At 58.8% G+C, this 57,003-nt stretch carries 51 protein-coding genes (1 of these 51 only partly in view); 18 read left to right on the top strand and 33 right to left on the bottom strand.

Annotated features, from left to right (window positions below):
• The 7 genes from ACR0IP_RS13950 to ACR0IP_RS13920 all read right to left on the bottom strand — a co-directional run.
• A protein-coding gene (locus tag ACR0IP_RS13950; protein WP_480526198.1) for an ABC transporter permease crosses the window boundary here: on the bottom strand, nt 1-671 show its 5' portion. It extends 475 nt beyond the left edge of the window; the window shows 671 of its 1,146 coding nt (coding positions 1-671); its start codon is at nt 669-671; the stop codon falls past the left edge of the window.
• Nucleotides 668-1,594 (bottom strand): ABC transporter ATP-binding protein, encoded by a 927-nt coding sequence (locus tag ACR0IP_RS13945; RefSeq protein WP_480526196.1) that lies wholly within the window; start codon nt 1,592-1,594, stop codon nt 668-670. Before ACR0IP_RS13945 ends, ACR0IP_RS13950 begins: the two co-directional genes overlap by 4 nt.
• Nucleotides 1,591-2,553 carry an HlyD family secretion protein gene (locus ACR0IP_RS13940; protein WP_480526194.1) on the bottom strand — a complete coding sequence of 321 codons (963 nt, stop codon included), beginning with the start codon at nt 2,551-2,553 and terminating at the stop codon, nt 1,591-1,593. The genes ACR0IP_RS13945 and ACR0IP_RS13940 overlap by 4 nt, the downstream gene beginning before the upstream one ends.
• A gap of 213 nt (nt 2,554-2,766) precedes the next feature.
• Nucleotides 2,767-3,549, bottom strand: coding sequence for an FkbM family methyltransferase (locus ACR0IP_RS13935; RefSeq protein WP_480526192.1), 783 nt, complete (start codon nt 3,547-3,549; stop codon nt 2,767-2,769).
• Nucleotides 3,546-4,625, bottom strand: coding sequence for a glycosyltransferase family 4 protein (locus tag ACR0IP_RS13930; RefSeq protein WP_480526190.1), 1,080 nt, complete (start codon nt 4,623-4,625; stop codon nt 3,546-3,548). The genes ACR0IP_RS13935 and ACR0IP_RS13930 overlap by 4 nt, the downstream gene beginning before the upstream one ends.
• Nucleotides 4,626-4,845: 220 nt before the next feature.
• Complete coding sequence (locus ACR0IP_RS13925; protein ID WP_480526188.1) at nt 4,846-5,973, bottom strand: Hint domain-containing protein; 1,128 nt, start codon at nt 5,971-5,973, stop codon at nt 4,846-4,848.
• 212 nt (nt 5,974-6,185) lie between these two features.
• Nucleotides 6,186-7,097, bottom strand: a complete 912-nt coding sequence (locus ACR0IP_RS13920) for a LysR substrate-binding domain-containing protein (protein WP_480526186.1) — start codon at nt 7,095-7,097, stop codon at nt 6,186-6,188.
• A 90-nt stretch (nt 7,098-7,187) separates the two neighbouring features.
• Here ACR0IP_RS13920 and ACR0IP_RS13915 point away from each other — a divergent pair, with 90 nt between their 5' ends.
• From ACR0IP_RS13915 to ACR0IP_RS13905, 3 genes are all read left to right on the top strand, one after another.
• On the top strand, nt 7,188-8,708 hold the full coding sequence (locus ACR0IP_RS13915) for a trimethylamine methyltransferase family protein (RefSeq protein ID WP_170380365.1): 1,521 nt from the start codon (nt 7,188-7,190) through the stop codon (nt 8,706-8,708).
• Between the two features lie 119 nt (nt 8,709-8,827).
• Complete coding sequence (locus ACR0IP_RS13910; protein ID WP_480526184.1) at nt 8,828-11,296, top strand: GcvT family protein; 2,469 nt, start codon at nt 8,828-8,830, stop codon at nt 11,294-11,296.
• 15 nt (nt 11,297-11,311) lie between these two features.
• On the top strand, nt 11,312-12,301 hold the full coding sequence (locus tag ACR0IP_RS13905) for a GlxA family transcriptional regulator (RefSeq protein ID WP_480526182.1): 990 nt from the start codon (nt 11,312-11,314) through the stop codon (nt 12,299-12,301).
• A 30-nt stretch (nt 12,302-12,331) separates the two neighbouring features.
• On the opposite strand, the gene speB is transcribed toward ACR0IP_RS13905, so the two are convergent.
• The 6 genes from speB to ACR0IP_RS13875 form a co-directional block, all read right to left on the bottom strand.
• Nucleotides 12,332-13,315, bottom strand: coding sequence for an agmatinase (speB, locus tag ACR0IP_RS13900; protein WP_480526180.1), 984 nt, complete (start codon nt 13,313-13,315; stop codon nt 12,332-12,334).
• 96 nt (nt 13,316-13,411) lie between these two features.
• Nucleotides 13,412-14,890, bottom strand: coding sequence for an aldehyde dehydrogenase (locus tag ACR0IP_RS13895; protein WP_480526178.1), 1,479 nt, complete (start codon nt 14,888-14,890; stop codon nt 13,412-13,414).
• A 9-nt stretch (nt 14,891-14,899) separates the two neighbouring features.
• Entirely contained in the window at nt 14,900-15,934 is a 1,035-nt protein-coding gene (locus ACR0IP_RS13890; RefSeq protein ID WP_480526441.1) for an LLM class flavin-dependent oxidoreductase, read from the bottom strand.
• Entirely contained in the window at nt 15,934-16,854 is a 921-nt protein-coding gene (locus ACR0IP_RS13885; protein WP_480526176.1) for a flavin reductase family protein, read from the bottom strand. The genes ACR0IP_RS13890 and ACR0IP_RS13885 overlap by 1 nt, the downstream gene beginning before the upstream one ends.
• Nucleotides 16,851-17,639, bottom strand: a complete 789-nt coding sequence (locus ACR0IP_RS13880) for an alpha/beta fold hydrolase (protein ID WP_480526174.1) — start codon at nt 17,637-17,639, stop codon at nt 16,851-16,853. Before ACR0IP_RS13880 ends, ACR0IP_RS13885 begins: the two co-directional genes overlap by 4 nt.
• The gene (locus ACR0IP_RS13875) at nt 17,611-18,210 is read right to left on the bottom strand and encodes an amino acid synthesis family protein (protein WP_480526172.1); all 600 of its coding nucleotides are present in this window, start codon (nt 18,208-18,210) and stop codon (nt 17,611-17,613) included. The genes ACR0IP_RS13880 and ACR0IP_RS13875 overlap by 29 nt, the downstream gene beginning before the upstream one ends.
• 106 nt (nt 18,211-18,316) lie before the next feature.
• Between ACR0IP_RS13875 and ACR0IP_RS13870 the strand changes: the two genes are divergently transcribed.
• From ACR0IP_RS13870 to ACR0IP_RS13830, 9 genes are all read left to right on the top strand, one after another.
• Nucleotides 18,317-19,156 (top strand): LysR family transcriptional regulator, encoded by an 840-nt coding sequence (locus ACR0IP_RS13870; RefSeq protein ID WP_480526170.1) that lies wholly within the window; start codon nt 18,317-18,319, stop codon nt 19,154-19,156.
• Between the two features lie 64 nt (nt 19,157-19,220).
• Nucleotides 19,221-20,264: a pyridoxal-phosphate dependent enzyme gene (locus ACR0IP_RS13865; protein ID WP_480526168.1), complete on the top strand. Its 1,044-nt coding sequence runs from the start codon at nt 19,221-19,223 to the stop codon at nt 20,262-20,264.
• Nucleotides 20,261-21,406 (top strand): M24 family metallopeptidase, encoded by a 1,146-nt coding sequence (locus ACR0IP_RS13860; RefSeq protein ID WP_480526166.1) that lies wholly within the window; start codon nt 20,261-20,263, stop codon nt 21,404-21,406. Before ACR0IP_RS13865 ends, ACR0IP_RS13860 begins: the two co-directional genes overlap by 4 nt.
• Nucleotides 21,403-22,113, top strand: a complete 711-nt coding sequence (locus ACR0IP_RS13855) for a maleate cis-trans isomerase family protein (RefSeq protein ID WP_480526164.1) — start codon at nt 21,403-21,405, stop codon at nt 22,111-22,113. Before ACR0IP_RS13860 ends, ACR0IP_RS13855 begins: the two co-directional genes overlap by 4 nt.
• A 136-nt stretch (nt 22,114-22,249) precedes the next feature.
• A complete protein-coding gene (locus ACR0IP_RS13850; RefSeq protein ID WP_170556042.1) occupies nt 22,250-23,350 on the top strand; it encodes an ABC transporter ATP-binding protein in 1,101 nt (366 codons plus the stop codon).
• 102 nt (nt 23,351-23,452) lie between these two features.
• Nucleotides 23,453-24,544 (top strand): extracellular solute-binding protein, encoded by a 1,092-nt coding sequence (locus tag ACR0IP_RS13845; RefSeq protein WP_170380379.1) that lies wholly within the window; start codon nt 23,453-23,455, stop codon nt 24,542-24,544.
• A 70-nt stretch (nt 24,545-24,614) separates the two neighbouring features.
• Complete coding sequence (locus tag ACR0IP_RS13840) at nt 24,615-25,889, top strand: ABC transporter permease (protein WP_170556043.1); 1,275 nt, start codon at nt 24,615-24,617, stop codon at nt 25,887-25,889.
• Nucleotides 25,890-25,894: 5 nt separating this feature from the next.
• A complete protein-coding gene (locus ACR0IP_RS13835; RefSeq protein WP_480526162.1) occupies nt 25,895-27,106 on the top strand; it encodes an ABC transporter permease in 1,212 nt (403 codons plus the stop codon).
• Between the two features lie 160 nt (nt 27,107-27,266).
• Nucleotides 27,267-28,478 (top strand): aminopeptidase P family protein, encoded by a 1,212-nt coding sequence (locus tag ACR0IP_RS13830; protein ID WP_480526160.1) that lies wholly within the window; start codon nt 27,267-27,269, stop codon nt 28,476-28,478.
• Between the two features lie 56 nt (nt 28,479-28,534).
• On the opposite strand, the gene ACR0IP_RS13825 is transcribed toward ACR0IP_RS13830, so the two are convergent.
• A complete protein-coding gene (locus tag ACR0IP_RS13825) occupies nt 28,535-28,834 on the bottom strand; it encodes a hypothetical protein (RefSeq protein ID WP_170380383.1) in 300 nt (99 codons plus the stop codon).
• A gap of 145 nt (nt 28,835-28,979) precedes the next feature.
• Between ACR0IP_RS13825 and ACR0IP_RS13820 the strand changes: the two genes are divergently transcribed.
• Nucleotides 28,980-30,143, top strand: a complete 1,164-nt coding sequence (locus ACR0IP_RS13820) for a Hint domain-containing protein (RefSeq protein ID WP_480526157.1) — start codon at nt 28,980-28,982, stop codon at nt 30,141-30,143.
• A 92-nt stretch (nt 30,144-30,235) separates the two neighbouring features.
• Here the strand turns inward: ACR0IP_RS13820 and ACR0IP_RS13815 are convergent, their stop codons facing one another.
• Nucleotides 30,236-30,973: an anti-sigma factor gene (locus ACR0IP_RS13815; RefSeq protein ID WP_170692719.1), complete on the bottom strand. Its 738-nt coding sequence runs from the start codon at nt 30,971-30,973 to the stop codon at nt 30,236-30,238.
• Nucleotides 30,970-31,542, bottom strand: a complete 573-nt coding sequence (locus ACR0IP_RS13810; protein ID WP_425084598.1) for an RNA polymerase sigma factor — start codon at nt 31,540-31,542, stop codon at nt 30,970-30,972. The genes ACR0IP_RS13815 and ACR0IP_RS13810 overlap by 4 nt, the downstream gene beginning before the upstream one ends.
• A gap of 48 nt (nt 31,543-31,590) precedes the next feature.
• Here ACR0IP_RS13810 and ACR0IP_RS13805 point away from each other — a divergent pair, with 48 nt between their 5' ends.
• Entirely contained in the window at nt 31,591-32,529 is a 939-nt protein-coding gene (locus ACR0IP_RS13805; protein ID WP_425084597.1) for a c-type cytochrome, read from the top strand.
• A 62-nt stretch (nt 32,530-32,591) separates the two neighbouring features.
• Here ACR0IP_RS13805 and ACR0IP_RS13800 read toward each other — a convergent pair whose 3' ends face one another.
• From ACR0IP_RS13800 to ACR0IP_RS13720, 17 genes are all read right to left on the bottom strand, one after another.
• Entirely contained in the window at nt 32,592-33,044 is a 453-nt protein-coding gene (locus tag ACR0IP_RS13800; RefSeq protein ID WP_425084596.1) for an SRPBCC family protein, read from the bottom strand.
• 106 nt (nt 33,045-33,150) lie between these two features.
• Entirely contained in the window at nt 33,151-33,963 is an 813-nt protein-coding gene (locus tag ACR0IP_RS13795) for an XdhC family protein (protein ID WP_480526154.1), read from the bottom strand.
• A gap of 12 nt (nt 33,964-33,975) precedes the next feature.
• On the bottom strand, nt 33,976-35,166 hold the full coding sequence (locus ACR0IP_RS13790) for a vWA domain-containing protein (RefSeq protein ID WP_480526153.1): 1,191 nt from the start codon (nt 35,164-35,166) through the stop codon (nt 33,976-33,978).
• Nucleotides 35,166-36,032 carry an AAA family ATPase gene (locus ACR0IP_RS13785; protein ID WP_480526150.1) on the bottom strand — a complete coding sequence of 289 codons (867 nt, stop codon included), beginning with the start codon at nt 36,030-36,032 and terminating at the stop codon, nt 35,166-35,168. Before ACR0IP_RS13785 ends, ACR0IP_RS13790 begins: the two co-directional genes overlap by 1 nt.
• A 104-nt stretch (nt 36,033-36,136) precedes the next feature.
• A complete protein-coding gene (locus ACR0IP_RS13780) occupies nt 36,137-38,554 on the bottom strand; it encodes an aerobic carbon-monoxide dehydrogenase large subunit (RefSeq protein WP_480526148.1) in 2,418 nt (805 codons plus the stop codon).
• Complete coding sequence (locus ACR0IP_RS13775; protein ID WP_170380391.1) at nt 38,551-39,045, bottom strand: (2Fe-2S)-binding protein; 495 nt, start codon at nt 39,043-39,045, stop codon at nt 38,551-38,553. Before ACR0IP_RS13775 ends, ACR0IP_RS13780 begins: the two co-directional genes overlap by 4 nt.
• A gap of 12 nt (nt 39,046-39,057) precedes the next feature.
• Nucleotides 39,058-39,891 (bottom strand): FAD binding domain-containing protein, encoded by an 834-nt coding sequence (locus ACR0IP_RS13770; RefSeq protein ID WP_480526146.1) that lies wholly within the window; start codon nt 39,889-39,891, stop codon nt 39,058-39,060.
• Nucleotides 39,892-40,030: 139 nt separating this feature from the next.
• Nucleotides 40,031-41,128 carry an MHYT domain-containing protein gene (locus tag ACR0IP_RS13765; RefSeq protein ID WP_480526144.1) on the bottom strand — a complete coding sequence of 366 codons (1,098 nt, stop codon included), beginning with the start codon at nt 41,126-41,128 and terminating at the stop codon, nt 40,031-40,033.
• Between the two features lie 139 nt (nt 41,129-41,267).
• The gene (locus ACR0IP_RS13760; RefSeq protein WP_480526142.1) at nt 41,268-42,359 is read right to left on the bottom strand and encodes a ferritin-like domain-containing protein; all 1,092 of its coding nucleotides are present in this window, start codon (nt 42,357-42,359) and stop codon (nt 41,268-41,270) included.
• Nucleotides 42,356-44,260, bottom strand: a complete 1,905-nt coding sequence (locus ACR0IP_RS13755) for a GMC family oxidoreductase (RefSeq protein WP_480526140.1) — start codon at nt 44,258-44,260, stop codon at nt 42,356-42,358. Before ACR0IP_RS13755 ends, ACR0IP_RS13760 begins: the two co-directional genes overlap by 4 nt.
• Complete coding sequence (locus ACR0IP_RS13750; protein ID WP_480526138.1) at nt 44,257-44,733, bottom strand: hypothetical protein; 477 nt, start codon at nt 44,731-44,733, stop codon at nt 44,257-44,259. The genes ACR0IP_RS13755 and ACR0IP_RS13750 overlap by 4 nt, the downstream gene beginning before the upstream one ends.
• Nucleotides 44,720-45,661, bottom strand: coding sequence for a hypothetical protein (locus tag ACR0IP_RS13745; protein ID WP_480526136.1), 942 nt, complete (start codon nt 45,659-45,661; stop codon nt 44,720-44,722). Before ACR0IP_RS13745 ends, ACR0IP_RS13750 begins: the two co-directional genes overlap by 14 nt.
• A gap of 57 nt (nt 45,662-45,718) precedes the next feature.
• Nucleotides 45,719-49,054 (bottom strand): adenylate/guanylate cyclase domain-containing protein, encoded by a 3,336-nt coding sequence (locus ACR0IP_RS13740; protein ID WP_480526134.1) that lies wholly within the window; start codon nt 49,052-49,054, stop codon nt 45,719-45,721.
• A 159-nt stretch (nt 49,055-49,213) separates the two neighbouring features.
• Nucleotides 49,214-49,567 (bottom strand): antibiotic biosynthesis monooxygenase, encoded by a 354-nt coding sequence (locus ACR0IP_RS13735; RefSeq protein WP_170556057.1) that lies wholly within the window; start codon nt 49,565-49,567, stop codon nt 49,214-49,216.
• 259 nt (nt 49,568-49,826) lie between these two features.
• The gene (xylB, locus tag ACR0IP_RS13730; protein WP_480526132.1) at nt 49,827-51,287 is read right to left on the bottom strand and encodes a xylulokinase; all 1,461 of its coding nucleotides are present in this window, start codon (nt 51,285-51,287) and stop codon (nt 49,827-49,829) included.
• Between the two features lie 71 nt (nt 51,288-51,358).
• The gene (locus ACR0IP_RS13725) at nt 51,359-51,565 is read right to left on the bottom strand and encodes a hypothetical protein (RefSeq protein ID WP_170380401.1); all 207 of its coding nucleotides are present in this window, start codon (nt 51,563-51,565) and stop codon (nt 51,359-51,361) included.
• A 75-nt stretch (nt 51,566-51,640) separates the two neighbouring features.
• The gene (locus tag ACR0IP_RS13720; RefSeq protein WP_247748029.1) at nt 51,641-52,270 is read right to left on the bottom strand and encodes a response regulator transcription factor; all 630 of its coding nucleotides are present in this window, start codon (nt 52,268-52,270) and stop codon (nt 51,641-51,643) included.
• A 219-nt stretch (nt 52,271-52,489) separates the two neighbouring features.
• Between ACR0IP_RS13720 and ACR0IP_RS13715 the strand changes: the two genes are divergently transcribed.
• Genes ACR0IP_RS13715 through ACR0IP_RS13700 form a run of 4 tightly spaced genes read left to right on the top strand, consistent with a single transcriptional unit; the run spans nt 52,490 to nt 56,814 of the window.
• Nucleotides 52,490-53,731: a pyridoxal-phosphate-dependent aminotransferase family protein gene (locus ACR0IP_RS13715; RefSeq protein ID WP_480526129.1), complete on the top strand. Its 1,242-nt coding sequence runs from the start codon at nt 52,490-52,492 to the stop codon at nt 53,729-53,731.
• A 28-nt stretch (nt 53,732-53,759) separates the two neighbouring features.
• Nucleotides 53,760-54,956 carry a malate--CoA ligase subunit beta gene (locus ACR0IP_RS13710; protein ID WP_170661481.1) on the top strand — a complete coding sequence of 399 codons (1,197 nt, stop codon included), beginning with the start codon at nt 53,760-53,762 and terminating at the stop codon, nt 54,954-54,956.
• A complete protein-coding gene (gene sucD / locus ACR0IP_RS13705; RefSeq protein ID WP_170380404.1) occupies nt 54,956-55,843 on the top strand; it encodes a succinate--CoA ligase subunit alpha in 888 nt (295 codons plus the stop codon). The genes ACR0IP_RS13710 and sucD overlap by 1 nt, the downstream gene beginning before the upstream one ends.
• Nucleotides 55,843-56,814 carry a 2-hydroxyacid dehydrogenase gene (locus ACR0IP_RS13700; RefSeq protein ID WP_480526127.1) on the top strand — a complete coding sequence of 324 codons (972 nt, stop codon included), beginning with the start codon at nt 55,843-55,845 and terminating at the stop codon, nt 56,812-56,814. The genes sucD and ACR0IP_RS13700 overlap by 1 nt, the downstream gene beginning before the upstream one ends.
• The last annotated feature ends 189 nt before the right edge of the window (nt 56,815-57,003 follow it).

Genomic DNA, 57,003 nt, shown 5'->3' with positions numbered 1-57,003 from the left:
GTGTTGATCAGCATCTCCATATTGCCGCGTTCGCGTTCCCGAACGATCGCGGCCGAGGTGAACAGGATCATCGTCATCGTCAGGATCACCCCCACAAGACCCGGCACGATATTGACCGCTGATCGCTGTTCAGGGTTGAAGTACAGCGTCACCTCAAATGTCGGAACCTGCCGGTTTGCAGGCAGTCTTAGTAGTTCGGTCAAGGGCATTGTCCGCAGGGATTTGATCGCGCTTGCCACCATCGTGTCCGAGCCATCGACGATCCAATGCGCGACGGGTCGACTGCTGGTTTGATCTGTTGAATTGGGCAAGCCTAGCCCGACAGACGGGCTGCGGGCAAGGCGTTGGCTGACGTCTGGGGGGATGATCAGTGCGGCCCGCACGCGGGATTGTGTGATCGCGCGCTCGGCCTCTTGTGGCGTTGTCAGTTGCTCGGTGACGGTTACGACCTGTGTGGCCTGAACCATCTGAGACAACATTCGGGATAGCTCGGTTTGGGATTGATCGACCACAGCCACAGGCACGTGGCGCAGATTGGTGTTGATCGCGTATCCGAATAACAAAAGCTGGATCAGCGGGATCATGATGACCATGGCGAAGGTCATCCTGTCCCGACGCAGTTGCAACAGCTCTTTCCTAAGGACGGCTGCGATCCGGCGGGCCGAGATCATGGGTCTTCCCCCCGCGTGGCGCTGACAAAGACATCCTCGAGATTTGGCCTCTGGGGTGTCAGAGACAGATCGGAAAACCCCTCGAGCCGGGCGCGCAGCATGTCCACCGGCTGGGGTTCGGACTTGTCCACCAGAACCCGCAAGCGAGAGCCGACCTGAGCGGTCGACAGTATCTTTGGTGTGCCGTCCAGCTCATGTTTGACCTTGCGCAGATCCGGGCCTTCGACCTCGACAACGTCGGCTTGAAGATCATTCATAAGCTGGCGCGGTGATCCGTCCGCTTTCTTGACACCATGCTGAAGGATGGCCAGACGGTGGCAGCGCTCGGCCTCATCCATAAAATGGGTGGAAACGATCATGGTGGCACCCTGATCGACCAGATCGAACAATTGCTCCCAGAATGTGCGGCGTGTTTCGGGATCAACGGCTGAGGTCGGCTCGTCCAGAAAAAGTAGTTTTGGCCGGTGAAGGATCGTGGCCGCAAGGGCCAGCTTTTGCCGCTGCCCTCCGCTCATGCTGCCGCTGAGTTGATTTACGTTGGTCGTCAGGTCGTAAGTGTGTAGCAGCTCGTCAATCCGATCTTTCGCTGCTTTTGCCGGGATACCGTAGATTTCTGCGGCGAACCTGAGGTTCTCCAGTACCGTCAGGTCGCGGTAGTAGGAGAAGATCTGGGTCATGTACCCGATCTCATTCTTCAGCGGTTCAGCCGCCTCAGGCATAGATCGACCCAGAACCGAGATGGATCCGCTGGTCGGTGTCAGTAGCCCGGTCAACATGCGCATGGTCGTGGTCTTGCCGCAGCCGTTGGGGCCAAGAAACCCGTAGATCTGGCCTGTTCTAATCTCAAGATCCAGATCGTTGACGGCGGTGTTTGTTCCAAACTGCCGGGTCAGGCCGCGTGTCGATACGACGACATCTGTCATGGCATGGGAACCTGCACTGGAACGCCGGCTGGCAGATCCGGCGACGCGGTGGGCAGGTCAATCTCGGCCAGATAGACAAGCCGCGTTCGGTCATCTTGGTTCAAGCCATAGTAGGGCGTAAAGGACGCGTCATCGCTGATCCAACGGACCACGCCGTCCAGCGGGTCATCCAGCCCATCGACATTCACCTTCAGCGTATCGCCGGGTTTCAGGTTCACGCGATGCGGTTCGGGCACATAGACGCGGGCATAGGGTGTTTGCCCCGTGACCAGAACGGCCACCGGGCTGCCGGTTGTAACCCGTTCGCCAAGGTTCCAGGGCAGCGAATCCAACACGCCATCGCGCGTCGCGACAACGGTCAGATCCTCCAAGACGGTCTGTTCCGCGTCAACCGACGCTTCGGCTGCACGGACGTTGGCTTCGGCGACGGCCAGATCTTCGGGACGACTGCCGTTCTGAAGCTCTTTCAACGTTTCCTGAGCACCGACCAATTCGGCCCGCGCCGAGTCCCGCAAGGCCAGATCATTTGCAACCTGCGCCTCGGTCACGACCGAGTTTTCCACCAAGCGGGCATTGCGTTCATAGATTGCTTCAGCATCGGCCAATCGCGCTGTGGCTCCGGCGACCTTGGCTTCGGCAATTGCGATCTCTTCCTCGCGCGGCCCAACCTGCAGTTTCAAAAGCGTGGCTTTTGCCTTTTCCAGTTCGGCCTGCGCCAAGTTCAGCTTTGCGGTCTGCAATGTTGGGTCTAGTTGAACCAGCGTGTCTCCGGCCATGACGAGCGAGCCTTCGGCAACGGGAAGATCGACGATGATTTCGCTGGCCGTCGCGGTCAATGCGACGCGGTCGCGTGCCAGTACGCCAAGGGCCACACTCGTATCCGAGGCAGAGCATCGGTCCAGAACCGCAGGCAGCATTGCCGCCAATATCAAAGGTACGGGGATCGACAAATTCAGCAAGGGGTCCCTCCGGGTTTTAACCTCTGGTCGCGTTGGGCAGTTTGTTGAACCATACAATCATGAAATCGGAATTGTATATATTGTCCAGCCATCCACGGAGGCCGCGCCGATCCTGCAATGCGTTTCGCCGGGCTCAAGCCTTAAGCTTGTCCTGACAAACCATTTCCCTGCCATGCCTTCGGCAGTGTTGGATCAATGGGGTTCTCAAAAGCATCAAAAGTCAAAACGCGCGCTTTCATAGCGAGCGAATAGAACGTCACAGTCATCAGACTCCGGTCGAATGGGCCTAGGGAAATCTAGAATTTCAAACCCGTTCTGACCCATGAAAGAGACCAGCTCCGAGAACCTGTATCCACCCACATAGCGCCGTTTCACATTCGCTTCGGCCAACACAAATTCGGTTCTTTTCAGGGTTTCTGTTGCGCCTTTCATGACCTCCAGCTCGAACCCTTCGGTATCAATCTTGATGCCGATCGGGCCATGCAGGTCCGCCGTCAGACTGTCCAGCCTACGCATCGGAACCTCGCGCGTTTCAAACGATGCGAACTGGGCTTTATTGCGTCCTTCGAACTCCATGGCCGTTGCTCGGCTCGTGCGGGTTTTCGTAGCCGTCGAGGGGATGTTGACCGTGATGTTGCCGTCTTCGGGACCTAGGGCGCAGCACTCGAACCGAAAATCCAGTTTGCCTTCGTATTTTTGGACCCTTTTCTGGGATTCGATCAACGGGTCCACAAGCAGGAACTTTGCTTGCGGAAATGCGTCGTAGATCATCGGGGTGCCCTGATCTACGCCAATATCGATGACGGATTCAGGCTGAAACCCGAAGCCCCGCAAAACCGCAGCCGTGGGTTTGGTCTGTTCGATCTCAAACCCCCGGCGCGACAAGGCGCGAAACAACTTGCGCGGTCGGATTTCGGCGCCCGGCTCTTTTGGCGCTAGGTCTACCCCCAGTTCACGCAGGTGACGAAGGAACAGGCGAGGGGTTGAACGTGTCATGTCGCGGGCCGGTCTGGTTGGTGGTCAAGAAGGATGTTCATCAGCTTGGGGCTTATCACCTCGGGCGCGTGTGTCTGCGCATGGTTCGAACAGGCCTGTCGCAGCCTCTGATACTCGGCGGTTTCCATCTGCAGCGACCGGATCATGGCGCGGATCAACCCTCGGGGCAAGCTTGGGTCATAGAGCGTTGTTTCATGCAATTCCGGCGGTGTGATTTCTTTCATTTCGCGCAAGGCAGGACCGATGATCGGCAGCCCAAAACTTAAGGCCAGTGAAACAGTTCCCGAGCTGAACAGCTCGGAATAGGGAGCCAGAAAGAAATGCGCGTTCGAGAAGATCTCTGGGATCTCCTCATCCGGGATACGGTCGGTTCTGAGCGATATGTTCCGGTTCCAACCGAGGCGCCTCAGCAACCGTCTTTGGCTGCCGAAAGCCTTGCCGTACATGTTCAGACTATAGTCATAGTCCCGCTTTGTCAGCTTGGCGGCGGCGTCCCGGATGCGCTCGGCCCCTTTTTCACCCCGAAACATGCCGAAGAACAAGAACGTGGTTGGGCTGCGATCCGGCATAGGACGCGCCAGTGTGATCTCTTGCGGCTCATATGACCCGAGGTAGCTTGGATGGGAAATCACATGAATGCGGCTCGGGTCGGCCCCGTATTCCGAGATCATGTGATCGCGGGCATGGGGGGCGTGCACGTGGATGGCGTCGACCCGTTTGACCAGCGATTGGCGGGCCTCGAGAAAGCCGTCAAGGCTGATCACCTTATGCGGGCGGGCGTTGTGAATGGTCCAGACCAACCGACCGCCCTGCGCGCGGTAGCTGTCAATCGACTGTTCCGCCTTGCGCAAAAGATCCGCGTTCTTCTCCGCATCGGCCTCACGGCCAAAAATCCGGTCATCCCAATGCAGATGGGTGACAGGGTGTTCGGCTGCATCCAAACTTAACATAGCGCCTTTGCCGCCGCCCACAAACGCGACCCCGTCAGCCGCACAGCGATACATCAGATTGCGCTGATAGGGGTTCCCGCCTGCGGTCGGAATGTTGAGGACCTGCACCGGATTTCCGCTGTTCACAAGGACCCGCCGATTTCGTCTTGGGCGGGCGTGGCGTGTTTCATTCTGGGGTTCGGCGAAACTGTCACTTGGCTCATATCTACCCAAATTAAAGGGTCTGTTATCGACTGCATTCAACGAAATTGGATGCTCGGCGTCTTCAGGCTTGCTTGATGATGGGGGTGATAGCAACCCTTTTCTGCCAGCAACCCGGGCCTGGGCCAAGCGCATGGTTCCCTGCTCAGTTATGAGCAGCCTGACCGTCGAACAGGGGTTTGCGGTTCCCACGGTGACGCTCGACAAGCTTCGAAATCCACCTGCCCTTTCCAGGCACCAACCTTGCCGTCAGCGGTCGAAAATCAATCGTCGCGCATTCAGGGAACAGCTCTTTGATCTCTTGCCGCGCTTCGGGCGAGATGGACTGCATGGCTAGGGGTCCTAAAAAGAGGCTTTCCGTGGGCGTGCCGTTGGACCAGATGATCTCATGCTGATCGAATAGGATGTGGTGATACCGAACTCCACCAGACAGGTCGCCCAGAACATCTACACCGCTCAACGGCAGCAGTTTCTTCGCGGGCAGCAGGACATCCTGACAGTCGAACATCCGCTTGGCGATAGTGGAGGAAACCAATATTCGGTGCTGAGGTGACACGATCAGATCGCGCTGCGGATAGCCAGGACCCAGCGCATTCGCCCTGATCACAATGGGTTTGAGGTGCGGTTTGTCCTCAAGCTGAGTTTGGCTCAGGCCACGAGAGCCAATCCAGCAAACCGGCCGCAGCCCGTTGTCATACGTCAGGACCTGATCGCCGACCTTCAGGTCCTCGACGCGAACAAGCCCCTCTGATGTTTCGATCAGTGTTCCTGATGCAAAACAGGGCACATCCTCGAATTCACCGCTCGCATTGGTGGGGCCGGTCACGACCTGATCGATTTCGATGGTGTTGTCACCATCCTCGTTCCAGGCTGCTGCGATTGCGTCGGTGTTGACGGTCAGGCCGTTGAACAATTCCAGCGGAACAAGGGCGCCATCGTTGGACTTCACGCCGAACAGGGCGATGGTACCGTCCGGGTTCACCTCGAGCCTGACAACGGGATCAGTGTCCGAATTTTGAAGCTGCCAAACGGCGAGCGTATTCACCTCGTACCGGTCGCCATCTGCAAATCGCACGGTTTGACCGGAGGTTCCGCTAATCTGGAACTGCAGCTCATTGGGTGCTCCGGCAGGGCCGCCGACAAAAAGATCAACACCGTTGATCTGCACGCTGAAGCTGTTGTCGAGCAGCCTGAAGTCGATGACAAACCCCCCGCCTGGGGTCGTGTCGGTAAATGTGGTGGATGCGCCGCCGACGATGCTGAAATCTGGCATTCAAGTCTCGTTTCAACCTGTAACCTGTTTTCCTCCCGTAGACGCGTAAACCTTTGCTTCTTCAAGACAGAAATTCGTTCATTTTGTGAAAAATTCGCCCCTGACGTCAGGCCCATTGGTTTTGGTTCTGCCTTAGACCGACGTGGGAATCCGCGGGCAGCGTCCTGACGCATGTGCGGCGCGATCGCGCGCCTCTCAATGGCTTGCCGCACTCAGGCGGCCTCGTCCAGAGTGCGCAAAATCCAATCTCTTACCTTTCGCGCATCATCGGACAGAGGGGTTTTCTTGGACCAGACCAAATAGAACCCTTTGCCGGTCGTCCATTGCCAATCGGATCGGGCAGCCAGCAGACCCTGATCGACAAGACGGTCGGTCAGGTGTTTCCAGCCGAAGGCAAAACCCTCACCGGCCATCGCCGCCTGCAGGACAAGCGCATAGTCATTCAGCCGCAGCCCCGTGTTCGGAACGGCTGTCCTGATCGAGAAATTGGCGAACCAATCGCTCCAACTCGGACGCTGCCGAATGGGTTCTTCCAGATGAATGAGGCGTTGGGACAGGAGATTGGGCAGGCTTCGCAGATCAACTGCGGCGGCCATGACGCGGGGTGATGCCACGGGATAGATCGCCTCGGGAGCGATCAGGGCGCTTTCGCAATCCGCCCAGTTTCCATCCCCCAGACGCACCGCAAGGCTTATGTTTTCCGCGTCGATATCCGGTTCCCGGTCACTGGATTGCAGGCGCAAGTCGATCTTCGGATGCTGGCTTTGCAGATCGGCAAGTCGCGGCATTATCCAATAGTTGTTGAAGGCCGTTGATGCGCTGAGGGTGACATAGCCCGCCTGTTTGGTCTGTCGGATGGACTCAACCGACAGCGCCAATTGCTCGAATGCCCGCGAGACATCCGCCAGCAGTCGCTCGCCGGCTCCGGTCAGGACGACCTGACGGTGACCGCGGGTGAACAGAGGTGTTCCCAGGCCTTCTTCCAGCCTGCGAATGGCAACGCTGACGGCGGGTTGTTGCACGTTCAGCTCCTGCGCGGCGCGGGTAAAGGACTGAAGGCGGGCGGCGGCCTCGAATACGACCAGATTGCGGGGGGAGCCAAGCTGTTTCCAGAGTTCTTGCATAATCTGTGTTTATGCTAAGCATTCAAATTTTCAAGCGTCACATGCGTTTTCTTGGCAGTTAATATGCACCCAAAAAATGGAGTGCTACTAATGGCTCGGCGCGCACGTCAATCCCGTTCCCGCGGTTCCGAGGCTGGTTCTGTCCCGGCCTCCCCCTATATCCAACGAAAGTTGGCGTACTTTGATCCTTTAAACGAGGAAGATCTGGCCCGTCTTGAGGCTCAGGTCGACTGGATTTTTCAGGATGTGGGAATCGCCTTCCGCGACGACCCCGAAGCGCTGGAGCTGTGGCGCCGCGAAGGGGCGCGGGTCGAAGGTGATATCGTGCGGGCCGACGCGCAATGGATTCGCAGCCTGTGTGCCAAGGCGCCCAAAAGCTTCACTCAGGTGGCGCGCAACCCCGACCGTTCGGTGGTCATCGGTGACGGCAATCAGGTTTTCGCGCCGGTCTACGGCGCACCTTTCGTGCGTGATCTGGAAGGTGGTCGCCGTTACGGCGATATCGAGTCGTTCGAAAAGCTGGTGAAACTGACCTACCTGCATCCGAACATGCACCATGGTGGTTTCGTGACCTGCGAACCTTGCGACGTGCCGGTCAGCAAGCGTCACCTCGACATGATGTTTGCGCATATGACCCTTAGCGATAAGCCGCATCTGGGTGCCATCACCGAGATGGGCCGCGCGCAAGACAGTGTCGACATGGCCGAGATCATCTTTGGCGTGGATTTCATGGAAGACAACTGCGTCATCATGGGCAACGTCAACACGAATTCTCCATTGCTGGTCGACCGCGTTGTCACCGAAGCAGCGCGGGTCTATTCGACGCGCGGCCAAGGCATGATCGTGGTTCCGTTCATCTTGTCCGGCGCAATGGGTCCGGTCAGCACTGCCGCCAGTGTCGCACAGGCCATGGCCGAGGCGATGATGGTCTGTGCTTACGTCCAACTGCTGCGCCCCGGAGCGCCTTTTGTTCTGGGCAACTTCCTGTCGTCCATGTCGCTGAAATCCGGCGCACCGACCTTTGGTATGCCCGAACCAGTGATCTCGAACTACGCCATCGGCCAACTGGCCCGCCGTGCCGGTCTGCCGCTGCGTTGCGGTGGCTCTCTGACTGCCTCCAAGATCGAAGACGCGCAGGCTGCGTATGAATCGGCGGATTCGATGCATTCGACCATGTTGGCCGGTGCAAACTTCGTTCTTCACTCGGCCGGTTGGCTCGAAGGTGGCCTGTGTACCGGGTTCGAGAAACTGATCATGGACGCTGACCGTCTTGGCTCGTACCAAAAGGTCCTCAATCAGGGGCTGGACACGAGCGACGACGCCTTCGCCCGTGACGCCTATGAAGAGGTCGACGCAGGCGGTCACTTCCTGGGCTGCGCCCACACAATGCGCAACTACCAAACCGCATTCTATGAACCCAAGCTGAGCGACAGCGAAAACGTCGAAAGCTGGGAAGAGGGCGGCTCCAAGGACATGCGCCGCCGCGCCTATGAGCGCTGGAACCAGATGCTGAACGAATACCAGCCCCCCGCCATGGACGAGGCCAAAAAAGAAGAACTGGCCGCCTATGTGGCCAAACGCAAAGAAGAGATCCCGGACGCCTGGTACTAAAACCGGGATCCCTTCATCTGGCCAGAAATACCTTCGGGGTTGAACTGAGCCGCAGGCTCAAGAGGGGGCAGACAGCCTCCTTCCCCCATCACCACAAGAAAACGACACAGGAAATTCCCATGCCTGAGATTCAAAAAGACGAAACCACGTCTGGCAAAAAGCTGCCCTCCCACGCCAAGGTCGTTGTCATCGGCGGCGGCGTTGTCGGCGCTTCGATCCTCTTTCACCTGGCCAAGTTCGGTTGGAAAGACGTTGTCTTGCTGGAACGTGACGAACTGACATCCGGCTCAAGCTGGCACGCGGCGGGTCAGATCCACACGATCAGCTCGGACCCCAACATTTCGCGCCTGCAGAGCTATACCATTGATCTCTATAAAGAGATCGAGGAAACCTCGGGCCACTCAGTCGGAATGCACATCACCGGCGGTTTCTACGCGGCGTCAACCAAGGAGTGGTACGACTACCTCAAGCGTGAACGCTCGAAAGCGCGCTACATGGGCCTGCATCAGGAATTCATCAGCCCGCAGGAACTGGCCGAGCGTCACCCGCTGATCGACCCCAAACACTATCACGCCGCCCTCTGGGACGAGCAGGATGGCGATGTCGATCCCTCGGGCGCAACTTACGCCTTCGCCAAATCCGCCCGTCACCACGGCGCGCAATACTTCACCCATTGCGGCGTGACCTCGATGAGCCAGCGCCCCGATGGCAGCTGGGATCTGAACACCCCTAAAGGCGTCATAAACGCCGAGCAGGTTGTGAACTGCGGCGGCCTCTGGGCGCGCGAAGTGGGCCATATGTCGGGCATCCACCTGCCCGTACAGCCGATGGAGCACCACTATCTGATCACCGACGCGATCCCGATGATCAAAGACCGGATGGAGAGCATGGGCGAAGCTGGTCGTCTGCCCGCAGGCATCGACTATGAGGCCAACATCTATTTCCGTCAGGAACGCCACGGCATGCTTCTGGGCACTTACGAGCCGAAATCGACCCCATGGAAGGTCGATGGCACGCCATGGGATTTCGGCCACGAGCTGCTGCAACCCGATCTGGACCGGATTGCCGACCGTCTGGAAATGTCGTTCGAACGTATCCCCGCCATTGGCGAATCCGGTATCAAGGACACGATCAACGGCCCGTTCACGTTTGGCCCCGATGGCAACCCGATGATCGGCCCGGTTCCGGGCATGAAGAACTACTGGGTCGCTGTGGGCGTCATGGCAGGCTTCTGTCAGGGCGGCGGTGTTGGCCTGACCATGGCCGAGTGGATGATCGACGGCGAGCCTTCGATCGACGTCTGGGCAATGGACGTGGCCCGCTTTGGCGAGTTCGCAACGCCGGACTGGGGCACCATCAAGTCCTCGGAAAACTATGAGCGCCGCTTCGTGATGACCTTCCCGAACGAAACGCTGCCCAAGGGCCGGATGCAGAAAACCACTGCGCTCTATGACCGTCTAGTCGAAAAAGGCGCCGTGATGGGTCAAGGTTTTGGTCTGGAAAACGCCTTGTGGTTTGCCAACAACGCCGAAGACGCGCATGAAACGCCGACTTTCGAGCGGAACCGCAGCCACGACTATGTCGCGCGCGAAGTCAAAGCCGTGCAAGAGGCCGTCGGCGGTATCGAAATCGCCAACTTCGCCAAGCACGAGTTCAAGGGCGCTGGCGCGCGTGAATATCTGAACCGCACTCTGGCTGGTTACGTCCCGAAACCGGGCCGTCTGGCGCTGACCCCGATGCTGACCGAAAAGGGCCGCCTGTACGGAGACCTGACCGTGGCATGCCTGGGTGACGATCACTTCATGCTGTTCGGTTCGGGCACGATGCAGGACGCACACTGCCGTTGGTTCGAAAAGGACCTGCCTGCGGATGTGAGCTATGCGAATGTCTCGGACGACTGGCACGGGATCGCTCTGTCTGGCCCCAAATCGCGCGAGCTGCTGGCCCGTATCACCCGCGACGACGTCAGCGCCGAGGCGCTGAAGTTCCGCGACCTGCGTCAGACCTTTGTGGGCGGCGTGCCGGTGATCCTGAACCGTATCTCGTTCTCGGGCGAGCTGGGCTTTGAGATCTACTGCAAGCCGATGTACCTGCTGCGTCTGGCCGAGGCGATCGAAGAGGCCGGTGCCGATCTGGGCTATCGCTGGTACGGCGCGCGTGCGCTGATGTCGCTGCGCCTTGAAAAAGGCTGGGGCGTCTGGACCACCGATTTCCGCCCCGACTTCAACGCGGTCGAATCCGGCATGGACGTCTTCATCAACTGGAATAAGGACTTTGTCGGCAAGGATGCGACGCTGAAGTTCAAGGAAGACGGCGTTGCCCGCAAGCTGGTCACCATGACCATCGACGTGGACGGCATCGACGTCTCGAATGACGAAGCGATCCTGAAAGATGGCGAAGCGGTCGGTTATGTCTCGTCCGGCGGCTACGGCCACCGCGTCGGCAAGTCGATGGCGATGGGCTACGTCGCAACCGAGAGCGCTGCGCCGGGAACCAAGCTGCAGGTGGAAATTCTTGGCGCGTTCTATGACGCCGAAGTTCTGGGCACACCCGCCTATGACGCCAATGGCGCCAATATGCGGGCTTAAGAAAGGAAAGCTGGAATGGGTCGTCCCGAGATCAGTTTTGCAGATGCAAGCACACGGGTGAATGAGCTGAATCGCTTCATTTTCCTGCTGACGCCAGGGTTCTCTGCTTTGGACCTTGGGGCCGGGATCGACTCATTGGGGGCGGCGAATGCCGCCTCCGAGCAGGCTATATTCGACTGGAATATCGTCAGCGAAACCGGCGAGGCGGTGACCTCATCCTCGGGGATGACGGTTGCTGTTGATGGCGGTTTGATCAAGACACGCCGGGGCGATTGCATTGTCATTTGCGGGCCGATGACCGTGGATCGGTCGATCTCGAACGAGTTGAAATCCTGGTTGCGGCAGGGGCGTCGGTTCGGCGTTCAGCTTTGCGGCATCGGGGGTGGGTCCGGTATTCTGGCTATGGCCGGAGTGGCCAGCGGCCAGAGCCTGAGCGCACATTGGAAACAGCAACCCGTGATGGTTGAGCTGTTCCCCACTGTGGAATCCAACTGCTCGGTCTTTGTAGATGAAGGCCCGATTGCGACCTGCGGCGGAGGTGTCACCACGCTCGATCTGTTCTCATCGCTGATCGGTCAGGCCTGTGGTCAGACTGTTGCCTCCCGCGTGGCGGATCAATTGCTTTATGCGTCGGTGCGTCCAAAGGACGGCAGGCAGACGCAGACGGATCTGTTCCGCTTTGGCCGCCGTCATGAGAAGCTGGCGACCGCCATCATGATCATGCGCGAAAACCTTGAAAACCCGCTGTCGCCCAGTGTCGTGGCCGAAAGCGCGGGCCTCTCGACCCGACAGCTTGAGCGCCTGTTTCAGCGGTATGTGGGCACGAGCCCAAAAAACTATATGACGCGCCTGAGGCTCGAGCGTGCGCGCACCCTGTTGCAGCAAACCGATATGCGGGTGCTGGATGTGGCCATCGCCTGCGGCTTTGGCTCAGCCAGCTATTTCTCCAAATGCTTCCGCCGGTATTTCGGAACCTCTCCGCATGTGCAGCAGAAGTCGGTCTGAAAGACCGAGCTTTAGTCCGAAAACCTGCTCTTACCCCGCGCTGGGCGAACCTTTGTGGTGCAGAATATGCCCAATCGTGTTCATGAGGATCTGTGCCGCCAGAATGGCGGTGCTGCCCGTGTGATCATAATCGGGGGCCACTTCGACCAGATCCAACCCCACCACATCCCCACGCTGGGTCAGACCGTCGAGCAGTTCCAGCACTTCATAGTACAGGAAACCACCGTGGCTGGGTGTGCCGGTGCCGGGTGCGATGGAGGGATCGAACCCGTCGATGTCTATGGTGACGTAGTACCTGGCGCCCTCCGGTATCCGGTCCAGAACGGCCTCGGTCCCCAGTTTGCGCAACTGGCGAACAGACAGGATGTCTGACCCCATACGACGGGCATCCTCATAGCCCTCTTTTGCGGTCGACGAGACGTTGCGGATGCCGATTTGCGTCAGGCCCGAGACATAGGGTTTCTCCGCCGCCCGCCGCATTGGGTTGCCGTGCCCAAACCGAACCCCGTGCCGTTCATCCACGAAATCCAGATGCGCGTCGATCTGAACAATGTGAATGGGGCCGTTTTTTTCGCAATCGGCAGCAAAGGCATCAATGCAGGGGATGTTGACCGAGTGATCTCCGCCCAGAACCACGGGCAGGGCCCCGGCGTCAAGGCATTTTTCGACGCCGAATTTTATGTTCTGGTGGCTTTTTTCGGTACTGGTATGCACGATATCCGCATCGCCCAGATCCACGATCCGGGTGGTTTCCGACGGAAGGTAGGTGATGTCATCTTCGTGGTCGTATGCGCCGCCGTGCCCAAAGGAAAACAGGGTCGAGGCTTCGCGGATGGCCCGTGGGCCGAACCGCGCGCCGGGCCGAAACTGTGTGCCAAAATCGAACGGAGCGCCCAGGATCGCGACATCAGCGTCGATCGCATCCCAGTCGCTGACATAGGGATATTTGCCAAAGGTCGAAATCCCGACAAAGGGCAAGTTTAACCGACCGCTTTCATATCCATGTGCGCTCATTCTTCAGTCTCCAACCGCCATTCTTGCGACATAGTGTGGGATAATTTTCCGAAGGGCCATAGGGTTGTGGAAAAGAGGGCGAAATCTATCGCCCCCTTAGCGCATCACAAACGGGTTCGACATGGGTTGATCAGAGGTGTTCAGCCACACGGTCTTGGTGCGCGTATAGTCCTGAATGGCCTCGATCCCGGCTTCGCGGCCATAGCCGGATTGGTTGTAGCCGCCAAACGGCGCGATGGGCGACACCGCACGATAGGTGTTGATCCAGCAAATGCCGGCCTTCAATCGGGACGACACGCGATGCGCGCGGGCGACATTTTCGGTGAACACGCCCGATCCCAATCCGAATGGGGTGTCGTTGGCCAGAGCGATTGCTTCCTCTTCGGTGTCGAAGGGCAACAGGGACATGACGGGCCCGAACATCTCGACCTTCAGGGTCTCGGTCTCGGGTGATGCACATTCCACCAGAGTGGGTGCCATGAAATTGCCGGGTCGGTCGAGGGGCGCTCCGCCAAACCGGATGCGCGCGCCCTGATCGGTGGATTTTGCCAGTACCGTCTTGATGTTGGCGATCTGCGCATTGGTGCAAAGCGGCCCGACATGGGTTGCGGCGTTCAAAGGGTCACCCACAACAACGTCTTTCATTTTCTCTTCGACCCTGGCTGCCAAAGCGTCCAGAATTGGGCGATGTATCAAACCGCGTGATCCGGCGACGCAGCTTTGGCCAGAGGCTCCGAAATTGCCTGCGATCAGGCCATTGGCGGCCCCGTCCAGATTGGCATCGTCAAACACCAAAATCGGGGATTTTCCGCCAAGCTCCAGCGTGGTTACGGCGAAGTTTTCGGCCGAGTTGCGAACCACATGGCGCGCGGTTTCCGGACCGCCGGTGAAGGCGATGCGATCCACGTCGGGATGTCGGGTCAGGGGGATCGCGCAGTTTTCTGCATCGCCCGTGATGACCGAGACGACACCGGGCGGGAAACCGGCCTTCTCGACCAGACGCGCGAATTCCAGCATCGGCGCGGGCGCAATCTCAGAGGCCTTCAGCACCACCGAACACCCGGCGGCAAGGGCTGGCCCCAGCTTGGTCGCTGTCAGGAACATCTGCGCGTTCCAGGGCACGATCGCGACGACGACGCCGATCGGCTCGCGACGGGTAAAGACATGCAGGTTGGGCTTGTCGATCGGAAGCACCGCGCCTTCGATCTTGTCGGCCAAACCAGCATAGTAACGATAGTAGTCGCCGACATAGGCCGTCTGGCTTGCCGTTTCGGCCAGAAGCTTTCCGCTGTCTTTCGTCTCAATCTCGCCAAGGCGCTCGGCATTTTGTTCGATCAGCTCAGCAAGCCTGAACAACAGTTTGCCGCGCGCTGTCTGCGTCAGATCCCGCCAAGCCGGGTCATTCAGGGATCGACGCGCCGCCGAGATGGCACGATCCACATCCTCGGGCGCAGCGCAGGCGAAACTAGACCACGCTTCGCCGGTGGCAGGGTTTTGCGAGGTCATGACCTGCCCGTTGGCGCCCTCGGTCCAGGTTCCGTCAATAAAAAGCTGATAATGTGGGTTCTGTTGCATCACGGGTCCTCACTGAAACTTTGGCATCACGTCGTCAATGAACCGGGCCAGCGAAGCGCGCTTGCGCTCAAAGCTCATGCCGCTGTCGATCCAGAACGAGTATTCATCATAGCCAAGGTCTTCATAGTGCTTCAGGCGATCCGTGACCTGCCAAGCCGTGCCAACTGTCAGATCACGGCCCATGTTTTCAGGGGCCATCATGGTGTTGGCGGCCATTTCCTCATCCGTCAGAGCTTCGATCAGCCCCTGATTTACAGGTCGCTTGTTCTGGAACCACGCGCCGAAATAATTGTAAAAACGCGAAAGCTCTTGCGTGGCCTGATCCACATCGGCGGCGTCCTGTCCGACATAGGTGTGGTGAAGCAGCATGATCTTGGGTCGCGGCCCGTCATAGTCGGCGCAGGCATCATTGAAGCGGCCCATCAAACTCTCAATTTCTGCGTTGCCTTGCCAGAGCGGTGTGACCTGAATGTTGAAACCATTCTGAACGCCGAATTCATGGCTGTTCGGGTCGCGGGCCGCGATCCAGATCGGTGGCCCTCCGTCCTGAACGGGTTTCGGCGCAGATGTGGTGGCGGGGAATTGGAAATACTCTCCCTCATGGGCGCAATCGCCTTCCCACAATTTGGGCAGCAGAGGGGCGATTTCCCGCATGCGCTGGCCTGCGTCCCAGGCATCCATGCCGGGGATCAATCGCTCATATTCATAGGAATAGGCCCCGCGTGCGATACCCAGTTCGATGCGCCCTCCGGTCATCAGGTCGGCCGCGGCTGTTTCACCGGCCAATTTGATCGGGTGCCAGAACGGGGCGATGACCGTGCCCGTGCCAAGGCGGATGTCTTTGGTGTGATGTGCGATATCGACGAGGGACATCAATGGATTGGGTGCGATGGTGAAATCCATCCCGTGATGCTCTCCCGTCCACACCGCGCGCATACCGGCGTCATCCGCCATTTTGCACAGCTCGATGAACTCTTCATAAAGTTTCTCATGAGGCTGTTCGGGGTTGAGCCGCTCCATATGAGCAAAGAGGGAAAACTCCATCATTCAGCCCTTTCCGAGAGAGTATGTACATCGCCCCGCTGTGCATCGCCTAGATAGAGGGAAAAGTCGCGGGTTAGGCTTTCGAACGCAAAGCGGGACATCATGGTGGCGATGGCCGGGGTTGCGAATGTCAGGTCTGTAAGCTGCTCGATGGCGACCGCTTCAAGGGTGCTGTTGAGCGGCAAAGCCGGTGCCGACGCGAGCGTATAGACATGGTGCGTCGTTGCATCGTCGTAGACAGAATAGACCGCATCTAACTGCGCTGTGATCCCGCGCGCTGCCAAGTCTTGCTGCAGGCTTTCGCGCAGGGCTTGATGATCCGACAAGCTGATCTGCGGCGGGCGGTATCCGGATTCGGTTTTCTCCAATAGCACCTTTCCGTCGCATTCGATGATTGCTCCGCAAACCACGGATCGACCCGTGGCCTCCAACGCGCCGCGTTCCAGACCAAGGCTGAAATACTGCCCGTTTGCGTATCCGAGGCCTCGGGTTTCTGTGTAGGAATAGGCCTCAACCTCTCCGATCAGAACGCAGTGATCTCCAGCCTCGATGGCTTGATGGGCCCGACAGGAAAACGTCGCAACTGCGCCATCCAGAAGAGGGACACCATTGGCGTCCAACTGATGCGCGGTTTTGGCAAACCGATCCCCTTTGAACCCTGCGAAGGCGTTTGAGACATCCTCTTGCCCCTCAGCCAAAATGTTCACCGCGAAATGCGCGCAGCTCGCGAAGGCATCGTAGGAGGACAGGTTCTTGCCCGGGCAAACCAGCAAAAGCGGCGGGTCCAGAGACACGGATGAGAAGGAATTGGCAGTGAACCCCAACGGAACGCCCGCGGCATCGCGCGTCGTCACAACTGTGACGCCGGTCATAAAGCTGCCAAAGGCACGCCGCAGGTCGCGAGGGTCGAGACTGTTCATTGTTGCACCTCGTTCAGAAAGGTCGAAAGGGCGGTGTTAACCTCTGCGGCGTGGGTCATCGGCATCATATGAGAGGCGCCTTTGATGATCTGCGCCCGCCCGTTCGGAACAAGCTCCGCCATGGCGCGTGACATGTCCGGGGTCGAATTGAGCTCAAGATCACCCGTTATAAACAAGGCGGGGCAAGTGAGCGTCTTCAAATCGTCCCTGCGCGGGATCGGACTGTTGGCAAATACCGTATAAGCTCGCTTGTAGGCTGCTGGATCTGTGGTCGTCAGCCAGGTTCGGCACGCAGCGCATTCGGGCGGATCAGTATCACCAAACCAACGCTGCAGAGTGCCCGTCGGATCACTTGGTGTTTGACCGTCAAGCGCTGCGGCTCGGGTTGTGACGGCCTGTGTGGCCTCGGCACTGCGTTCAAAAATGGCGTTCAGTGCAACGACACCGGCGACATGTTGCGGTGCCTTGACCGCAAGATCGAGCGCGATCATTGCGCCCATGGAATGACCAACAACTACGGTTGGTCCGCCCAGTTGATCCAGAACGTTCAATGTAGCTTCGGTGTATCCCAACAACTCTGCGCTCGTGTTGCCTAGTTGGCTTTCGCCATGACCGGGCATGTCAGGTGCGGTCAGACGCGCCACGGATGCCAGCGCGTCCAATTGGGCGCCCCAGGCCTCGGCGCGCAAACCGACACCATGCAGCAACAGGACATTCGGTCCCGCGCCACTCTGGATTGCTGAGAGCCCGCCGATCTCAGACCGCGGCCGGGTTGTCCACGTCATGGCCCAAATCCTTGAGGTCCTGATAGCGGTCGCCGATACGGTGATGCGGCCTCCCCGAGGTCGCCGCGCCAAGCACAACTACGATCTCGTCGTCTCGTGGTGCGTCGGGGATCGCAAACTGGATGGTCAGATAGTGCGAGCGCCGCCCGGCATCGTTCTTGTCCATCAGTGGCACCATGATCGGAGCGTTCGCGGGCCCTCGGGTATTGGTAAAGGCGAGATATGACTTTGCGTCGACGGCCTGCCGGTAGTGGTTGCCAAAGCGCAGAGTGTGAATGAGGCCCGAGGCATGCTCGACCTCGCCATTCAGGCCAACTACTGCGGCCTTACCATAGGCCTCGATCGCATCTCCGCTGCCGGCCAGCGCAATCATGCGCTTGGTCATCATCTCACCTAGGACGGGACCGTAGGCCTGAATCTCGGGCTTCAGGTTTTCGACATATCGGCCGGCCCATGGGTTGGTGACCACAGCGGCCACTGCAAACATTCGCCATGGGGTCTTTGCGGGGCGAAACCCCTCGACCAGTACCTCTTCGTCATAGGTTACGATTTTGCGTATTTCCGGCTGCATTAAACTTCTCCTGTCGCGCGGGCCGACGTTAGAAACGGGGCTGTTTTTTGACAAATGATAGAATTATGTGCTTTGACATTAACAAGACTAATGACCAGCTTGGCCTATGGCAAAATCACTTCCCCCTCTGACCTGGTTTCGATCCTTCGAGGCCGCCGCCCGCACGCTTAGCTTTACCGCTGCGGCCGAGGAAATCGGTCTGACGCAATCGGCGGTCAGCCAGCAGGTGAAATCACTTGAATTGCGTTTGGGGGCATCCCTTTTTGTGCGCCATCCACGCAGTTTGTCGCTGACGGATGCGGGCCGAAAGCTGTTGCCTGAGGTCGGCAAGGCGCTTGAGGCTCTTGCCGTTGCCGCCGGACAAGTTGACACCAACGCGTCCGGCGACGTTCTGACAGTCGCGACCTCGGTCAGTATCGCGCAATGGGTCATCGCCCCACATCTGCCCGCGTTTGCGCGTCAGCACCCGGATATCCGCGTGCGGCTGCTCAGCGCGATTTGGCCGGACGATTTCAATGCTTCTCAAGCGGATGTGCAGGTGCGGTTCGGATCGAAGAAACAAGTGGGGCAGGGCGCTGTTCGTCTGATGCCGGACCGGCTTGTTCCTTACAAATCTCCGGCCCTGTCGGGGGACATATCGGATGTGCCTCTGATCGAAGCTGTGGGGACTTCAGGCGGGTGGAGTCGATGGTTGGAAAGCCAAGGGTTACAAAGCCAGCCCACCGTTTTTGTGGATACTTTTGGCATGGCGCTTCAATTGGCGGCGCATGGGGGTGGCGTGGCTTTGGTGAGCGAACTTTTGGCGAAACACGCGCTTGATACGGGCTTGGTCGAGCGCGCGCATAACGGCTCAATCGACAGCAATGAGGGGTATTTTCTATCCGCGAATAGCTCGAACCCGGCGGCGGGGTTGTTTCATGACTGGCTGTTGGATCAGGTCGGTTAACGATCAGGAGAGTTGACAGATCAAGGGCGATCGGATCACGTCAGGCAAAATGGCGGGGAGACACATGAAAATCGTTGCGAATACACACAGGGCAGGTCCCAAACTTGCGCCCTTGGCCCCTTTTCCGTCGACGGATGCCGCCCGCGTTGCGGCGTTGTTGTCAGTGTGCCCGACGGCGAAAGAGACCCCGTTGGTGGATGCGGCAGGCCTCGCCCCGGTTGCGAAGCTTTGGGTCAAGGATGAGCGCGCGCGTATGAATTTGGGCTCGTTCAAGGCCCTCGGCGCGGCCTATGTGATTGCGCGCCACGCTGCCGAAGCCTCTGATACGCCCGGAGCAGAGACATTGGCGGGCTCGACCTACGTGACCGCCAGTGCCGGTAACCACGGGATGAGCGTTGCCGCGGGCGCGCGGATGTTTGGCGCAAAAGCTGTTGTTTATATTGCCGAGACGGTGCCCGAGAGCTTTGCTGCCCGTTTAAAAGGCCAAAGTGCCGACGTGGTTCGCAGTGGGTCCGATTATGCAGCCAGCATGCAAGCCGCAAGCGACGCGGCTGAGGAAAACGGGTGGACCTTGCTATCGGACAGCTCATGGGAAGGGTACTATGATCTGCCGTGGACCCTGATGGAGGGGTATCTGCAAATGGCGTCTGAAGCGGTGGATCAATGCCCCGAACCCCCGACTCATATCTTGTTGCAGGCCGGTGTTGGTGGTCTGGCCGGGGCTGTCGCTGCCTATGCGCGCAAAGCCTGGGGTGAAGCGCCAAAAATAGTCGTGGTCGAACCTGAAGCCGCGCCCGCCCTGCAGGCCAGTATCGAGGCCGGGTCGTGCGTGTTCGCCGATGGGCCGGATAGCATCATGGGGCGTCTGGACTGCAAGGAGCCGTCGTTGATCGCATTGAATGGATTGGCGCGCGATGCCGACCTGTTTCTGACACTTTCGGATGAGGACGTGTCCGAGAAACTGCCTGCCATGACCGCGGCGGGGTTGGAAACAACAGCCTCGGGCGGCGCTGGGCTCGCCGCGGTTCTGAATGACCAGGCACGGACCGAATTGGGAATGACTGAGGCCTCACGTGTGCTGTGCATCCTCTCCGAGACCGCAGAATGAGGGGGTTTGTGCCTTCCGAGTTTGAAGCGCGTACCAAGCGCGCGCAGCATTTGATAGATGCGGCGGGCCTATCTGCGCTTTTGCTGACAACCGAGACGGATGTACGCTATTTTACCGGGTTTCTGACCCGGTTTTGGGAAAGCCCGACCCGCCCGTGGTTCCTCATTGTGCCAGCCGAGGGCAAGCCGATCGCAGTGATCCCGTCGATCGGGGCAGCCCTTATGGCGCAGACATGGATCGATGATATCCGCACGTGGAGTGCGCCTGATCTGAAAGATGACGGTGTCTCCCTGCTATGCGACACGCTGGCGGAAGTGACACCCGAAGAGGGGCGAATTGGGATACCGGATGGGCATGAGACGCACCTCCGCATGCCTTTGGCAGACCTTGAACGTCTGCGCGGCCAGCTTGGAACACGAGCGCTGACAGGCGACAGGGGCATTCTGCGCCAGTTGCGTATGGTCAAATCCCAGGCCGAGATCGCCAAAATCGAAACCGCCTGTAGCATTGCCGGTCGGGCCTTCGCCCGCGTCCCCGAGATCGCCGGAGAGGGAGTGCCGTTGGATGAGGTGTTCCGCCGCTTTCAGATGCTGTGCTTGGAAGAGGGCGCCGATTGGGTGCCCTATCTTGCAGGCGGTGCGGAGCAGGGCGGCTATGCCGATGTGATTTCACCAGCCTTTGGCGTACCGCTGGCGCTGGGCGATGTGTTGATGTTGGACACTGGTTTGGTCTGGGACGGGTATTTCTGTGACTTCGACCGAAACTGGTCAATCGGCCCGCCTCAGCCTGATGTGGCAAACGCCCATGCTAGGTTAATCGAGGCATCGGATGCTGCGTTCGAAATCGCTCGTCCGGGCGCAACCGCAGCGGATTTGTTTCATGCCATGAACGCGGTTCTCACGGCGGATGCAGAGGGTACGGATGCGGGTCGCCTGGGCCATGGTTTGGGAATGTCCCTCACCGAATGGCCGTCCCTGATCCCGTCGGACAACACCGTTCTGGAGCCGGGAATGGTTTTGACACTGGAACCGGGCATCGCCGTTGGGGACAAAATTCTGGTGCATGAGGAAAACATAGTCATCACTGACAGCACCCCACGGTTTATCAGCCCGAGGATCGGGCCGGAGATGATGCAGCTATGACCCATGTCCCTTACACTCTGGACGAAGACGATCCAAACGCCTCGCCGCTTGGGCTGATCGTTTTGCAGGTCGATGAGACGCTAGAGCCTGAATTCGGCGCATATTTCGCGGACCGCAAATATCCCCTTCACGTCACGCGTATTCCCAGCGGGATCGAGGTGACGACCGAAAGCCTTGCCGAGATGGAGAAGGTGCTGCCCGCAGCAGCGCGTTTGCTTCCAAATGCGCGACCCTACAATGTTGTGGGTTATGGCTGTACCTCGGCCAGTTCTGTGATCGGGTCAGAGCGCGTGGCAGAACTGGTCAAACAGACATGCAACACCCGTGAAGTAACGAATCCTATGCGCGCGGCGATTGCCTGCGCCGCCGACCTCGGTGTTTCGAAATTTGCCCTGCTGTCGCCTTACATCGAAGAGGTCAACATACCGCTGCGTACTGCGTTTCAGGCCAGTGGAATAGGCATGGATGTTTTTGCAAGTTTCGGGCAGGCAGAAGAGGCCAAGGTGGCGCGGATATCGACGGAATCCGTGGTCGAGGCGGCCTCCGAATTGGGGGCAGATCCGGCGGTCGAGGCGGTGTTCCTGAGTTGTACCAACCTGCGAACTCTCGACGCGATACCGAAAATCCAAGAGCGGATCGGAAAACCTGTTTTGTCGAGTAATCAATGTCTTGCGTGGCATATGCGGCGCTTAAACGCTGTGCATTGACAGGTAAGTGTGAACTCAATTTTGGCAAAAGCACCATAACTTGTTGCCAAGTACGTATCGCTTGGTCTTAACTGTGGATCACAGATCAATGAAATCCGAAAGCCTCGGGTAATCATTTGACGAAACAGGGGGTCTTGTGACCGGTACAACGAACGACGCCGCGTTTGTCGAATTTCAACGCGTTCAGAAGTCTTATGATGGCGAGAATCTCGTCGTTAAAGATCTCAACCTTGCAATGCCGAAGGGCGAGTTTCTGACAATGCTCGGGCCGTCAGGTTCAGGCAAGACAACTTGCCTTATGATGCTCGCCGGGTTTGAAACCGCTACCCATGGTGAAATCCTGCTGGATGGAAAGCCCATCAACAATATCCCGCCGCACAAACGTGGGATTGGCATGGTGTTTCAGAATTACGCTCTGTTCCCGCACATGACGGTGGCCGAAAACCTTTCGTTTCCTCTGGAAGTTCGCAAGTTGGGCAAGTCCGAGCGCGACGAAAAGGTCAAACGCGCTTTGGACATGGTGCAGATGGGTGCCTTTGGCGGGCGCCGTCCGGCGCAGCTTTCCGGTGGTCAGCAACAACGGATCGCTCTGGCACGGGCCCTGGTGTTCGAGCCGGAACTGGTTTTGATGGACGAGCCGCTGGGCGCGCTGGACAAGCAGCTGCGTGAGCATATGCAGTTCGAAATCACCCGACTGGCGCATGAGCTGGGCATTACCACCGTCTATGTGACCCACGACCAGACCGAGGCGCTGACCATGTCTGACAGGGTCGCGGTGTTCGACGATGGACGCATTCAGCAGCTGGCCCCGCCGGATCAACTCTATGAAGAGCCCGACAATAGCTTCGTTGCGCAGTTCATCGGCGAGAACAACACGCTGGAAGGTGTGGTAAAATCCATCGACGGCGACGGCTGTGTGGTGCAGCTGGATGACGGATCAGAAATTGATGCGGTGCCGATCAATGTGCACAACCCGGGCGAACGGACCAAGGTTTCGATCCGTCCGGAACGTGTCGAATTCAACAAGGATCGTCTGCATGCCGACGCGCATACGCTGAAGGCGACGGTTAAGGAATTCATCTATATGGGCGACGTGTTCCGCTTCCGCATGTCTGTAGCGGGCAATGACGAGTTCATCGTCAAGACACGGAACGCCCCCGATGCCATTCGCCTGCAACCCGGTCAAGAGATCGATATCGGTTGGCTGGCAAAGGATTGTCGTGCGCTTGACGCATAGACCAAGCCGCGCGGCACAAGCGCGGTTACACTGAGGGACCGGCTGGCGAAAACCCGTGCGTCGGCTGACCATACAACAAACGGGAAATACTGGGAGTTTTACATGAAACCAACAAAGACACTGCTGACTGCAGCGGCTCTGGCAACAGCGGCCGGTGGCGTTTCCGCCGAAGAGATGACCATCGTCTCTTGGGGGGGAGCCTATTCCAAATCGCAGCTTAAGGCCTATCACGAGCCCTATTCGGAAAAGACTGGCGTCACCATCCTGAACGATGACAGCTCGGCCGAAGCGGTTGCCAAGCTGCGCGCTATGAATGAAGCCGGGAACATCACCTGGGACGTCGTTGACGTTGTTGCGGCGGACGCGATCCGTCTCTGCGACGAAGGTCTGGCGATGGAAATCGATCCCGACACCATGTTGGCCCCGGCACCTGATGGCACGCCCGCATCCGAAGACTTCGGTGACCTGCTGGTTAGCGACTGCTTTATCCCGCAGATCGTTTACTCGACCACATTCGGCTATCGCACCGACCTGGTTGGTGACACACCGCCGACAGACGTCTGCGCCGTGTTTGATCTGGAAAACTATCCGGGCAAGCGTTCGCTGGAAAAGCGTCCGATCAACAACATGGAATGGGCTCTGATCTGTGACGGCGTTGCCAAGGACGACGTTTATGACGTGCTGGCGACTGCAGAGGGTCAGGATCAGGCTCTAGCCAAGCTCGACACCATCAAGGACAGCGTTGTCTGGTGGTCGGCAGGTGCCGACACGCCCCAGCTGCTGGCTGATGGCGAGGTCATCATGGGCTCGACCTACAACGGTCGTCTGTTCAGCGTGATCGAAGAGCAGAACCAGCCCGTTGCCATGCTGTGGGATGCGCAGGTGTTCGATCTGGACGGTTGGATCATCCCGGCCGGTCTGAGCGAAGAGCGTCAGGCACGCGCACTGGACTACATCATGTTCGCGACCGACACTCAGCGTCTTGCGGATCAGGCCAAGTACATCTCGTACGGTCCGGCCCGTGCCTCGTCGGCTCCGCTGGTGGGTCAGCATGCCGATCTGGGTATCGACATGGCGCCGCACATGCCGACCGATCCGAACAACGCCAAGAACACGTTCCTGTATAACTACGAGTTCTGGGCTGACTACCGCGACGACATCGACGCCAAGTTCCAGGCGTGGTTGGCGCAATAAGCGTCTGATTTCATGACAAAGTCGGGGGCGGCGCGCCGCCCCCGGACCAAAGAAAACCCAAGGGGCACTGATGACTGACGCAAGCCAAAACGCCGGACCTATGCTGGCAGCGGATGGAACGCCGCTCAAGCAATCGCTGGCACGTTCGTTGAGGCGACAAAAGCTGCGGGCGCTGATGCTGGTGGCCCCTCTCCTATTGTTCGTGCTGTTCTCGTTCATCGTGCCGATTGCATCGATGCTTTTCCGGTCGGTGGAAAACAGCATTGTGCAGCAAACCCTGCCCCTGACGGTCGAAGCCTTGCAAAGCTGGGACGAAAACAGTGGCGAACTGCCTGACGAGGCCGTCTATGACGCCTTTGTCCGCGACATGGTCGTGGCGGTCGACAACAAGACACATACCCGACTGGGCTCGCGCCTGAACTACGAAGAGACAGGCATGTCCTCGATGTTCCGCCGCTCGGGTCGGAAAATGGGTAAGCTGGATCCCGAAACAGATGGGCCGTTCAAGGATCAGGTGATCGAAATCCATGAGGGCTGGGGCGAACCGCAGACTTGGGCGGTGATCAAGACTCACTCGCCCGCCGTAACGAATGGCTATTTTCTGAACGCGGTCGATATGCGCCGCACGCCCGAAGGCGCGCAGGCGCAGCCTGAGGACAAGCAGATTCTGATCAAGCTATTTGGGCGCACACTGTTCATGTCGCTGGTGATTACCGCGTCCTGTATCCTGTTGGCCTATCCGGTCAGTTACCTGCTGGCGACCCTACCGATGCGGGTGTCAAACTTACTGATGATCCTTGTTTTGTTACCCTTCTGGACCTCGCTATTGGTGCGAACCTCGGCGTGGAAGGTCATGTTGCAACAACAGGGTGTGATCAACGAAACGCTAGTCTGGCTCGGATTGGTGGCCGATGACGCCCGACTTGTCATCATCAACAACCAGATCGGTACGATCATCGCGATGACGCATATTCTGCTGCCGTTTATGATCCTGCCGATGTACTCGGTGATGCAAACAATACCCGAGTCCTACACACGCGCCGCGAAATCCATGGGCGCGACGAACTGGACGACCTTCTGGCGCATCTATTTCCCGCAATCCATTCCGGGCATCGGTGCGGGATCGATCCTCGTGTTCATTCTGGCCATCGGTTACTACATCACGCCTGAGATCGTCGGCGGCACCAAGGGCGTCTTCATCTCGAACCGGATTGCGTACCACATCTCGTCCTCGCTGAACTGGGGGCTGGCCGCGGCGCTGGGTACGATCCTGCTGGCCGTCGTGCTGTTGCTCTACTGGTGTTACGACAAGATCGTCGGCATTGATAACGTGAAGCTGGGATAATCGACATGGCCGCACTTACTCCGATTTCCCGCAAACCAATGTCCATGGTCCTGCCAAGCGTTGCGCTGGCAGGGGCCTTCGCCGGTGTCTTCGTTGGCGCAGGTAACGGTTCGATCCTTCTGGGCATCATTGGCGGAGCCGCCCTGATCGCGGCACTGGCTTGGATCTACATCACTGTTCTAAAGAATGAGAATCTGGCCCGCTGGATCACCATTTTGGGCTTCGGCATCGCCGGGTTTCTGATTTCGGGTCCCATGGGCGGCGTTCTGGGCCTGCTGGGCGGCTGGTTCTTCGCATGGTTCATCTACTGGCTATATGAGGGCCGTTATCGCCGTAAATTACTGCCGTATCTGACTGCGAAGCAGGTGTTCTATCACTACCTGTTCCGAGTGATCTGCGGTGCAATCTTCGTCTTCCTGATCACGCCCATCCTTGTGGTTCTGCCACTATCGTTCAACGCGCAGGACTTCTTTACCTTCACGCCCGAGATGTTGCGACTGGACCCCGAGGGGTATTCGCTGAAGCATTACCGCGACTTCTTCACCAACAATGAATGGCAGCGCAGCTTCAAGAACTCACTGATCATCGCGCCAATTGCCACGGTGATCTCTGTCTCGCTTGGCACGCTCGCGGCCATCGGCCTGAGCCAGAGCCATGTTCCCGGCCGCCGTGCCATCATGGGTATCCTGATCTCACCCATGATCGTGCCACTGATCATCTCGGCCACTGGCATGTTCTTTTTCTACAGCGATATCGGCCGCTTCATGGAAGGCACGCTGGGTATGAACAAGAACTTCGTGGGCTATGTGAAGGTCATCCTCGCGCACGCGGTTCTAGGCATCCCGTTCGTCATCATCACCGTGACCGCCACGCTGGTCGGCTTTGACCGCTCGCTGACGCGAGCGGCGGCGAATATGGGCGCAGGGCCGGTGCGGACCTTCTTCAAGATCCAGATGCCGCTGATCCTGCCGGGCGTGATCTCAGGTGGTTTGTTTGCCTTCATCACCTCGTTTGATGAGGTGGTCGTTGTGCTGTTTGTCGGCTCGGCCAGCCAGAAGACACTGCCATGGCAGATGTTCACCGGCTTGCGCGAACAGATCAGCCCGACCATTCTGGCGGTGGCGACGATCCTTGTGGTGATCTCGATCGCGCTGCTGACCACGGTCGAATTGCTACGCCGCCGGTCCGAGCGTCTGCGGGGGCTTTCCCCCGCTTGACGCAAGCGCGCGCCTGATCTAACGATTCACCTGTTCATCCCAGCCGCGATGGCGTCGCGGGCGCACTGGGATGATCGGCTCTCGGACCCCGAGACCGCCTGTCCTGAACGCCGGGACAAGTGGCCGGGTTTGCCGCCCGGCAAAGATGAGAGACCTGAAAATGACAAATCGCCCCGAATTCTTCACCTGCCACAATGGCGACAAGGCGCCCCTGCCGTTCAGCAAAGGCGAATACGATCGCCGTCTGGGCAAACTGCGCGCCATTATGGCTGCGCGGGATATTCCCGTAGTTCTTCTGACGTCGATGCAGAACATCGCCTATTACTCGGGCTTTCTGTACTGCGCCTTTGGCCGGCCCTATGGCTGCGTGGTTACGCAGGACGCCTGCACCACGGTTTCGGCCAATATCGACGCAGGCCAGCCGTGGCGCCGCTCGGCCGAAGACAACGTGATCTACACCGATTGGAAGCGTGACAATTACTGGCGCGCGGTGGCCAGCCTGATCGGCGGCGCGAAACGGATCGGGATCGAGAGCGATCACATGACTCTGGCCGCGCGCGATACTGCTTTGGCGATGCTGGGCCAGCCTGAACTGATCGACATCGCGCCCGACACCATGGCGGCCCGTATGGTGAAATCCGCCGAAGAGATCGAACTGATCAAAGGCGGTGCCCGCACCGCTGACGTGGGCGGAGCGGCCATCCACGCCGCCATCCGCGAAGGCGCAACCGAGATCGAGATCGCCATGGCCGGCCGCGACGCGATGGAGGCGGAGATCGCCCGTGCTTATCCCGACGCAGAATACCGCGACACTTGGGTCTGGTTCCAGTCCGGCCTCAACACCGATGGCGCGCATAACCCGGTCACCAGACGGGCGCTGCAAAAGGGCGATATCCTGTCGCTGAACACCTTCCCGATGATTTCGGGTTACTACACGGCTCTGGAGCGCACCCTGTTTCTAGGCGAACCCGACGCCGAAAGCTTGCGCATCTGGAAGGCCAACGTCGCCGCGCATGAGCTTGGCCTGAGCCTGATCAAACCCGGCGCGACCTGTTCTGGCATCACCGCCGAGATCAACCGTTTCTTTGAAAATGAGGGTCTGCTGCAATACCGTTCCTTTGGTTATGGCCACTCCTTCGGTGTGCTCAGCCACTACTACGGGCGCGAGGCTGGTCTGGAACTGCGTGAGGATATCGACACCGCACTGGAACCCGGCATGGTCGTGTCCATCGAACCGATGCTGTGGATCCCCGAAGGCCAGCCGGGAGCCGGAGGCTACCGTGAGCATGACATTCTTGTGGTCGAAAAAGACGGGGCCGAGAACATCACCGGTTTCCCCTACGGTCCTGGCCACAACATCATCGACGCGTGATACCAAGGGGGTGGGGCGTGTGCCTCACCCTTTGCCGCAAACACACAGAGTGCAGTCTAGGCCTGATAAAACGGATCCAGCTTGGCCTTGGCTTTTTCGTTCACGATTGGGATATAATTCAAGCGTCCGCTGGCAGATTGTGGAATGGCCTGCTCGAGAGCCTGAAGGTCCCGCACTGCCAAAACGACGGCATCGCCGGTTTCTCCGCCAAAACCCGCGATCTCTTCTTCTGTGAAACCGATCAGTTGAACGACGTCTTTGGCCAGAAACATTTTGACCTCAACAGATTGCGATAGCTTGAGAATTTCGTCCTTCAGCCGTTGGGCTGTCTGCGCAGGCATGGTAACGACGGCCATATTCGGTCCTGATTGATTGGGGTACGCTGTATTTGATCACACTACAGGAAAAAGATACTAGGGTTGTCAATTTAAGGATGCATTAATACGCATGAGATAGAATATCGTTATTCTATGCAGTTTAAGCGGTTTGGGAGACGCAGTAGTGCCATTCCTATTTGATTGGTCAACTCTGGGCAGTGCGAACAGTTCGACCGTGCTGACAGACGGTTCGAACTCGTCGACGCTAACCGTGGCCTCTGATCCAGGGGTATTCTTCAATGGGTTTCTTGGTGGAAACCTGTTTGTTTCGGGCATCCCGGGCCCTGCGACATCAGAGGTGACGTTTTCAACCGCTGTTAAAAACGTGACGTTCGAAATTCTGGATCTGGACAGCAACGAATTCTCTTTCGACGATAGAGTGACGGTTCTGGCGTTTGATGTGAACGATAATCCGGTCCCGGTTGTTTTCTCCAACCTCAGCCCATTTCACGTCCAGACCGGCAACACGGTCGAAGCCAACGGGAATGTCTCTCCGGGTGTCGAAGGACCGGGCGCGCCAGATTCGCTGACCGTTTCAATTGCAGGCCCGGTGTCCCGGATTGAGGTCATCTTTGAAGGGGGTCTGTCTTCGGGTGCCAATACCGGTGCAATCGGCTTTGGTGATATCTCCGGCGATATTCTGTGTTTGTGCGCGGGAACCATGATTGAAACGCCGAACGGCCCAACCGCTGTTGAAGATTTGTCCGTGGGGGATGTCGTTCTGACCAAGGGAAATGGCCCGCAGCGGTTGCGGTGGGTTGGTTCCAAGACAGTGGACTTTGCGGCCCAAGGTGTAGCTGCGGAAAAACTACGACCTGTCCGTATCTCTGCCGGCGCGCTTGGGCAGGGGCTTCCGGCAAAAGACCTGCTGGTGTCCAGACAACACCGCATGTTGGTGTCTTCCAAAGTGTCCGAGCGTATGTTCGGCAGTCCCGATGTCCTTGTGTCGGCAATAAAGCTGGCCGCGTTACCTGGGATCTACGTGGATGAAGACATAACCGAGGTCGTCTATTTCCACCTTCTCTTCGATCAACACGAGGTCATTTTCGCCGATGGTGCTCCTTCGGAGAGTTTGTTTACAGGCCCCGAAGCAATCAAGACAATATCGGAAGAGGCCCGAGAAGAAATCTTTATCCTCTTCCCGGAAGTGCAACGTCAGGGCTACGCCCCGGAAACGGCATATCCTGTACCAGCCGGTCGCTTGCAGAAGAAATTCGTCGAGCGGCATCTCAAGAACGGAAAGCTGGTTCTCGAGGACGCGTCTACGCCATCGAACCGCCTGCATTAATTGTCCACAACTCGGTCATTTCGCTATTCGTTTCGAAAGTCCGATTTGGTGTAGTCTTCAACCTCCGCGATTGGCCTAGGCCCAGGCGCATTTTAGCTGGAAATTGCCTCGGAAAATGCGGTCAGGCGATCGCTCAGATCGCTCTGCCCATCGGCGCCGATGATCATGTAGCCATAGCCATCTTCCGCCCAAGTGGCCGTTGCCAGCCCGCTGAGAACGGCAAGGTTCACATCCTTGTCCGGTGCCCCTGGCCCTTGACGGATCACGCAAAAGGCAAAGGGCCGCCCCTGATCATCCGCAAAGACGACCTGAACCAGTGGCTTTCCCTTGAAAGACAGAACCTGAGCGCGTTTCAGCTCTGCACCCGGCAAGGCGCTCAGGGCTTCGCGATTCAGTGATCGGCCTAGCGTGGCTTCGGCCTGAGCAAACTGGGCCTCAAGCGCCTCGGGAGCGGTGTCCAGAGTGGCAATTGTTTCAGGTACATAGAGCGATTGGTAGATCGCCGCCTGCTGCGCCCAGCCCAACGGCGCGGGTCGTGTCGCCCACAACGTCGCTGAAACCGCCACAATCGCGACCGAGGCCGCGACGGCCAGCAATCGAAAAGGTTGAGACGCGGGTTGAGACGTCGCGCGGTCCGGCAAGGTGATCTGAGGCACATCCTGCGGAACATCCTTGAAGACCGAATGCACAACGGGTGCAAACGGATCAAGCGCCATCAGGCGCTGTTCCAGTTCTGGATCGGCTTCGACCGCGCTCTCGATCTCTTGCGCGTCGGTCTCGTCCAGATTTCCATTCAGATACGCCAGCAGCGTTTCATCGGAAAACGTCATTTGCCACCCCGTCGAACGGCGTCCGCAGCCTCGTGCTGCATCACGGTTTTCAGTTTCTGCCGAGCCGTAGATAGTCGGCTCATGATTGTTCCAATCGGCACCTCAAGCAAGGCTGCTGCCTCGCGATAGCTATACCCTTCCACGAAGACAAGCATCACGGTCTCGCGCTGTGCTTCTGGCAGCTGCATCACTTGAGTAAACACTTCAGCCGCGAAAATATTCGTTTCTGAATCCGGTCCTGTTGCAATTAATTCAGTTTCGGGGGTCACAGACAGGGCCTGCGCCTTGCGAACGGATCGCGCGCGTACTTCATTCAGCCAGATCGAACGGCAGATCGTCATCAGCCAGCTGTCCAGCCTGTCGTGGGATGTCACCTGATGGTGACGCTCTAGCGCGCGCAGGCATGTGGATTGCAAAAGGTCGTCGGCCACATCCGAGGTGCCCGACAGGGCAAGCCCGAACCGCCACACGCGTTTCGAATGCGTCTGGATCGCGCCGCGCACGGCCTGTTCCGAGCTGATTTCACCACTCATCGAATAAATCGTGACCTGTGTGTGTTTGTCTTTCACGGACCGGGCCCGCGGGGTCAGAAATTACATAACCTGAGGAGAAATGAAATGAAACTTCTGTTGAAAGCAGTCACGATTGCGTCTGCAATTGTTGCAACCCCGGCCCTGTCGGAAAGTTGGACTCTGTCCTCGGATGCCTCGCACCTGGCTTATGGAACGATCAAGAAAGAAACAGTGGGCGAGGTCAATTCCTTCACCGGGCTGAGCGGTCATGTCAGCCCCGATGGCAAGGCTGAGATCGAGATTGATCTGTCGTCGGTGGAGACAAATATCGACATTCGCAACGAACGGATGATCGAATACGTGTTCCGCAAGGCAGGCACCGCCGCCTTGACCGCTGAATTCGACATGGATGAGGTCTCAGGCCTTGCTGTGGGCGCATCGTCGATCATCGATGTCGAGGTCGCGTTGTCTCTGGTTGGGACCGAGATCGAGTTCGACGCCGAGATGTTCGTGGTGCGACTGACCGAGACGTCGGTGATGGTTTCCACCAATGATATGGTCTTTATCAGCACCGAGGATGCAGGCGTGGATGCAGGCGTCGACAAGCTGATGGAACTGGCCGACCTACCAGGCATCACGCGGACCGTACCGATCACCGCGCGGCTTGTGTTTACCATGGATGAAAACAAGGCCAAAGCCGCGCCCGCCGCTCCGGTTGCAATCGCTGCAGTGGACGGGGATCTCAAAGCGGGCAAGAAGGTCTTTCGCAAGTGCAAAGCCTGCCATCAGTTGAAAGAAGGCCGCAATGGCGTAGGGCCCTCGCTGTTCAATGTGGTGGGAGCATCTGCGGGGCAGGTGGATGGGTTCAAATATTCCGGCCCGCTTGCCAATACCGATCTTGTCTGGACGCCAGAAAATCTGGCGGCGTTTCTGACCGACCCCAAAGGGTTTCTGCCCGGCAATAAAATGCAGTTCCCCGGCCTGAAGAAAGAGGCCGATATCACCAATGTCATCGCCTACATAGAGGATGAGGCACAGGGCTAAGGGAAATCAGAGGGAGTGTGGCAGGCCCTGCCACACCCGTTGATATACGTTAAACGCAACGCCTATTGAATGAATTGTTCTGCAACGACCTCGCCAAACTTGTCGAAGAACTTGCCGGATAGCTTTTTGGCCGTCCCTGCAATCAGGCGGCTGCCCAATTGCGCGATCTTGCCGCCGATCGTGACCTTGGCGGTGTAGGACAGAACCGTCTCATCTCCGTCAGTAGTCAGGGATACATCCGCGCCGCCCTTGGCGAAGCCAGCCGCTCCGCCTTTGCCTTCGCCGGACAGCGAAAACGCATCTGGCGCCTGTGAGTTGTCCAGCGTCACTTCACCGTTGAAGCGGGCCTTGACCGGGCCGATTTTCAGGACGACTTTGGCCTCGAGTTGTTCGGGCGAATGCTGGATCAACTCTTCGCAGCCCGGAATACACTCGCGCAGCACATCGGGATCGTTGAGTGCGCGGTAAACGACGTCCTTTGGGGCCGCGATGCGTATTTCGTCAGTGAGTTCCATCTGGGGGGTCCTTTTTCAACAACATTTCGGAAAGACACGGAGGGCTTTTTCGGTCGCCTCCTCCGCGGTCAACTCGGGCTGCGCCGCCTTGAAAGCGTGCAGCCAGTTAAGCCATTTTCTCATCATGGGATGTCTCCTGGGATTTGTCAGAATTGCGCCACATGATGATTTCAGCCAAAATCGAAAGCGCGATTTCATGCGGGTCGATGGCGTGGATATCCAACCCGGCGGGCGATTTCAGTCGCTTGGTCTGCTCTGTGCTCAGCCCTTGTGTTTCTAGTTTGGCACACAGCACTTCGGCCTTGCGGCGGCTTGCAACCATCGACACGCGGCGCGCGGGTGACTGCAGTGCAGCTTTCAATGCCGCTCCGTCGCCTTTGCCTTGTGACGCCACCACAACAAAATCACGCGCTTCAACGCCCAAAGCGTTCAGATCGTCGGGATCAAAGGGGGTGTATTTCACCGTGTTTTCAGCACCTTCGGGCAAACACACGCGCAACCCAGCCAGTGCCGCGTGGGACGCCAACGCCTGCGCGATCGGAGAGTCTCCGAAAATGATCAAGCGCGGAGCGTGTTGATAGGGTTCGATCAGCATATCCACTGTCCCTCCGGATGGGCACCCGCTTTTGTAGGTCTGAACACCGTCCGGGTCGGCCATCGACACAACCTTGTCCGAGGGTTTGACGCGGATCATTTTCGGCTCACCCGACACCAGCGCCTCTTGCGCTGCGGCGCGTACGGCCCGTTGTACGCAGGCACCCCCCAGATGGCCTAGAACCGTACCGTCGCGGGTGATGGCCGCCTTGCCTCCGGCCTTGGCCGAGGTCGCATCGGCGGTGCGCAGAACTGTCGCTACACAAAAGGCATCGCCGGTGCGGCGCAGTTCTTCAATCGTGTCGAAAATGTCGAAATCTGCCATCGGTATGTCCTTTCACAGTTTTCTGAATTCAGGTTCCAGCGCCGCAAGCGCCTCAAGCGTATTTGCGGGCAGATGGGCGTCCAGATGGGGTTCTGCGGCCTGCATGGCAGCGGCAACGGGTTGGTAATTTTGCCAGCCTTTCAGCGGGTTCAGCCAGACGACCCGGCGCGCTTTGCGTTGAATCCGTTCCAGAACCTGCCCCAAGGCCTGCGGAGCCGTGCTGCAATAGCCATCCGACAAGATCAGCACGATCGTCCGTCCGTTCAGCGCCCGCGCGCCGTAGCCGTCCAGAAAGCTTTCGAGACTGCCAGAGATGTCGGTCCCGCCGCCAAACCCCTCGGCCATCAGTGAAAGCCGCCCGGCGGCGCGGATTGAGTCGTGATCGCGCAGCGCGTCCGTCACGCGCATCAGACGGGTGTGGAACAGATAGGCGTCGGCTTCAGTTCCGCTGCCGATCAGGCCCTTGAGAAACGCCAGGAAAACGCGGGAATATACGGTCATCGACCCACTGACATCGCATAGCGCAACGATCCGCATCGGTCGCGGCGGTCGCGCACGGCGATAGAGGTCCATCGGCTCTCCACCCCGCGCCAGACTGGCCCGTTGTATCCGTCGCATGTCCAACGTCCGACCACGCTGCGCCTGTTTATGTCGACGCGAGCGGCGGTCGCGGATCGCCCGGGCCAGCTGGGTTGCGGCCCGTTCGGCCTGTCTCAGCGACTCGTCATCCATCAATTCACGCAGATCCCGGCGCGACAGGTTGGCCGTTCGGGTCGCAATCAGCTTCCCATCCATCCCTTCGGCCTCCCCGTCGCCCGGATCAGGAGTGGCGGCTGCCTGATCTCTATCCGTTTGCGGATCCTGTTCGTCTTGTGTTTGCTGCTGCCAGATCTTCGGTTTCGCCGACTGCACCCGTACATGAGCGGTCTGCGCTGTCCCACTGCGCTGCTTGCCGACATTGAACCAGTAGGCGTCGAACAGCTCATCAAAGCGTCGCCAATCCTCGGCGCTGCCTGTCAGCAACACGCACAAGGCCTGCCTGGCCTGTGTCGCATCGGTTGCTTCGACCGCCGCCAAGGCGGCCAGCGCGTCACAGGTTTCGGCGGGACCCACGCGCAATCCGTTCATCCTAAGATGGGCCATGAAGCCGCTCATGCGGTCCGACAAGCTTGCCGCGCGGGAAGGGAACCGGGTGACCTGCATCACGCAACCTTCCCGATCAAGCGATCCAGAACCTCAGGCGGGGCAGCATCATAGTCGGCGGCCGTTTTCAGCAGACACACCAGTGTCGCCTGCACTTCGCCCCGAGACTGGGCCATGTCGTTCACACCTAGCCCAGACAGGGCGGCGGCCCAGTCCAGCATTTCGGCAATGCCTGGCGTTTTCTCGAGGTCTTCCTTGCGCATGGCCTGAACAACCCCGACGATCTGACGTGCCAACAACCCTTCAACAGAGGGCATACGCGCCTTCAGAATGGCCATCTCTGTCTCGCGCGAAGGATAGCCGAGATAGCTATACAAACACCGCCGCCGCAATGCGTCGGAAAGGTCCCGCGTGCCATTGGCCGTCAGGATCACAATCGGGCGGGAGCGCGCCTTGATCGTCCCAAGCTCCGGGATCGTGATCTGAAAATCTGACAATATTTCAAGAAGGTAGGCCTCGAACTCCTCATCCGCACGGTCTATTTCATCAATGAGAAGGACCGGAGAGTCCTCTTCACTGATCGCCTCCAAAAGGGGCCGTTTCAGAAGGTAATCATCCGAGAACAACTGCGCTTCGCTTGTGCCACCTTGGGCTTCGCTCGCGCGGATGGCCAGCAATTGGCGCTGATAGTTCCATTCGTAAATGGCGTGGCTGGCATCCAGCCCCTCATAACACTGCAAGCGGATCAAGCGCGCGTCGTGTTGGGCAGCCAGAGCCTTCGCGACTTCGGTTTTGCCAACGCCTGCCGGACCTTCCAGCAGCAAGGGCCGCCCCAAAGCCTGCGCCAGATGCAGCGCCATCGCCAACCGATCATCGGCAACATAGCCCTGCGCGGCCAATCCGTTCTGCACGTCACTCAAAGTCAAAACCAGGATCCATTCTTCATCTGGCTAAAAATATCCCGGGGGAGGTTCGGAGGGGGCTGGCCCCCTCCGTTCGGTCGGACCGGCGTCAGCCGGTCCGAACCCAATCACCCATGCATCCCCAACCCATTGGCGATCTTCCAGATCCGCCAATGGTCATGCGGCATATGGCTCTGCACCAACCCGAAGGGTCGGAACGCATCATGCACCGCGTTTGAGAAACAGGGCACGCCACCCACATTCGGGCTTTCGCCCACACCCTTCGCGCCAATCGGATGGTGCGGAGAAGGCGTCACCGTATAGTCGGTGATATAGTTCGGCGTCTCCCAAGCGGTCGGCAGGAAGAAGTCCATCAGCGTGCCGGTCTTCACATTGCCCATCTCATCATAGGCAATCTCCTGCCCCATTGCGATGGCCAAGGCCTCGGTCACACCACCATGGACCTGCCCGTCAATGATCATCGGGTTGATCCGGGTGCCACAATCATCCAGCGCATAGAACTTCCGAACGTCCCACTCACCGGTATCCACGTCGATCTCCATGACGCAGATATAGGCCCCGAACGGATAGGTCATGTTCGGCGGGTCATAGTAGCTGACGGCCTCCAAACCGGGCTCCAACCCCGGGATCGCTTGGTTGTAGGCCGCAAAGGCGATCTCTTTCATGGTCTTGAAACGCTCAGGCGCACCTTTGACCGAGAACCGATCCACGTCCCATTCGACATCGTCGTCGTGGACCTCAAGCAGATAAGCCGCGATCATCTGCGCCTTGGCGCGGATTTTGCGCGCGGCCATCGCCGTTGCTGCACCCGCCACGGGGGTTGACCGAGAACCGTAGGTCCCAAGACCGTAAGGTGCCGTGTCCGTATCACCTTCCTCCAGCGTGATATCATCAGCGGGCAGGCCGATCTCGCTGGCGATGATCTGTGCAAAGGTCGTGGCATGACCCTGACCCTGAGAGATCGTCCCCAGCCGCGCAATGGCCGAACCAGTTGGGTGGATGCGGATTTCGCAGCTATCGAACATACCAAGCCCGAGGATATCGCAGTTCTTGACCGGGCCAGCGCCAACGATCTCGGTGAAATGCGTCAGACCAATGCCCAGCAGTTTGCGGGTCTTACCAGCCTTGAAGTCCTCAACCCGTTGCGCCTGTTCTGCCCGCAGACCTTCGTAGTCGACAGCCTTCAGCGCCTTGTCCCAGGCGGTGTGATAGTCGCCCGAGTCATACTCCCAACCCAGTGCAGACTGATAGGGGAACTGATCGGCCTTGATGAAGTTGATCCGGCGCAGCTCGGCCGCGTCCATGTTCAGCTTGATGGCCAGAACCTCGATCATGCGTTCGATGAAATAGGCCGCCTCAGTCACACGGAAGGAACAGCGATAGGCCACCCCACCCGGCGCTTTGTTGGTATAGACGCCGTCCACAGCCAGGTAAGCAGTGGGGATGTCATATGACCCAGTGCAGATGTTCATGAACCCCGCAGGGAACTTGGTCGGGTCGGCACAGGCGTCAAAGCCACCGTGATCCGCGGTCGTATGGCACCAAAGGCCGGTGATCTTGCCGTCCTTGGTGGCTGCGATCTTGCCCTGCATCCAGTAGTCGCGGGCAAAGGCGGTGGACATCAGATTCTCCATACGGTCCTCGACCCATTTCACCGGCTTGCCGGTGACAATCGAGGCCACGACCGAGCAGACATAGCCCGCGTAGGCTCCAACCTTGTTGCCGAACCCGCCACCGATATCAGGGCTGATCACGCGGATATTGTGTTCAGCAATGCCCGAGATTAGCGAAACAACCGTGCGGATCGCGTGCGGGGCTTGGAACGTCCCGTAGAGCGTTAGCTTTCCGGTCACCTTGTCCATGCTGGCCACCGACCCGCAGGTCTCGAGCGGACAGGGGTGGGTGCGGTGGTAGTAGACCATCTCTTCGGCAACCACGTCAGCCTCGGCCAGGATGGCCTCGGTCGCGTCCTTGTCGCCCTGTTCCCAGGTGAAGATGTGGTTGTGATGCTTGCGAGGGCCATGCGCACCTTCGGTCTGACCTTCAAGGTCTTCGCGCAGGACCACATTGGATTTCAACGCCTCGAACGGATCGGTCAGAACAGGTAGTTCTTCGTATTCGACATCTATCAACTCGACGGCATCGGCGGCGATATAGCGGTCTTCGGCGACCACAAAGGCGACTTCCTGGCCTTGGAACAGCACCTTGCCGTCGGCCAGAACCATCTGCTTGTCACCCGCCAGCGTTGGCATCCAATGCAGGCCCAGCGGAGCCAGATCCTCGGCGGTCAGAACAGCGATCACGCCGGGCATCGCCAGGGCGGCCTCTTTGTTGACGCTGACAACGCGGGCATGTGCGTAGGGAGAGCGCACAAAGTCGCCGAACAGCATGCCGTCCAGCTTGATGTCGTCGACATAATTGCCCTTGCCTTGCGTAAAGCGCACATCTTCGACGCGTTTGCGCGAGCTGCCCATCCCTTTAAGATTGGCGGCGCGTTCTTCGGGGGTCAGAGTTTGGTCGTTCATTCCGCAGCTTCCTTCTGAGCGTTCAGCATGTCAGCCGAGGCCGAGATCGCTTTGACGATATTCTGATAGCCGGTGCAGCGGCACAGGTTTCCAGCCATGCCAAAACGGATATCCTCCTCAGAGGGGTTCGGATTTTCCTGCAGCAACCGATGCGCGCGGGTGATCATGCCCGGCGTGCAGAAACCGCATTGCAGGCCGTGATGTTCACGGAACATCTCCTGCAATACGCCAAGGCTGCCATCGTCATTGGTGAGGCCTTCGACGGTGGTGATATCGGCACCGTTCACCTGCGCCACGAAGGTGGTGCAGGATTTGACGGATTTGCCATCGATATCCACGGTGCAGGCCCCGCAATGGCTGGTCTCGCAGCCGATATGAGGGCCGGTGATTTTAAGATCTTCCCGCAGGAAGTGGATCAACAGCGTGCGCGGCTCGGCCAGTCCTTCGACCTCTTTGCCGTTTACGGTGAGTTTGACGTGCATTTTCGACATGGTTTCCTCCCCTCAACCCGCGCGGCTTAGCGCACGGTCGATGGCGCGGCGCAGCATCACGCTCGCCACATGTTTCTTGAATTCGACGGGTCCACGGTTGTCGGCCACGGGTTCAATGGCATCCAGCATGGCAGCAACACAGCCGTCCGCATCGCCATTGGCCAATGCAGCGCTGGCGCTTTCGGACCAGATCGGAGTGTCCGCCAGGTTGGTCATCGCAACCGAAGCCGTGCCGCTACCGACCATCACAGCGGCGGCGGCCGTCGCATAATCCCCGATCTTGCGCTTTTGCTTCTCATACGCTTGACCAACGCCAGCACCAGGTACGGGAATCGAAATTCGGGTCAGGATTTCCTCATCCTCGCGTGCGGTGAAATAGGCGGCCTCATAAAACTCACGCGCGGCGACACTGCGCGACCCATCGGGGCCGGACAGTTCAAACGTCGCGTTCAGACATTGCATCAGACCCGGCATGTCATTGCCAGGATCACCATTGGCGACATTGCCACCGACGGTGCCCATGTAACGGACCTGAGGGTCGGCGATCTGCAAGGCCGCCTCGCGGATCAGCGGAATGGCAGTGGCGAGACCGTCATGGGTGATCAACTCATGCTGCGTCACCATGGCTCCTAGGGTCACGGTATCGGACCCGACCGCGATGCCTTTTAGTTCATCGATGGCCTGAAGATCGATCAGGTGGCCCATCTCGGCCATGCGCAGCTTCATCATCGGGATCAGGCTGTGCCCGCCCGCGATCACGCGCGCTTCGTCTCCGTGTTCTTGCAAAATGCCGATGGCCGAGGCGATGTCGCCTGGCCGGTGATACTCAAAACCGGCTGGTATCATGTTTTTCCTCCCTGGGTCCAAGCGGTATACCTTGGGGTACCTTCACTCAGGAAAGAAGGGGGCGCTCAGCGGTTCCAGCCGTATGGAACGGGGCGCGCAGCTTGTTTCACGAAATGCGAATGAGCTGCACGAGTTGCGATCAAAGGCCCAAAGCGTCGCGGATATCTGACAGGCGAGATCGGCTGACGGGTACTTTGCTGAGGGCCTCGACAGAGTCGAAATAGCATGTCCCGTTGTCCTTATGCCTCTCGAAGCTTGAGACATGTTTGGGGTTCACCAGATAACTTCGATGGGCGCGCAGGAAGCCATCGGGCTGTAGGCGCGTCTCGGCCTCGGTGATGGACCAGGGGCAGAACAGCTTCTCGGAATCGATATAGAGAATGGTGTAGTGCCCCTCAGCACGGATGGCGGCAATTTGGGCGGGTTCGGCAAAGAAGGTCTGGCCTTCACGTTCAAAAGGCACCCCGGCGCGTAGGGTTGGGGTTGGTTCTGGTTGAGGGGCGGGTGTTGGGACTGAGGCGGGTTCAGGCTTGGGTTCGATGAAGGTGATCCCGGTCAGCAGGAAGGCCCCACAGATCAGGAAGACTGCAACCGTGACGCCCATCGCCAGAATCTGGTTGTCCAGCGCAGGCCCGGCGGCCCCGGCAGTCTCGGTTGCGACGAAATCCGTGAGACCGGTCGCGACGAAGTGCATGGAAAACACCGCAATGCCGAAACAGGCTGTGCCCAACAGGATGTTCCGATGGGTTCGGCTGTCATAGGCCACCCAGATCGCCAGAACCGACAGAACAACCGAGGCCGCGGTCGACAAAACGATGTCGAACAGGCTGTAGACGGGTCGGCACAGCTGCATCCCAGCCATGCCGACATAGTGCATGACAACGATGCCAAGCCCCACGATCACGCCCGCGCCCACGATGGTCGGCGGGGTTCTGGGACGGAAATGCAAAAGCAGCAGCGCCAGTCCCACCATAAGGATGGCAACCAGCGCCGAGATCAGCGTCACCAGCGCGTCGTAAAAAAACAGGATCGGCAATTGCAGACCCAGCATGGCAACGAAATGCATGGACCAGATACCGCCGCCCAGTATGACGGCTGCGAGGGCGACGATGAACTTGCGCCGTTGATTGTCCAGTTTCGACGCGCCATGCGTCAGGTAAAGACCGGTAAAACCCGCCATCAGCGCCACGGCCAACGAGGCCGCCACGAGCCACGCATTGTGCGAATAGTCCAACATTGAGATGCCGCGCCCTCCCCAGCGCGATCATGACGTTAGCAAACTGAAATTCTCCGCACAATCTTTGTTGGCCTCAGCGGAAGACACCTGTTTCGACTGAGGCGCATAAACGGGGTCTCGCCGGTTTTTTGGCTACAGATCAGCCCCGCTTTTTCGGCGCAAGGTAGGTCCATGTCGGCCCGGCTGTCTCGCCCGATCCGTCCGGCAACGGGATGCGCATCAGCTTTTGCGCCAGCGACTTGATCGAATACATCGTTGGAACAAGGTCGCGCAAAGCGGATTTATCCTCGTTGAAGGCGATGTGCAGACCGTCCAGCAAACCGGACCACGCGGCGTTGAACTCGGCCGAAATCGCGGCGATTTCGGGCGCAGATTTATAGTTCTCCTCGCTGGGGTCGTCTTTCATCGGAGAGACTGCGCTCCAATCGACGATCAGGTCGCCGCCAGTCGGAGGGTCGGTCACCAGATCTTCGGGGCGATAGTAGCGGCTGTGCAGGATTTCGTTGAACTTGAAGAAATGCGCAATGTCCTCATGGCCGGCTGGCCCCGGAATGGTGTCTCCGTCACCAGCTTTGCCACCCAGATCTGCGCCTTCACCTTCTTCCATGATCTTTTGGATGGCATCAAAAGCCGCTTTGCGACGTTGCGCGGGGGTGCCGGTTATCTCGACAACTTCACCGCCCGCGCCGAAATAGTCGTCATTGGAGATCTGACGCGCGGGGTCGCCGATGAAGATCTCTTTGTCCCCGAACTCCTTACATGCTTCTTCCAGCAGCTTCCTGACATAGGCGTAGAATCCGCCGATGGTGGAATAGTGCCCCCTCAATGCCTTGCGGAGGTCTTTCGGCGCGGTTTCTATCTTGCGGAAGCTTTTGACCTGTTTGGGCGAGAACTTACGCAGACGCACCTCTGGCCCGGCCCCGTTCAGTAACTCTGTCGGGTATTTCGGCAGCAAGTTTGGATTGTTCAGCTGAGGCGTACCCCCGATCGCGTTCATCACATTCGCCGCAAGAACCATATGCAGCATCTCTTCGACCATGACCTGGCGGATCACCTCGATCGGCTCGGCATTCACGATGGTCGGCTCGGACCGGTCGTATTGCCCTTGCTCCAGGATCGAATAGCAGGCTGTCGCGTAGGGCGGGATTGTCGAAAGCTCCAGCATCAAGGCGTCTTGCAGATGTTTGCAGAGATTTTTGCGCGCGGCGTCCAGTTTCTTTTTCGAACTCATTTCGCACCCCCTTTCCGAACGGCCTTCTGGATGGCTCTGGCGGCCCTGAAGGCCATGGCAGACATCGTCAGCGTCGGGTTGGACGTGGCAATCGTCGGCATCGAGCCTGCGCCCACCAGCCACAGATTGTCGTGGTCCCATGCGCGCATCTCGTCATTGGTGACCGAGTTGTGCCGATCTGTCCCAATCCTGTGCGTACCGACCAGATGGCCTGCACCGAAGAAGGTGTAACCCTTTCCATCATAAGTTAAATACCCCGCATCCGATGGGCTGTAGGAGGTATGGTTCTTGATACCAAGCCGCTGGAATATCTGCGCACAGGTGTCATTCGCGGCGGCCAGCCCGGCGCGGGAATAGTCGTCCAGATCATAGCTGATCACCGGGCGGTATTCGCCCATGGGTGTGCGGTAGGCTGGGTCGATGGTCACTCGGTTTGTTGCTCTGGGCAGTTGCTCGACCATGGTGCCAATTCGGACCTGCCGCTGGACATCGTGATAGAGCTTATCGCGCAGGGCGGTGCCATAGAGGTTGTCCTGCTCGACCAGCCGCGCCACGTCTGAATTCGGAGAGCCAGCGGCAAAGTTCCAGCCCCAATTACCGATCTCCAACCGGAAGGCCGCGTTCTTGTTCCTAAAGTTTCCGTCCCGGAAATTGGCGTAGCTCGAGGTCGATCCGGGCCCGCGAAACGGGCCAACCGGCTCTGGCGCGGCACCCCATGTCATCATGTAAGGGTGGTCCATCAGGTTGCGGCCCAGCTCGTCACTGCTGGTGCAAATCCCCGAGGCCAGCGCCAGAGTGACGTTTTCCACCGCACCGCCAGCCAGCACATATTGCTTCCCTCTGGCCCGGCGCAGTTCGTACTGAGGCACACCGGGGAACGGGTATTTCTTGTAAACAATACCAGATACACGCCCGCTTTCGGCCAGTTCGACCTTTGAGGCGATGGCCTGCGTGATCGTCTCCATCTGATGCTTGGCTTCGTGCTTGGCATCCTCGAGCGTTTTCATCGCGTTGTATTTGGCCTGGATCGGGCAGATCGGAATGCAGCTTGAGTTTCCCTCGCATCGCTGACCCATATAGGCGAATGGTCCGGTCGCGCCGCGCGGGCGGAATTGCTGCCTGCGCTTGTCGCCAACCTGAATGCCCTTGGCAGTTCTTGGCTTGCGCGGAGTTGAGTTCCGGCCCTGCGGCGTGCGCGAGACTTTCAGGTGAACCGTGCTGGTGGCATCCTCGCCGATTTCGATGGGCATCCCATCTGCCTTGGCAAAGAAGCCATCCACGTAAGACGACGGGATCGAATGCATCGGGTAGTCATACTCCTTGTCGAAATACCCGACATTGTCGTGCCGTCCTGACGTGCGAATACCCAGTGCCTTGGGCGTCTGTTCGTCGGCATCGGCCGAGACACCGATCTCCCACTCGGCGCGCTCATAATCCGCGCGCAGGTCCTGATAGCCAAAGGGCCAGTCAACGCCTTTGCCAAAGCGGCTTTGCATCTCGAAATCCGCAGGCATCATGCGCAGGCTTGTGCCCAGCCAGTGCAGTGAGGTTCCGCCGAACGCCATCAGATAGTTGCTGCCAAAGGGCAGGGGGCCGCGTTGCACGAAATACCCGTTCGTATCGGGCTCGGTGCCTCGTACTGCGGTGATGTCCAGCACCGAAGGTGAGGGCAGGGTTGGTAGGTTCGGATAGGGAGAGTTCGGCGTCTTGGCCAGCGACAGATAGTACTGATCAAGGTAGGAGCGATACGTCTCCCACGTCTTGCCATGGTCTTCTCCGGCTTCGAGGATTAGAACCGAATGACCGGCCGAGATCAGCTCTTTGGCAAGAATGCCCCCGGCAAAGCCAGCGCCCACGATGACCACATCATAGGTCCGTTCGTCATCTGCAATCGCGCTCATTTGGCTGCCCCCCGCTGTTTTGGAGGTTCAAGGCCCCATGAGCCAAAGCCCTGTTGCTTGGCCCCTTGGGGATGCGCTCCGATGGCGTCCCAGACCAGCCCTTCTTTGTAGGACCGGGTCGAGATGATCTTGACCACATCAAACCGCGACGCGCCGTAGCTTTCGCGCCATTCCTGTGACAGCGGCACCCATTGGCCGGTGTACCAAAGCTGGATCAGCGTGCGCGACAGCGGGCCGAGGCATTTGTCCGACAGATAGGTCTGACGCATGATCCGGTCGTCGTCCTGCTTGCCTAGCTTGTTGGAATGAGACAGGAACTCCTTAAGGATCTCGACGGGCAACACTTGCCGGAACTGATGCCAGTATTCGCCTGCGCATCCGGTGCCCTGCAGTTCGGCGCTGCTATAGCCGGTCAGGGCGGCGCTGACGGTCAGAAAGGCGTTAAACTCGGGGGTGTCATCATGCGTCTTCATGGCGATCCCCATCAATTGCGTCCACATAGAAGCCACGCGGCTCAAAGCAGGCGGGTTGGCTTTCAAAGACCTGCACGGCCACCGGCGTCATATCTGTGAACAGCGTGCGCATGTCGCGGGTCATTGGGAAATCGTTGTTCCCCAGTTTCAGCTTGAAGCTTTTTGCGATGCGTTTACCCTCTTTCGTGGTCAATATCGCGGTTTCAAACAGGCCCGAGATGGTCCAGCGGGTCCAAACGGTGCGTCCAAGCCCGGTGGCGAATTCGGGGATCGGTGTGCAGTTGGTCAGGGTCCAATGATCGCCCTTGAGTTTGCCCAGATCCGCCGTCAAATCGTAGACGATGGTTTGCGGATCGTCGGGATTGACCAGTTGGATCCACCATTTCTTGGGTGAGATCGGAGGGTGTCCCTTCATCTTGGCATTCAGCGAAGGAACCTTGTAGTTGAATTGGCCCAGAAACTTGGGCTCTCCGAACGCTTGGCGTCCGGCCTTGACGGCCATGGCGTTGTCGGCGGCCACATGAACCCGTAGATGGCCGATGGTTTTCGTCTGATCGCGGCCGTGAAGATACTCGGTCAGGGACATCTTCGGCACGCCCGGCACCCGGTTCTTGGGATAGGCCAGTAGGTTGAATTCGACCTCGTTCACGAAGCCCAGCGAGTTGTCATAATGCGCGGTATAGCGTTGGAAGTTCAGCAGGATGACGGCCTTGTTCTCGCCGTCTTCATCGGGAAATTCGGCGACACACAGGCCGGTGCCTTTCACAAACTGGCGGGCGACTTCGACCGAGGTGTACCAATACATCCACTGGCATTGCAGCGAGGCATAATAGAAGGGGAACGTGTCAAATTGCTTTGGCAGTTTCGGCATGACGCCGGTGACATCCGTCTGATGGCACGGGTCGCTTTTCGCTTTTTTCTTTGTCATTTGGCTGTGATCTCCCCCACTGGCTGTGACAATTCTACTTGCTCAGATTCCGCCCGATCATGCCTCCGGCTGTTTTGTTTTTAGGGTTTTCAGAATGGCTTTTGCCTCGACCAGCGCGGGTGCCTTGGTCTTGTCGGCGGCCACGGCTTTCGAGATCTCGCCAAGGCAGTTTGACGAGGTCTCAAGCTCGGCCAATTCTCGAATGACATGCAAAAGCGGGCCGTAATGGCCCAGCTGCAACGCCACCATGGCAGCCTCTCTAAGGTGGCCGATCCCGGCGCTGTCATCCCCGTGGGCCATGGCTAACCGACCGCGCAGGCAGGTCAGCCCGACGATCCAGAATTTCTCACCGCTGTCGTTGGCGAAGGCTTCGGCTTCGTCCAACAGTTCCTCGGCCAGTTCCAGTTTGCCGTGTAGAATAGCCGCATCCGCGTAGAGGCACAGGAAGAAACTCAGACCAAGGCGGCAGCCGGTATCGCGCCATTCGCGCAGGCCCAGGGCGATCTCTTCCAAGGCCTTTTCACCATCGGTGCTTCGGCGCACCCAGCCATTCATGACCCGCGCCCAACCGCGCCAGAACTGGAAAGAATATTCCTCGGACAGGGCGATCAAAATGGCCGAACTGTCTTGAACCGTCGCCTCATCGCCCCGGAAATGGGAAATCCATCCCAGGAAGGCATTGGCGAAGGACTGGCTGAACGGGTGCGCGGTTTCTTCGGCATGGACTAGCGCTGCCTTGATCGCTGTCAGCGCGCTGGATTCGTCGCCTGACAGCCAGTAGGAAAGCGCGCGATAGCCCTGAAGGGCAACCGCAAGGTCAACCACATCGAAATCGAGGCCCATGAAGCGATGTTCGATGGACAGATTGACCTCAAGCCCGGCCTCAAGATGTTTCAACGCATCTTTCGGATGGCCCAGATAGGTCTGAAGCGATCCCATTGAGCGTTCGGCTGAGACAATGGTCAGCGGGCTCGATAAATCCTGACAGAGCGAGACCAGTCGGTCTGCATTCTGTTTCGAGATCTCATATTCCCCGCCCAGCATGGTCGAGCGGAACTGTCCGTAGACCACTTTGAACAACCGCTCTGTTTCGCCATATTCGCGGCACAGGGACTGCGCCCGCGCATAGGCGGACAGAACCGATTTGTGTGCATAGCCTCGAACAAAGGCCAGTGGCACGGCGATCATGATCTGCATGTCGATCTCACGCCGGTCGCGTTCCTGCGATTGCGGCATTTCCTGCAAGCATTCCAAAGCATGCTGCAAATGGGTGATCGCCTCGACATTCGCCGAATGGTCCAATGCCTGCCGGGCAGCGGTCATCAGTTTGCCTTCGGCGGCGGGGTAATTGCCGGCACGCCAGTAGTGATGGCCCAGAATTTCGGGCTCGCGCGCGACCGTTTCGGCGTATTTTTCCTCAAGAACTGCTGCGATTTGGCCATGCCATCGTGAGGCTGTCGAGCGCAGCATGGATTGATAGGCCGCATCCTGCACCAGCGCGTGGCGGAACCGGTAGGCATCTGCAGTACCCGGCTGGCCTGCGGGCACGATCAGTTCGGTTTCAAGCAGCTGGTTCAGCGCTTCGGTGATGTCGTTTTCGGTCCAGTCCAGAACCTCGGAAAGCAGTTTGCGCTCAAAGTTTCGGCCGATTGCGGCGGCGACCTGCACGATCTCGCGGCTGGCCGACAAACGGTCCAATCTGGCCATCAGCGAATCCTGCAGCGATTCTGGGATCGCCATGGACAACTCGGCCTGACTCTGGCCGCGGTTGACCAAAAGGCCGGATTCCATCGCCATCTTGGTCAACTCTTCCACGAATAGTGGCACGCCATCGGTGCGATCGGCCAACTGGCTGAGAACTTCCGGCGACGGTTGTAAGCCCGAGATGCTTTCAACCAGCTTGTAGATGTCACGGCGCACAAGCCGGTTGAGCTCCAGGCTTGTGACATGGGACTGGTTGCGCCATGGCGACTGGAACTCGGTCCGAGCGGTCATCAGGATCAGGCAGCGGCGGTTCGACACCTGTTCGATCCAGCCATTGACGAATTCCAGCGTCGAGGCATCGAACCAATGCACATCGTCGAGCAGAAGCAATAGCGGCTGGTGCTGTTCCAGCCCCGCGCAAAGCTGCAAAAGCGCCTCGATCAACGCGCCCTTTTCCCGCTCGGGTCCCATCGGCGCGACCAGAGAGGTGCTGTCTTCCAACCCCATCAGGCGCAGGATAGGCGCGGCGCAGGTGTCAGCATCAAGGTTCAGATCGGTCAGAAACCGGGTGACTTTGTCCCGGCTTTCCTCGGGAGGCGCATTGGGCAGCATACCCGTCAGCGTCGTCAGCGCATTCTTGATCGGGAAAAACGCGCTGCTTTGATGCAAGGGCGATCCGAACAGGGTGAACTGGGTGGAGGCCTCGTCGGTTAGCTTGTCCTTCAGTCCAAATGCGATCTTGGATTTGCCAACGCCCGCGTCGCCGGTCAACAGCAGAACCTGCCCCTCTCCGTCCAGCGCGCCGTCCCATCTGGACTGGACCAGAGCTATCTCGGCAGTGCGCCCGATAGTCGGCGTCTTGTCGTGCGCGAAGTCCTTGCGCCCGGTGTCAAAGCCGGAAATCTTCGGACCGACCACATAGAGCTGCAACGGTGTGCTGACACCCGCCAGGGGCGGACTGCCGATCGAGGTGAAATCCAGACGCTCTCCGACCAGTCTGCGGGTCACTTCCGAAACCACAACCTGACCCACATCCGCAGCAGCCTGAATCCGCGCCGCAACGTTTGGTGTATCGCCAAACAGCCAGACCTTTTCCGAGCTTGATGTGCCTGCCGCCGTGCCCACCACCACAGGTCCGGTGTGAATCCCGATCCGCACATTTGTCGAAACCGATTTGTCCGTCATCCCCGCATTCCCGTCGCGTGTCGCGCCCGCAATCTCAAGCGCGCAAAGAGCGGCGGAATAGTGGCTGAGTTCCTGCGCGGTGGGATAGCCGAAGATGGCGACCACTCCGTCTCCGGCATAGTTGGCGATTTCGCCGCCGAACTTGGTGACGGTCCGGCCAACCAACTCGCGGTATTGCGTGATCAGTTCGCGGTAATCCTCGGGGTCGAGTCTTTCGGACAAGGCCGTTGAACCCACCAGATCGCAGAACATGACGGTCAGTTGGCGACGTTCGGCCACGTCTTCTGGTGCGTCCTTTGGAGAGGGCAAAGGGGCAGCCGGTGGGGGACTGTCCTGACCCAGCAGCGAAGCCCCACAAGCGGTGCAAAACTTTGCGTGCGCCATCGCTGACGCACCGCAGGACCCACAGGCTAGGGTCAGTGCATTGCCGCAGCCGTGGCAAAAGTTGGACCCGGCAGGATTGGCCGCGCCGCATTCGCTGCAATTAACATTCGGACGTCCCAATATGGCTGCCCCTGAGCGCTGTAATTGCGCCTTATGTGAAACAAAGAAACAATTTCGCTTTCTTTAGTAGCACATAATCTACAATTCGTCGCCCTTGAATTGTGCGCGGGTTTTGCACGCCCGCAAAGGGTTACTCACTGGTGCGGGCTGGCACGGTAGTTAAGACCCCGCCTGCGGGCGCAGAAACCCCCCAATTCTGTCGATGTTTTCGACCAGAAAGAACGGGCTGTCAGAGCCTGGTATGGGCTGAAAAAGCTGCCCGTGGTCTTTTTTGAATGCGGTAAAGATCGGGCCGTTCACATGGGCTAGAAAAGCTTTGAAGTCCTTGTAGATTTCGATGAATACGACGGTGCCCTCACTGGACGGCGGCGCCGAATTTTCGCCGCCCGTGTGGATGAGGTAGCCCCAGGTGTCCTCTTCCTGCTTCACATCTTGGGCCAATTGCTTGAGGGCTGCGATCCCTTCCGCCTCCTGTTTGGGTTTCAAATACCAGGTCGCGATTATGCTATACATATCGATAGTCCTTTCTGGGGGCAGGTCTGCGTCCTATCCGTGATCATTCCTGCCCAGACGGGTCAAATTGATTGATCTTTGTGGCGCGGCGGCCCTCGGGAAATGAGGGTTCAATACGCCGAAAGAAAGCCTGCAACAGGCTTGCCGGATGAAGGCCACGCAGCCCTTATGTTAGCATATTGTGCGCCGGGCTGGCAAAACTCAGATGTTACTAGTGGGTGCGCGCGGTCCTGACTGTCACTGAGCCACGGCCCGAATATCAACTCCGTGAGGAGATTTGCCGCAGAGGTTTGTAGGCCGCTTTGAACTGCGCCTTGGCTGCCTCGTAATCTGCGGTTTTGCTGCCGTTGGGCAGAACGCGTTCGCCGATGCTGGGAGGGGTCAGGATGTCTTCGGGCGACGCTCCGGTTTCTGCGATCTGGCCAAGACGTGCGGCCCCCAATGCAGCGCCAAACTCTCCGTCCTGAGGTAGCTCGATTGGCACGTTCAAAACAGTTGCAATCAGCTTGACCCAGTAGCGCGATTTTGTACCGCCGCCGATGCCGATCAGCCGATCAATCCGCGCGCCGGTCTGTACAAGCGCGTCATACGAGTCGCTCAGGCCATAGGCGACGCCCTCAAGCACGGCGCAGGTCAGATCGCTCTGGTCGGTGTCTTTTCCCAGCCCGGTAAAGCCGCCGCGAATGTTGGCGTCGTTGTGCGGGGTGCGCTCGCCTGAGAGGTAAGGGTAAAACTGCACGCGCCCCGGTGCGCGTAGCTCGTCGCCCAATGCGCGGGTCAGGTCGGCGGGTTTTTGGCCAGTGATCTGGCCCAGCCAATTCAGGCTGTCGGTTGCAGACAGCATAACGCCCATCTGATACCAGCGATCAGGCACGGCATGGCAAAATGTGTGCAAAGCCGAGGCCGGATCAGGGTGGTAGCCATCGCGCGCAGCCAGCAGCACTCCGGAGGTGCCAAGCGAAATGAACCCGTCCCCCTCGTTCAGAGCACCCAAGCCACAGGCAGCTGCGGCGTTGTCTCCGGCGCCGCCTGCGACGGTGACGCGATTGCGCAGACCCCAACGGCTGGCATGATCGGCGCGAAGAGTACCTGCGGGCTGACATCCTTCGACCAGGCGGGGCATCTGAGATTCCGACATTTGCCCAGCAGACAGCAGCTCCCCGGACCATGTACGCCGCGAGACGTCCAGCCAAGATGTGCCAGCACTATCCGACATGTCAGCGACGTAGTCGCCTGTCAGATAGTAGTTCATATAGGCCGCAGGCAGCAGAACCTTCGCGATACGGGAGAAATTCTCCGGCTCATGTTCCTTGACCCAGAGCAGTTTGGGTGCCGTGAAGCCGGGGAAAACGATATTGCCCGAAATCTCGCGAATTCCAGGCAGGGCGTCCAGATGCCGGGCCTCGGCATCCGCGCGCGTGTCATTCCACAGGATGCAGGGTCGGATCACGTCACCTGCGGAATCCAGCAGCGTTGCGCCGTGCATGTGGCCCGCTACGCCTATGGCTCGCAGATCGGTAAATTCGGGGTGAGCGTCCCGCAACGCGGCAACCGCCCCCTCTAGCGCCGCGATCCATTCGGCGGGGTCCTGTTCGCTCCAGCCGGGATGTTTGTGCTCGGACGTGCAGGAATGCTCTGCCGAACCGAGCACGCTGCCGTCTTCGGCCAAGAGCAGGGCGCGCAGCCCGGACGTTCCCAGATCAATGCCAAGGTAGCTCATACTGCGTCGCCTCTGATTTCATAAGTTTGCAAACGGTTTATTCTGTTTTTGAGGAGTCTGCAAAGCGCGGATCAACCGCCGATGTAGCTGCCGGTCTTTGGGCGATAAAATATCTTCTGATCGTGCAGCTTGCCCAGAAGATCATGCATCCGGCGAATGGTGTCTTCGTTGTTCTCGTTCGCCTCAATTGAATAAGAGGCCATCGCCTGTCGCAGGGCTTGTTCGATCAATTCCATATCCTCGATGGAGAGTTCGAACATGTCATTATATTGCGGCATTTGAGGTCCTCCGGCTGCGGTTGTGAACCCAAAGCATGCCCGGAAAACCCCGAGTTTACCAGATTACGGTCCGTATCAGTCCCTTTGCATCCGCGCTGCATAATATTGTGCAATGGCTTGGGTCCGGTTTTTGACGCCCAGCTTGTCGTAGATGTTCGACAGGTGGAACTTCACGGTGTTCGTCGAAATCTCGAGCTCTTTTGAAAGTTCGCGATTGGACATGCCCTGCGCCAGCGCCTCGAGGATTGTGCGTTCCTTACGCGACAGGCTTTCGATCGGGTCCTGCTGCATTTTCCGGACGTCGATGAACGGAAACACCATCTTGCCCGCGGCCACTTTCTCGCAGGTGTCCAGAAGCCCTTCAACCTCGCCCGAGCGTGCGGCAAACCCGGCAGCCCCGGCCTGCATCGCAAGTCGCGGAACGTCGGCATTGGCATCGCCATAGACCACGAAGCGCGGCGCGCTGGCTTGGTCGCGCAGCACCTCGATCAGTTTTGCGGCGCCAAGGGCGGGCAATGTCCAGTCCACTACGCCGACCTGAACAGGCACCCGCATGACCGTGCCAAGGAATCCTTCGGCCGTGGCCGAAGTCGCGACCAATGAGAATCGCGGGTCGCGTTCAAAGATCTCTGACATCGCCGACAGGACCAGAGGGTTGCCGTCCGCCAGCATGACGTCGATGGGCTTTGATGGAGCTTCAGCCATATGAATTTGCCCTTAAAGCTAAAAAACTACCCAAATGGGTGGGTATGTTTTTAGTATACTATCGTATTTTTACACCTTTGGGTAGGTAATATCCCATCCTATTAGGCATGCTAAATCAGTAGTAAGTTACGTTGCGTGATCTGGCAAGAGCACGTTTTCTACACGGCAACTCAACCAAACGGGCCGCTGAGCCTGAGAAACAGCCGAGGAAGCCGCACAATGACTTTCCAGATTTTCCCTCCGCTCGAAATCCCCGAGACCCTTGCAGCGGGTCCCGGACCCGGCAACACGGATGCTCGCGTTCTGCAGGCCTTTGCAGGGGCAGGGGTCGCCGATCACATGCAGGGCGACGTTCTGCGCGGAATGATCGAGTGCAAGCATATGCTGCGCGAAATCTGGGGCACGCAGAACGCCTATACTTTTGCCGTCGCCGGCACGGGTTGGAGCGCGCTGGACACCATGTTCTCGGCCGTCATGCCGGGCGACAAGGTTGTGGCTTTTGCCAACGGCACATTCTCGGGCATTGATGCGCTGACCCTGCGGATCAAGGCGGCGACGCCTGCCGAACACGCAGCCTATCCGCTTGACCCACAAGCTGCCAGCGTCACCGTGATCGAGGTTCCGCATGGCCAGTCTGTCACCGGAGAAATCGTCGAAGCAGTCCTGGCCGAGCACAAGCCCAAATGGGCGTTCATGGCTCACTGGGAAACCGGGTCCGGCCGGATCAACGACATTCGCGGCTTTTCGGACGCGTGCGAGCGTCACGGCGCGATGGGGCTGATCGACGCGGTGTCGTCGCTGGGCGTGGATGATTTTTCGATCGACGACTACCCCGGCATCGCAGGCTGGGCCTCTTGCCCCCAGAAAGGTCTGTGTTGCCTGCCGCTGACCTATGCTCCAGTTAGCTTTACCGATGCCTTCATCGACAGCCTCAAGACCAGCGGTGCCTACACCTATGTGCACAACCCGATCTTCGAGGCCCGCCACTGGGGTATCGTCGACGGTCAGGATGTCGAGAAAGGCGCCTATCACCGGACGCATTCGGGCTATGCCGTGGCTGCCTTCCACGAGGCGTTGCGTCTGACATTGCAGGAAGGGCTTGCCAAGCGCGCAGCGTCTTACCGCATTCACGAACGCGTCCTGCGCGATGCCGTGGTCGAACTGGGGTGCGAGGTCACCTCGGACATGCCCAGCCTGATCGTTCTGAACCTGCCACCGGAGCTTGCCGGGCGTGAGATGGAATTGGTGCAGAATTGCCGTGCGCGCGGTTTTGGCATCTGGCCCACGCTAAGCGCGCCTGTGCAGGTGCGGATCGGCATCCTCAACCAGCTGAACCGGAAATCCGTCAGCCGGATCGTACGCCTGTTTGCCGAGGCGATGCGCGAACTGGGCGGACAGATTGATCGGGACGCGATCGAAGCCCTGCTGGAAAGTCGCTACGGCACTTCGATGGCTGCTTAATTTCACTGCAAGAACGGGAGGATTGCAGATGGATATTCACGAATATCAGGCGAAAGAGCTTCTTTCGAATTTCGGCGTCGAAGTACCACCCGGTGCTTTGGCTTATAGCCCGGAACAGGCGGCCTATCGGGCGCGTGAACTGGGGGGTGACAAGTGGATTGTCAAGGCGCAGGTCCATGCAGGCGGGCGCGGCAAGGCTGGAGGGGTCAAGCTGTGCAACACCGAAAACGAGATCTACACAGCCTGTGATGACATGTTCGGCCGCAAGCTGGTCACGCATCAGACCGGCCCCGAAGGCAAGGGGATTTACCGCGTTTACGTCGAGGCCGCGGTGCCGATTGATCGCGAAATCTATCTTGGTTTCGTACTGGATCGTTCGAGCCAGCGGGTCATGATCGTTGCGTCCTCGGAAGGCGGGATGGAGATCGAAGATATCTCGGCCGAGCGTCCGGACAGCATCGTGCGTTCAATTGTTGAACCCGCAGTGGGTCTGCAAGAATTCCAGGCCCGTGAAATCGCGTTCCAACTGGGGCTGGAGCCGAAGCTGATCCAGCACATGGTCCGCACGCTGCAGGGCTGCTACGCCGCCTTCAGCGATCTGGACGCCACCATGGTCGAGATCAACCCTCTGGTCATCACAGGGGACGACCGCGTTTTGGCGCTGGACGCGAAGATGAGCTTTGACGACAACGCCCTGTTCCGTCACCCGCAGATCGCCGAACTGCGCGACAAAAGCCAGGAAGACCCGCGCGAAAGCCGTGCCGGTGACCGGGGCCTGTCCTATGTTGGTCTCGACGGCAATATCGGCTGCATCGTGAACGGCGCCGGTCTTGCGATGGCGACCATGGACACGATCAAACTGGCTGGCGGAGAGCCTGCGAACTTCCTCGATATCGGTGGTGGCGCCTCGCCCGAGCGTGTGGCTAAAGCTTTCCGTCTGGTTCTTTCGGACGACAATGTGCAGGCCATTCTGGTGAACATCTTCGCGGGTATCAACCGTTGCGACTGGGTGGCCGAGGGCGTCGTACAGGCTTTGAAAGAGCTGGATATCGACATCCCTGTCGTCGTGCGCCTGGCCGGTACCAATGTGGAAGAGGGTCAGAAGATCCTCGCCAAGTCCGGTCTTCCGATCATCCGCGCCACCACTTTGATGGAGGCGGCCGAACGCGCCGTGGGCGCATGGCGCAACGACCTTACCCAAGGCACCAAGATGAGGGCTGTGTAATGAGCATTCTTCTCGATCGTAACTCGCGCGTGATCGTGCAGGGTATCACCGGCCGTATGGCGCGGTTCCACACGAAGGACATGCTGAACTACGGCACCAATGTCGTGGGCGGCGTGGTTCCAGGTAAAGGCGGTGAAACCGTCGAAGGCGTTCCGGTCTTCGACACCGTCAAACAGGCGGTTGAAGCCACTGGCGCGGATGCCAGCCTAGTGTTCGTTCCACCGCCCTTTGCGGCGGACTCGATCATGGAGGCCGCAGATGCCGGTATCCGCTATTGTGTCTGCATCACCGACGGTATTCCGGCGCAGGACATGATCCGCGTTAAGCGCTACATGTACCGCTATCCCAAAGAGAAGCGCATGGTCCTGACCGGGCCGAACTGCGCGGGCACCATCTCACCCGGCAAAGCGCTGCTGGGGATCATGCCGGGGCATATCTACCTGCCGGGGAACGTGGGCATCATTGGTCGCTCGGGGACGCTGGGCTATGAGGCCGCAGCCCAGTTGAAAGAGCGCGGGATCGGAGTTTCGACCAGCGTTGGCATCGGTGGCGACCCGATCAACGGCTCGTCCTTCAAGGACATTCTGCAGCGTTTCGAAGAGGATGAGGACACCCATATCATCGCCATGATCGGTGAGATCGGAGGCCCTCAGGAAGCCGAAGCGGCCGAATTCATCCGCGATCACATCACCAAGCCTGTGGTGGCCTATGTTGCGGGTCTGACCGCTCCGAAAGGTCGGACCATGGGCCATGCCGGTGCGATCATTTCGGCCTTCGGCGAAAGTGCCAGCGAAAAGGTTGAAATCCTGTCGGCCGCTGGTGTGACCGTGGCCGAAAACCCAGCGGTGATCGGTGAAACGATCGCCCGCGTGATGGAGGCTGCGTGATGGTCAAACCCTCGGTTCTAGTCACCCGTCGCTGGCCTGCCGCCGTCGAGGCGCAGCTGGCCGAGAACTACAACACCGTGCTGAACACCGGGGACAAGCCTATGTCCCCGGCAGAGATCCGGCACGCGCTGAAATCCTATGATGCGGTCCTGCCGACCGTGACCGATACCCTCAGCTCCGAGGCTTTGGACGTTCCCGGCGCGCAGACGAAAATCCTGGCAAATTACGGCGTTGGCTACAGTCACATCTGCGAGCCCTCAGTGCGTGGGCTGGGCATGACCGTCACCAACACGCCGGACGTGCTGTCCGAATGCACCGCCGATATCGCGATGACCTTGCTGCTGATGGTGGCGCGCCGCGCTGGCGAAGGGGAACGCGAGCTGCGGGCCGGCAATTGGACCGGCTGGCGCCCCACGCATCTGATCGGCACCAAGGTAAGTGGCAAGGTGCTAGGCATCATCGGATATGGCCGCATCGGGCAGGAAATGGCCCGGCGTGCTCATCACGGTTTTGGCATGCAGATCGTTGTCTACAACCGCAGCAAAATCGCGCCCGAGGTTCTGGCCCAATGCAATGCCACTCAGGTCGAAACCGTGGATGATCTGCTGCCGCAATGCGATTTCGTCTCGCTCCATTGCCCCGGCGGAGCCGAAAACCGGTACCTGATCAATGCGCGCCGTCTGGATCTGATGAAACCGGATGCGTTCCTGATCAATACGGCCCGTGGCGAGGTGATCGACGAACGCGCGCTGATCCAATCCCTGACCTTCGACATGATCGGAGGGGCAGCGCTGGACGTGTTCGACGGAGAGCCCCGCATCAACCCCGACCTTTTACAATGTGACAACCTTGTGATGCTGCCTCATCTGGGCAGTGCCACCCGTGAGGCGCGCGAGGCGATGGGGTTCCGTGTGCTGGACAACCTCAGCGACTTTTTCGAAGGCCGCGAACCGCGCGATCGCGTGATCTGATCCGCCCGCATATCACTTCTCTGCTCTGACCTCTATATGGGGTCGGGCCTCGGACCGCTCAGGAGGAAAGCGTCATGAACGCCCCCAATCGTATCGATGGTTTTTTCACCCAGTCTTTGTCGGACCGTGATCCTGAGCTTTTCGGCTCGATCACGTCCGAACTGGGCCGTCAGCGCGACGAGATCGAGC

Source organism: Ruegeria sp. AL11, from assembly GCF_056540865.1.
This window is presented reverse-complemented; position numbering and strand designations above follow the sequence as displayed.

What these genes read in the sequence shown, in the direction of transcription:
- ACR0IP_RS13945 (WP_480526196.1), bottom strand. Translation starts at nt 1,594, where the DNA reads ATGACAGATGTCGTCGTATCGACACGCGGCCTGACCCGGCAGTTTGGA.
- ACR0IP_RS13935 (WP_480526192.1), bottom strand. Translation starts at nt 3,549, where the DNA reads ATGACACGTTCAACCCCTCGCCTGTTCCTTCGTCACCTGCGTGAACTG.
- ACR0IP_RS13925 (WP_480526188.1), bottom strand. Translation starts at nt 5,973, where the DNA reads ATGCCAGATTTCAGCATCGTCGGCGGCGCATCCACCACATTTACCGAC.
- ACR0IP_RS13920 (WP_480526186.1), bottom strand. Translation starts at nt 7,097, where the DNA reads ATGCAAGAACTCTGGAAACAGCTTGGCTCCCCCCGCAATCTGGTCGTA.
- ACR0IP_RS13915 (WP_170380365.1), top strand. Translation starts at nt 7,188, where the DNA reads ATGGCTCGGCGCGCACGTCAATCCCGTTCCCGCGGTTCCGAGGCTGGT.
- ACR0IP_RS13910 (WP_480526184.1), top strand. Translation starts at nt 8,828, where the DNA reads ATGCCTGAGATTCAAAAAGACGAAACCACGTCTGGCAAAAAGCTGCCC.
- ACR0IP_RS13905 (WP_480526182.1), top strand. Translation starts at nt 11,312, where the DNA reads ATGGGTCGTCCCGAGATCAGTTTTGCAGATGCAAGCACACGGGTGAAT.
- speB (WP_480526180.1), bottom strand. Translation starts at nt 13,315, where the DNA reads ATGAGCGCACATGGATATGAAAGCGGTCGGTTAAACTTGCCCTTTGTC.
- ACR0IP_RS13895 (WP_480526178.1), bottom strand. Translation starts at nt 14,890, where the DNA reads ATGCAACAGAACCCACATTATCAGCTTTTTATTGACGGAACCTGGACC.
- ACR0IP_RS13890 (WP_480526441.1), bottom strand. Translation starts at nt 15,934, where the DNA reads ATGGAGTTTTCCCTCTTTGCTCATATGGAGCGGCTCAACCCCGAACAG.
- ACR0IP_RS13885 (WP_480526176.1), bottom strand. Translation starts at nt 16,854, where the DNA reads ATGAACAGTCTCGACCCTCGCGACCTGCGGCGTGCCTTTGGCAGCTTT.
- ACR0IP_RS13880 (WP_480526174.1), bottom strand. Translation starts at nt 17,639, where the DNA reads ATGACGTGGACAACCCGGCCGCGGTCTGAGATCGGCGGGCTCTCAGCA.
- ACR0IP_RS13875 (WP_480526172.1), bottom strand. Translation starts at nt 18,210, where the DNA reads ATGCAGCCGGAAATACGCAAAATCGTAACCTATGACGAAGAGGTACTG.
- ACR0IP_RS13870 (WP_480526170.1), top strand. Translation starts at nt 18,317, where the DNA reads ATGGCAAAATCACTTCCCCCTCTGACCTGGTTTCGATCCTTCGAGGCC.
- ACR0IP_RS13865 (WP_480526168.1), top strand. Translation starts at nt 19,221, where the DNA reads ATGAAAATCGTTGCGAATACACACAGGGCAGGTCCCAAACTTGCGCCC.
- ACR0IP_RS13860 (WP_480526166.1), top strand. Translation starts at nt 20,261, where the DNA reads ATGAGGGGGTTTGTGCCTTCCGAGTTTGAAGCGCGTACCAAGCGCGCG.
- ACR0IP_RS13855 (WP_480526164.1), top strand. Translation starts at nt 21,403, where the DNA reads ATGACCCATGTCCCTTACACTCTGGACGAAGACGATCCAAACGCCTCG.
- ACR0IP_RS13845 (WP_170380379.1), top strand. Translation starts at nt 23,453, where the DNA reads ATGAAACCAACAAAGACACTGCTGACTGCAGCGGCTCTGGCAACAGCG.
- ACR0IP_RS13840 (WP_170556043.1), top strand. Translation starts at nt 24,615, where the DNA reads ATGACTGACGCAAGCCAAAACGCCGGACCTATGCTGGCAGCGGATGGA.
- ACR0IP_RS13835 (WP_480526162.1), top strand. Translation starts at nt 25,895, where the DNA reads ATGGCCGCACTTACTCCGATTTCCCGCAAACCAATGTCCATGGTCCTG.
- ACR0IP_RS13830 (WP_480526160.1), top strand. Translation starts at nt 27,267, where the DNA reads ATGACAAATCGCCCCGAATTCTTCACCTGCCACAATGGCGACAAGGCG.
- ACR0IP_RS13825 (WP_170380383.1), bottom strand. Translation starts at nt 28,834, where the DNA reads ATGGCCGTCGTTACCATGCCTGCGCAGACAGCCCAACGGCTGAAGGAC.
- ACR0IP_RS13815 (WP_170692719.1), bottom strand. Translation starts at nt 30,973, where the DNA reads ATGACGTTTTCCGATGAAACGCTGCTGGCGTATCTGAATGGAAATCTG.
- ACR0IP_RS13805 (WP_425084597.1), top strand. Translation starts at nt 31,591, where the DNA reads ATGAAACTTCTGTTGAAAGCAGTCACGATTGCGTCTGCAATTGTTGCA.
- ACR0IP_RS13800 (WP_425084596.1), bottom strand. Translation starts at nt 33,044, where the DNA reads ATGGAACTCACTGACGAAATACGCATCGCGGCCCCAAAGGACGTCGTT.
- ACR0IP_RS13795 (WP_480526154.1), bottom strand. Translation starts at nt 33,963, where the DNA reads ATGGCAGATTTCGACATTTTCGACACGATTGAAGAACTGCGCCGCACC.
- ACR0IP_RS13790 (WP_480526153.1), bottom strand. Translation starts at nt 35,166, where the DNA reads ATGCAGGTCACCCGGTTCCCTTCCCGCGCGGCAAGCTTGTCGGACCGC.
- ACR0IP_RS13780 (WP_480526148.1), bottom strand. Translation starts at nt 38,554, where the DNA reads ATGAACGACCAAACTCTGACCCCCGAAGAACGCGCCGCCAATCTTAAA.
- ACR0IP_RS13775 (WP_170380391.1), bottom strand. Translation starts at nt 39,045, where the DNA reads ATGTCGAAAATGCACGTCAAACTCACCGTAAACGGCAAAGAGGTCGAA.
- ACR0IP_RS13770 (WP_480526146.1), bottom strand. Translation starts at nt 39,891, where the DNA reads ATGATACCAGCCGGTTTTGAGTATCACCGGCCAGGCGACATCGCCTCG.
- ACR0IP_RS13765 (WP_480526144.1), bottom strand. Translation starts at nt 41,128, where the DNA reads ATGTTGGACTATTCGCACAATGCGTGGCTCGTGGCGGCCTCGTTGGCC.
- ACR0IP_RS13760 (WP_480526142.1), bottom strand. Translation starts at nt 42,359, where the DNA reads ATGAGTTCGAAAAAGAAACTGGACGCCGCGCGCAAAAATCTCTGCAAA.
- ACR0IP_RS13755 (WP_480526140.1), bottom strand. Translation starts at nt 44,260, where the DNA reads ATGAGCGCGATTGCAGATGACGAACGGACCTATGATGTGGTCATCGTG.
- ACR0IP_RS13750 (WP_480526138.1), bottom strand. Translation starts at nt 44,733, where the DNA reads ATGAAGACGCATGATGACACCCCCGAGTTTAACGCCTTTCTGACCGTC.
- ACR0IP_RS13745 (WP_480526136.1), bottom strand. Translation starts at nt 45,661, where the DNA reads ATGACAAAGAAAAAAGCGAAAAGCGACCCGTGCCATCAGACGGATGTC.
- ACR0IP_RS13735 (WP_170556057.1), bottom strand. Translation starts at nt 49,567, where the DNA reads ATGTATAGCATAATCGCGACCTGGTATTTGAAACCCAAACAGGAGGCG.
- xylB (WP_480526132.1), bottom strand. Translation starts at nt 51,287, where the DNA reads ATGAGCTACCTTGGCATTGATCTGGGAACGTCCGGGCTGCGCGCCCTG.
- ACR0IP_RS13725 (WP_170380401.1), bottom strand. Translation starts at nt 51,565, where the DNA reads ATGCCGCAATATAATGACATGTTCGAACTCTCCATCGAGGATATGGAA.
- ACR0IP_RS13720 (WP_247748029.1), bottom strand. Translation starts at nt 52,270, where the DNA reads ATGGCTGAAGCTCCATCAAAGCCCATCGACGTCATGCTGGCGGACGGC.
- ACR0IP_RS13715 (WP_480526129.1), top strand. Translation starts at nt 52,490, where the DNA reads ATGACTTTCCAGATTTTCCCTCCGCTCGAAATCCCCGAGACCCTTGCA.
- ACR0IP_RS13710 (WP_170661481.1), top strand. Translation starts at nt 53,760, where the DNA reads ATGGATATTCACGAATATCAGGCGAAAGAGCTTCTTTCGAATTTCGGC.
- sucD (WP_170380404.1), top strand. Translation starts at nt 54,956, where the DNA reads ATGAGCATTCTTCTCGATCGTAACTCGCGCGTGATCGTGCAGGGTATC.
- ACR0IP_RS13700 (WP_480526127.1), top strand. Translation starts at nt 55,843, where the DNA reads ATGGTCAAACCCTCGGTTCTAGTCACCCGTCGCTGGCCTGCCGCCGTC.